General features: G+C 65.6%; 52 protein-coding genes. 21 read left to right on the top strand and 31 right to left on the bottom strand.

Going from position 1 to position 52,329, the window contains the following annotated elements; genetic code table 11:
• The first annotated feature begins 88 nt into the window (after nucleotides 1–88).
• From A5785_RS11165 to A5785_RS11145, 5 genes are all read left to right on the top strand, one after another.
• Nucleotides 89–574 carry a hypothetical protein gene (locus A5785_RS11165; RefSeq protein WP_231895173.1) on the top strand — a complete coding sequence of 162 codons (486 nt, stop codon included), beginning with the start codon at nucleotides 89–91 and terminating at the stop codon, nucleotides 572–574.
• A gap of 88 nt (nucleotides 575–662) precedes the next feature.
• On the top strand, nucleotides 663–2,252 hold the full coding sequence (gene fadD1, locus A5785_RS11160) for a fatty-acid--CoA ligase FadD1 (protein WP_005206592.1): 1,590 nt from the start codon (nucleotides 663–665) through the stop codon (nucleotides 2,250–2,252).
• Nucleotides 2,253–2,271: 19 nt separating this feature from the next.
• On the top strand, nucleotides 2,272–3,402 hold the full coding sequence (locus A5785_RS11155; protein WP_064866498.1) for a TIGR03857 family LLM class F420-dependent oxidoreductase: 1,131 nt from the start codon (nucleotides 2,272–2,274) through the stop codon (nucleotides 3,400–3,402).
• Nucleotides 3,399–4,490, top strand: a complete 1,092-nt coding sequence (locus tag A5785_RS11150; protein ID WP_005206590.1) for a phosphotransferase family protein — start codon at nucleotides 3,399–3,401, stop codon at nucleotides 4,488–4,490. Before A5785_RS11155 ends, A5785_RS11150 begins: the two co-directional genes overlap by 4 nt.
• A complete protein-coding gene (locus A5785_RS11145) occupies nucleotides 4,487–5,512 on the top strand; it encodes an NAD-dependent epimerase/dehydratase family protein (RefSeq protein ID WP_005206589.1) in 1,026 nt (341 codons plus the stop codon). The genes A5785_RS11150 and A5785_RS11145 overlap by 4 nt, the downstream gene beginning before the upstream one ends.
• Before the next feature lie 20 nt (nucleotides 5,513–5,532).
• Here the strand turns inward: A5785_RS11145 and A5785_RS11140 are convergent, their stop codons facing one another.
• On the bottom strand, nucleotides 5,533–6,147 hold the full coding sequence (locus tag A5785_RS11140) for a TetR/AcrR family transcriptional regulator (RefSeq protein WP_005206588.1): 615 nt from the start codon (nucleotides 6,145–6,147) through the stop codon (nucleotides 5,533–5,535).
• A gap of 213 nt (nucleotides 6,148–6,360) precedes the next feature.
• Between A5785_RS11140 and A5785_RS11135 the strand changes: the two genes are divergently transcribed.
• Nucleotides 6,361–7,431, top strand: coding sequence for a porin PorA family protein (locus A5785_RS11135; RefSeq protein WP_005206587.1), 1,071 nt, complete (start codon nucleotides 6,361–6,363; stop codon nucleotides 7,429–7,431).
• Between the two features lie 74 nt (nucleotides 7,432–7,505).
• Here the strand turns inward: A5785_RS11135 and A5785_RS11130 are convergent, their stop codons facing one another.
• From A5785_RS11130 to A5785_RS11095, 8 genes are all read right to left on the bottom strand, one after another.
• Nucleotides 7,506–8,393 (bottom strand): SDR family NAD(P)-dependent oxidoreductase, encoded by an 888-nt coding sequence (locus A5785_RS11130; RefSeq protein ID WP_064866485.1) that lies wholly within the window; start codon nucleotides 8,391–8,393, stop codon nucleotides 7,506–7,508.
• Between the two features lie 28 nt (nucleotides 8,394–8,421).
• The gene (locus tag A5785_RS11125; RefSeq protein WP_064866496.1) at nucleotides 8,422–9,687 is read right to left on the bottom strand and encodes a hypothetical protein; all 1,266 of its coding nucleotides are present in this window, start codon (nucleotides 9,685–9,687) and stop codon (nucleotides 8,422–8,424) included.
• An 8-nt stretch (nucleotides 9,688–9,695) separates the two neighbouring features.
• A complete protein-coding gene (locus A5785_RS11120) occupies nucleotides 9,696–10,238 on the bottom strand; it encodes a nuclear transport factor 2 family protein (RefSeq protein WP_064864834.1) in 543 nt (180 codons plus the stop codon).
• Between the two features lie 96 nt (nucleotides 10,239–10,334).
• Entirely contained in the window at nucleotides 10,335–10,535 is a 201-nt protein-coding gene (locus A5785_RS11115) for a ferredoxin (RefSeq protein WP_064866483.1), read from the bottom strand.
• A gap of 9 nt (nucleotides 10,536–10,544) precedes the next feature.
• Complete coding sequence (locus A5785_RS11110; protein ID WP_064866481.1) at nucleotides 10,545–11,906, bottom strand: cytochrome P450; 1,362 nt, start codon at nucleotides 11,904–11,906, stop codon at nucleotides 10,545–10,547.
• On the bottom strand, nucleotides 11,903–12,733 hold the full coding sequence (locus A5785_RS11105; protein WP_064866479.1) for an SDR family oxidoreductase: 831 nt from the start codon (nucleotides 12,731–12,733) through the stop codon (nucleotides 11,903–11,905). The genes A5785_RS11110 and A5785_RS11105 overlap by 4 nt, the downstream gene beginning before the upstream one ends.
• Nucleotides 12,733–13,971: a cytochrome P450 gene (locus A5785_RS11100; protein WP_064866477.1), complete on the bottom strand. Its 1,239-nt coding sequence runs from the start codon at nucleotides 13,969–13,971 to the stop codon at nucleotides 12,733–12,735. Before A5785_RS11100 ends, A5785_RS11105 begins: the two co-directional genes overlap by 1 nt.
• Before the next feature lie 77 nt (nucleotides 13,972–14,048).
• Nucleotides 14,049–14,636 carry a TetR/AcrR family transcriptional regulator gene (locus tag A5785_RS11095; RefSeq protein ID WP_064866475.1) on the bottom strand — a complete coding sequence of 196 codons (588 nt, stop codon included), beginning with the start codon at nucleotides 14,634–14,636 and terminating at the stop codon, nucleotides 14,049–14,051.
• A gap of 81 nt (nucleotides 14,637–14,717) precedes the next feature.
• On the opposite strand from A5785_RS11095, the gene A5785_RS11090 reads away from it, so the two are divergent.
• The 7 genes from A5785_RS11090 (at nucleotide 14,718) to A5785_RS11060 (ending at nucleotide 21,602) form a co-directional block, all read left to right on the top strand.
• On the top strand, nucleotides 14,718–16,184 hold the full coding sequence (locus tag A5785_RS11090; protein WP_064866473.1) for an aldehyde dehydrogenase: 1,467 nt from the start codon (nucleotides 14,718–14,720) through the stop codon (nucleotides 16,182–16,184).
• 378 nt (nucleotides 16,185–16,562) lie between these two features.
• Nucleotides 16,563–17,300 (top strand): SDR family oxidoreductase, encoded by a 738-nt coding sequence (locus A5785_RS11085; protein WP_005206577.1) that lies wholly within the window; start codon nucleotides 16,563–16,565, stop codon nucleotides 17,298–17,300.
• Nucleotides 17,297–18,166: an NAD(P)-dependent oxidoreductase gene (locus A5785_RS11080; RefSeq protein WP_064866471.1), complete on the top strand. Its 870-nt coding sequence runs from the start codon at nucleotides 17,297–17,299 to the stop codon at nucleotides 18,164–18,166. Before A5785_RS11085 ends, A5785_RS11080 begins: the two co-directional genes overlap by 4 nt.
• The gene (locus A5785_RS11075; RefSeq protein ID WP_005206575.1) at nucleotides 18,163–18,567 is read left to right on the top strand and encodes a carboxymuconolactone decarboxylase family protein; all 405 of its coding nucleotides are present in this window, start codon (nucleotides 18,163–18,165) and stop codon (nucleotides 18,565–18,567) included. The genes A5785_RS11080 and A5785_RS11075 overlap by 4 nt, the downstream gene beginning before the upstream one ends.
• 9 nt (nucleotides 18,568–18,576) lie before the next feature.
• Nucleotides 18,577–19,950, top strand: a complete 1,374-nt coding sequence (locus A5785_RS11070) for an alpha/beta hydrolase domain-containing protein (protein WP_005206574.1) — start codon at nucleotides 18,577–18,579, stop codon at nucleotides 19,948–19,950.
• Nucleotides 19,951–19,997: 47 nt separating this feature from the next.
• The gene (locus A5785_RS11065; RefSeq protein ID WP_005206573.1) at nucleotides 19,998–20,618 is read left to right on the top strand and encodes a PaaI family thioesterase; all 621 of its coding nucleotides are present in this window, start codon (nucleotides 19,998–20,000) and stop codon (nucleotides 20,616–20,618) included.
• Nucleotides 20,619–20,651: 33 nt separating this feature from the next.
• Nucleotides 20,652–21,602: an amidohydrolase family protein gene (locus A5785_RS11060; protein WP_005206572.1), complete on the top strand. Its 951-nt coding sequence runs from the start codon at nucleotides 20,652–20,654 to the stop codon at nucleotides 21,600–21,602.
• A 14-nt stretch (nucleotides 21,603–21,616) separates the two neighbouring features.
• Here A5785_RS11060 and A5785_RS11055 read toward each other — a convergent pair whose 3' ends face one another.
• Nucleotides 21,617–21,892, bottom strand: a complete 276-nt coding sequence (locus tag A5785_RS11055; RefSeq protein ID WP_005206571.1) for a DUF2277 domain-containing protein — start codon at nucleotides 21,890–21,892, stop codon at nucleotides 21,617–21,619.
• A 284-nt stretch (nucleotides 21,893–22,176) separates the two neighbouring features.
• Nucleotides 22,177–23,145: an NADPH:quinone oxidoreductase family protein gene (locus tag A5785_RS11050; RefSeq protein WP_064866469.1), complete on the bottom strand. Its 969-nt coding sequence runs from the start codon at nucleotides 23,143–23,145 to the stop codon at nucleotides 22,177–22,179.
• Between the two features lie 49 nt (nucleotides 23,146–23,194).
• On the opposite strand from A5785_RS11050, the gene A5785_RS11045 reads away from it, so the two are divergent.
• Both A5785_RS11045 and A5785_RS11040 read left to right on the top strand, forming a co-directional pair.
• Nucleotides 23,195–23,890, top strand: a complete 696-nt coding sequence (locus A5785_RS11045) for a class I SAM-dependent methyltransferase (protein ID WP_064866467.1) — start codon at nucleotides 23,195–23,197, stop codon at nucleotides 23,888–23,890.
• Nucleotides 23,890–25,416, top strand: a complete 1,527-nt coding sequence (locus A5785_RS11040) for an acetyl-CoA acetyltransferase (RefSeq protein ID WP_064866465.1) — start codon at nucleotides 23,890–23,892, stop codon at nucleotides 25,414–25,416. Before A5785_RS11045 ends, A5785_RS11040 begins: the two co-directional genes overlap by 1 nt.
• Here the strand turns inward: A5785_RS11040 and A5785_RS11035 are convergent.
• Nucleotides 25,413–26,372, bottom strand: coding sequence for an alpha/beta hydrolase (locus A5785_RS11035; protein ID WP_064866464.1), 960 nt, complete (start codon nucleotides 26,370–26,372; stop codon nucleotides 25,413–25,415). The genes A5785_RS11040 and A5785_RS11035 overlap by 4 nt on opposite strands.
• A complete protein-coding gene (locus A5785_RS11030; RefSeq protein WP_064866461.1) occupies nucleotides 26,369–27,808 on the bottom strand; it encodes a flavin-containing monooxygenase in 1,440 nt (479 codons plus the stop codon). The genes A5785_RS11035 and A5785_RS11030 overlap by 4 nt, the downstream gene beginning before the upstream one ends.
• A gap of 189 nt (nucleotides 27,809–27,997) precedes the next feature.
• On the opposite strand from A5785_RS11030, the gene A5785_RS11025 reads away from it, so the two are divergent.
• The 3 genes from A5785_RS11025 to A5785_RS11015 all read left to right on the top strand — a co-directional run bounded on the left by A5785_RS11025 (nucleotide 27,998) and on the right by A5785_RS11015 (nucleotide 30,135).
• The gene (locus A5785_RS11025) at nucleotides 27,998–28,843 is read left to right on the top strand and encodes an SDR family oxidoreductase (RefSeq protein WP_064866460.1); all 846 of its coding nucleotides are present in this window, start codon (nucleotides 27,998–28,000) and stop codon (nucleotides 28,841–28,843) included.
• 89 nt (nucleotides 28,844–28,932) lie between these two features.
• The gene (locus tag A5785_RS11020) at nucleotides 28,933–29,499 is read left to right on the top strand and encodes a TetR/AcrR family transcriptional regulator (protein WP_064866494.1); all 567 of its coding nucleotides are present in this window, start codon (nucleotides 28,933–28,935) and stop codon (nucleotides 29,497–29,499) included.
• A 57-nt stretch (nucleotides 29,500–29,556) separates the two neighbouring features.
• Nucleotides 29,557–30,135 (top strand): peroxidase-related enzyme, encoded by a 579-nt coding sequence (locus A5785_RS11015; protein ID WP_064866458.1) that lies wholly within the window; start codon nucleotides 29,557–29,559, stop codon nucleotides 30,133–30,135.
• 552 nt (nucleotides 30,136–30,687) lie between these two features.
• Here A5785_RS11015 and A5785_RS11005 read toward each other — a convergent pair.
• The 5 genes from A5785_RS11005 to A5785_RS10985 all read right to left on the bottom strand — a co-directional run bounded on the left by A5785_RS11005 (nucleotide 30,688) and on the right by A5785_RS10985 (nucleotide 36,510).
• Complete coding sequence (locus A5785_RS11005; RefSeq protein ID WP_064866455.1) at nucleotides 30,688–31,548, bottom strand: LLM class F420-dependent oxidoreductase; 861 nt, start codon at nucleotides 31,546–31,548, stop codon at nucleotides 30,688–30,690.
• 75 nt (nucleotides 31,549–31,623) lie between these two features.
• Nucleotides 31,624–32,661, bottom strand: coding sequence for a hypothetical protein (locus A5785_RS11000; RefSeq protein ID WP_064866453.1), 1,038 nt, complete (start codon nucleotides 32,659–32,661; stop codon nucleotides 31,624–31,626).
• A gap of 37 nt (nucleotides 32,662–32,698) precedes the next feature.
• Entirely contained in the window at nucleotides 32,699–33,424 is a 726-nt protein-coding gene (locus tag A5785_RS10995; protein WP_064866451.1) for a class I SAM-dependent methyltransferase, read from the bottom strand.
• The gene (locus tag A5785_RS10990; protein WP_064866492.1) at nucleotides 33,411–34,721 is read right to left on the bottom strand and encodes a glycosyltransferase family 4 protein; all 1,311 of its coding nucleotides are present in this window, start codon (nucleotides 34,719–34,721) and stop codon (nucleotides 33,411–33,413) included. The genes A5785_RS10995 and A5785_RS10990 overlap by 14 nt, the downstream gene beginning before the upstream one ends.
• Nucleotides 34,722–34,824: 103 nt before the next feature.
• On the bottom strand, nucleotides 34,825–36,510 hold the full coding sequence (locus A5785_RS10985) for an FAD-dependent oxidoreductase (RefSeq protein ID WP_064866449.1): 1,686 nt from the start codon (nucleotides 36,508–36,510) through the stop codon (nucleotides 34,825–34,827).
• Nucleotides 36,511–36,645: 135 nt separating this feature from the next.
• On the opposite strand from A5785_RS10985, the gene A5785_RS10980 reads away from it, so the two are divergent.
• The gene (locus A5785_RS10980) at nucleotides 36,646–37,566 is read left to right on the top strand and encodes an acyl-[acyl-carrier-protein] thioesterase (RefSeq protein ID WP_231894104.1); all 921 of its coding nucleotides are present in this window, start codon (nucleotides 36,646–36,648) and stop codon (nucleotides 37,564–37,566) included.
• Here A5785_RS10980 and A5785_RS10975 read toward each other — a convergent pair.
• The 12 genes from A5785_RS10975 to A5785_RS10920 form a co-directional block, all read right to left on the bottom strand.
• Nucleotides 37,552–37,908 carry a VOC family protein gene (locus A5785_RS10975; RefSeq protein WP_064866445.1) on the bottom strand — a complete coding sequence of 119 codons (357 nt, stop codon included), beginning with the start codon at nucleotides 37,906–37,908 and terminating at the stop codon, nucleotides 37,552–37,554. The genes A5785_RS10980 and A5785_RS10975 overlap by 15 nt on opposite strands.
• A gap of 54 nt (nucleotides 37,909–37,962) precedes the next feature.
• Complete coding sequence (locus tag A5785_RS10970; RefSeq protein WP_064866490.1) at nucleotides 37,963–38,901, bottom strand: SMP-30/gluconolactonase/LRE family protein; 939 nt, start codon at nucleotides 38,899–38,901, stop codon at nucleotides 37,963–37,965.
• A gap of 58 nt (nucleotides 38,902–38,959) precedes the next feature.
• Complete coding sequence (locus A5785_RS10965) at nucleotides 38,960–39,514, bottom strand: DUF3558 domain-containing protein (RefSeq protein WP_064866443.1); 555 nt, start codon at nucleotides 39,512–39,514, stop codon at nucleotides 38,960–38,962.
• Nucleotides 39,511–40,407: a DUF3558 family protein gene (locus A5785_RS10960; RefSeq protein WP_049699019.1), complete on the bottom strand. Its 897-nt coding sequence runs from the start codon at nucleotides 40,405–40,407 to the stop codon at nucleotides 39,511–39,513. The genes A5785_RS10965 and A5785_RS10960 overlap by 4 nt, the downstream gene beginning before the upstream one ends.
• 70 nt (nucleotides 40,408–40,477) lie before the next feature.
• Nucleotides 40,478–40,672 (bottom strand): hypothetical protein, encoded by a 195-nt coding sequence (locus tag A5785_RS10955; protein ID WP_064866441.1) that lies wholly within the window; start codon nucleotides 40,670–40,672, stop codon nucleotides 40,478–40,480.
• A gap of 153 nt (nucleotides 40,673–40,825) precedes the next feature.
• On the bottom strand, nucleotides 40,826–41,053 hold the full coding sequence (locus A5785_RS10950) for a hypothetical protein (RefSeq protein WP_064866439.1): 228 nt from the start codon (nucleotides 41,051–41,053) through the stop codon (nucleotides 40,826–40,828).
• 66 nt (nucleotides 41,054–41,119) lie between these two features.
• Nucleotides 41,120–42,712: a hypothetical protein gene (locus tag A5785_RS10945; protein ID WP_064866437.1), complete on the bottom strand. Its 1,593-nt coding sequence runs from the start codon at nucleotides 42,710–42,712 to the stop codon at nucleotides 41,120–41,122.
• A 102-nt stretch (nucleotides 42,713–42,814) separates the two neighbouring features.
• A complete protein-coding gene (atzF, locus tag A5785_RS10940; RefSeq protein ID WP_064866435.1) occupies nucleotides 42,815–44,494 on the bottom strand; it encodes an allophanate hydrolase in 1,680 nt (559 codons plus the stop codon).
• Nucleotides 44,491–46,545, bottom strand: a complete 2,055-nt coding sequence (locus tag A5785_RS10935) for a 5-oxoprolinase/urea amidolyase family protein (protein ID WP_064866433.1) — start codon at nucleotides 46,543–46,545, stop codon at nucleotides 44,491–44,493. The genes atzF and A5785_RS10935 overlap by 4 nt, the downstream gene beginning before the upstream one ends.
• A gap of 26 nt (nucleotides 46,546–46,571) precedes the next feature.
• Entirely contained in the window at nucleotides 46,572–47,240 is a 669-nt protein-coding gene (locus A5785_RS10930; protein ID WP_064866431.1) for an urea amidolyase associated protein UAAP2, read from the bottom strand.
• A 289-nt stretch (nucleotides 47,241–47,529) separates the two neighbouring features.
• Nucleotides 47,530–48,381 (bottom strand): urea amidolyase associated protein UAAP1, encoded by an 852-nt coding sequence (locus tag A5785_RS10925; RefSeq protein ID WP_064866488.1) that lies wholly within the window; start codon nucleotides 48,379–48,381, stop codon nucleotides 47,530–47,532.
• 134 nt (nucleotides 48,382–48,515) lie between these two features.
• Nucleotides 48,516–50,081, bottom strand: a complete 1,566-nt coding sequence (locus A5785_RS10920; RefSeq protein WP_064866486.1) for an amino acid permease — start codon at nucleotides 50,079–50,081, stop codon at nucleotides 48,516–48,518.
• Nucleotides 50,082–50,342: 261 nt separating this feature from the next.
• Between A5785_RS10920 and A5785_RS10915 the strand changes: the two genes are divergently transcribed.
• Both A5785_RS10915 and A5785_RS10910 read left to right on the top strand, forming a co-directional pair.
• On the top strand, nucleotides 50,343–50,990 hold the full coding sequence (locus A5785_RS10915; RefSeq protein ID WP_064866429.1) for a TetR/AcrR family transcriptional regulator: 648 nt from the start codon (nucleotides 50,343–50,345) through the stop codon (nucleotides 50,988–50,990).
• An 89-nt stretch (nucleotides 50,991–51,079) separates the two neighbouring features.
• Entirely contained in the window at nucleotides 51,080–51,583 is a 504-nt protein-coding gene (locus A5785_RS10910; RefSeq protein ID WP_049698724.1) for a MarR family transcriptional regulator, read from the top strand.
• Nucleotides 51,584–51,617: 34 nt separating this feature from the next.
• Here A5785_RS10910 and A5785_RS23490 read toward each other — a convergent pair whose 3' ends face one another.
• Nucleotides 51,618–51,824, bottom strand: a complete 207-nt coding sequence (locus tag A5785_RS23490) for a hypothetical protein (protein WP_064866427.1) — start codon at nucleotides 51,822–51,824, stop codon at nucleotides 51,618–51,620.
• Nucleotides 51,825–52,329: the final 505 nt, after the last annotated feature.

The following is a 52,329-nucleotide window of genomic DNA, read 5'->3' as shown; positions in this document are numbered from 1 at the left end:
TATGCGATCGTCGGCAGCGTCAGATGTGTATAAGAGACAGCGCTGGTACCGTGAACCCCAACTGTGACAGAAGGGGCTGGTGATACCAATGGGACGAACACTTCAGCGCGCTGCGCTCGCGGCTGCTACCGGACTGACGGCCACGTCGACGCTCCTGGCGACGGCCGGGTCCGCGCACGCCGCGCCGGCCGCCGACCCGCAGATCCCTGCGTCGTCGATCTCGCAGACTCCGAATGCGGGCATCGCGACCAGCGGCGATATCCCCTTTGCTGCGTTCGTCGCTCCGATCGCGGCGGCGTCGCCCGACCCGAACACACTGCGCGTGTGGCTCGAGCCGATGCCGGGCAACGCCTGCGCCGCGGCGCTGCGCTCGGCGGTCGTCGGGTTCGAGTGGCACAACACCGCCACCAAGAAGTCCGGGACCACCACGTTCCCGGCATGCAAGGAGGGCAAGCCCGCGCTCAGCCCCGCACTGCAGACCGGGCCGGGACCGATCTCGTTCACCACGAGCGTCGTCGGACGCGGTGGCGCGACGTTCACCCTGAGTCCCGGAAGCGGCACCATCTCTCGCTGAACGCCACGTCGAGCGGCGTCGCCACGCACTAGTAGACAATTTCTCGAATCTGTACACCTCGTCGTAGAACGGGTTCTAGATTTGGCGCATGGCGCAGACCGTGACTGAACTCCTGATCGACCGTGACAACGACGACTCCCTCGCGATCCTGTACGACGACAGTCGCTGGACATGGCGCGAATACCTCGACGACGCGCGGCGCACCGCGGCCACCGTCCTCGGCCGCGCCGACACCGAGCGCCCGATGCACATCGGCGTCCTGCTCGACAACAGTCCCGCGATGCTCATCGCGCTCGCCGCAGGCGCGCTCGGCGGGTACGTGACGGTCGGGATCAACAACACTCGACGCGGCGAGGCTCTCGCCAACGACATCGTGCGCGGCGACTGCCAGATCCTGCTCACCGACGCCGAGCACCTTCCACTCCTCGACGGCCTCGAGCTCCCCGGAGTCGAGGTCATCAACACATCATCCGCCGAGTGGCCCCGACTTCTCGCCGACGCGGGAGAGCTGACCCCGCACTCGGTACCGACCGCGACCGACCCCTTCATGCTGATCTTCACCTCGGGCACGAGCGGCAACCCGAAGCCGGTTCAGTTGGCGCACATGCTCGTTCCGTTCGCCGGGCCGCCCCTGGCCGAGCGCTTCGGCATCACCTCCGACGACATCTGCTATCTCTCGATGCCGCTCTTCCACTCCGCGGCGCTCCTCGGAGGCTATTGCGTCGCTGCCGTTTCCGGCGCGGCGATGGTGCCCGCCAGATTCTCTGCGTCACGATTCCTCGACGACGTTCGGCGCTACGGCGTCACCTACATGAACTACGTCGGCAAACCTCTCGCCTACATCCTCGCGACTCCCGAGCAACCCGACGACGCAGACAACACATTGCGCGCCGCGTTCGGCAACGAAGCCACCGACCGCGACATCGACGACTTCGCACGACGTTTCGACTGCCAGGTCTGGGATGGCTTCGGCTCCACCGAGTTGGCGATCATCATCACCCGCGAACCAGGAACTCCACGCGGCTCCGTCGGGAAGGGATTCCCAGGCGTCGCCGTCTACAACCCCGCAACCGGGACCGATTGTCCACCAGCGCAATTCGACGACACCGGTGCACTCGTCAACGCCGACGACGCGATCGGCGAGATCGTCAACACCTCCGGCGCGGGCATGTTCACCGGCTACTACAACGACCCCGCGACCACGTCGGAAAGGCTGCGCGACGGCATGTACTGGTCGGGCGACCTCGCCTACAAGGACGTCGACGGATGGCTCTACCTCGCGGGCCGAACCGGCGACTGGATGCGCGTCGACGGCGAGAACATGACGGCAGGGCCCATCGAGCGAATCCTGTCGCGCCTCCCCGACATCAGTCAGGTCGCCGTCTACGCGGTTCCCGACGATCAGGTGGGCGACGCGGTGATGGCGGCCGTCATCCTCACCGACGACAGTTCCTTGACCCCAGGCGAGTTCGCGCAATTCCTTGCGGCGCAGCCAGATCTGTCGCCGAAAGCATGGCCACGGTACGTCCGCATCGCCGACGACCTGCCGACGACGGCGACAAACAAGATCGTCAAACGTCAGCTCAAACACGAGGGCGTGAGCGCAGGCGACGACACCCTGTGGGTACGCGAACCACGCGGCACCGAATACCGCGCGGCGTCGCCCGCGAGCGTGTGACATCTCGACGGTGACACCGATGCACGCGGGAAAATCGATGCTCCCCGAGCTCGGCTACTACGCACTCTCGCGGCATCCGGTCAGCCCTGCCAACCTCGTCGACGAGGCGAGGTTGGGGGAGCGCATCGGACTCGGCACCGCGTTCGTGTCCGAACGGTTCAACATCAAAGACGCAGCCGTGCTCAGCGGAGCCCTCGGTGCCGCAACGAGTCGCATGGGAATCGCCACTGCCGCAACAAATCACAACACCAGGCATCCCATCGTCACCGCCACGGTGGCGGCAACCCTCGCCGAGCTGACGAACGACCGGTTCGCGCTCGGCTTGGGCAGGGGCATCTCCGCACAGTGGCAGATCCTCGGCATCGACGATGTGACCAGTGCACAGTTGGCCGACATCAGCGACGTGCTGCGTCGACTGTGGCGCGGTGAGATGATCGGCGGCCACGACGGCCCCGCGGGCTCGTATCCACTGCTGAATCTCGGTGTGGCCGTTGCACCCGTGCCCATTCTGCTGGTGACCATGAGTGAAAGAACTCTGGAACTGGCGGGACGAATCGCCGACGGCGTCGTCCTCCACACCTTTCTCGACGACGCGGCGACGTCGAAAGCAGTGGCTACCGTTCGCGATTCAGCCGTCCGCGCAGGCCGTGATCCGGACATGATTCGGATCTGGTCGGTGCTGGCAACAGTCGGCGACGAGCTTGCGTACGAGGACCGTCTGCGCAGACTCTACGGCCGTCTCGCCACCTACCTGCAGGGCTACCCGGATGCACTCATGCGTGCGAACCGCTGGAGCACAGCCGATCTCGATCGTGTTCGCGCAACGTCTGCATTCTCCGACGCCACCGGCCCCATCGACGCCACCGCAACGGCCGAACAACTCGACGAACTCACACAGGCGATTCCGCAACACTGGGTCGCCGACAGCGCCGTCGGTTCGGCGTCTGACCGCGCCACCGCGGTGGCGAGGCAATTCGATCTCGGCGTCGACTCTGTCATCCTGCACGGCGCTACTCCGACCGAGCTGGCGCCGGTGGTCGACGCGTACCGCGCTAAGCGCTCCCCCACCGTACGCAATCTGCCCGCGAATCCAGGTCTGATGACACCGCGAGGAGCCGAGCCTAAAACACCGCGAGGAGCCGAGCTGTGACCACTCACCCAGGCGCCGAAATACCCACGGACATCAGCGATGTCACACCTGACTGGCTCACCGATCTCCTCTGCGCAAGCGGCTTCGACGACGCCCACGTCGTCGAGGTCGACGCAACGCCCGTCGGAACCGGCCAGATGGCGAGTTCGTATCGGCTTGCGCTGCGCCACGCCGCGCCGTGCCGCCTTCCCGACACGGTGGTCGCCAAGCTCGCAACCGGCCCTGCCGCCCAGCGCGAGTTCGGCTCAGGCGCTTTCCGAAACGAGATCCGCTTCTACCGGGAACTCGCCTCGACCTTCCGGGTACCGACACCCGCGATGTTCGCTGCCGTCAGTTCCGATTCGGGGAGCGAGTTCGTCCTACTCCTCGAAGACATCGCCGACGGCCGCCAAGGCGATCAGATCGCCGGGTGCAGTCCCGCAGAGGTGCGTGCGGTCGCGGTTGCGGCCGCAGGACTGCACGGCCCACGGTGGGACGACACCACACTCCTCGACGATTTCCCTCTCCCGACGCCGAGCGATTGCGACGTGTTGGAGTCACTGCTCGACCCGATGGCCGAGGTGTTTCGTGCGCGTCTCGCATTGAGCGACGCGCAGTCGTCCGTCGTCGACTGGTTGGTCCGAGACGCAGGCCCGTGGATACGGACACCTGCCGAGCACTTCGCCCTCATCCACGGCGACCTTCGGGCCGACAACGTCATGTTTCGCGACGACGGCTCGCTGTCCATACTCGACTGGCAGACGATCACCACCGGGAATCCCCTGCGTGACATAGCGTTTCTGCTCGCGACGAGTCTCACCCCAGACGACCGCAGGATGCATGAGAAAAGCATCGTCACCGACTACCACCACGCGGTGCGCGCATGGGGCGCTGCGCTGTCGACACCCGGCACGCCGTCGAGCGTCCTCGACTACACCTTCGACGACTGCTGGCGCGACTACATCGACAACCTCATCCAGGCTCCGCTGATCATCGTCTTCGGCGCCGCGGCTGCACAACCCACAGAAAGAGGTGACGCGATGTTCAGCGTGATGCTCGAGCGTACGGCTGCGGCAGTGGCCGATCTCGCCCCGGAGCGCCTGAGATGACCAGCCTGGTGATCGGGGCGAGCGGATTCCTCGGTTCGACGCTGACACGTCGACTCGTCGACTCGGGCGAAGACGTACGAATCCTGGTGCGCCCCAGTAGCGACACACGCACGATCGACGACCTCGACGTCGACCGGCACGTCGGCGAGTTGACTCACGCAGACACACTCGCCGACGCGATGTCGGGGTGTACCGATGTCTACCACTGCGCCGTCGACACGCGTGCGTGGCTCCTCGACCCCGCACCGTTGTACGAAACCAACGTCGAGCTTCTGCGCTCCGTGTTGGAGGTTGCTGCACGTATTCCACTGCGCCGCTTCGTCTTCACCAGCACCATGGCGACCATCGGCATTCCGAAATCGGGTCTCGCAGACGAAAACACCGAGTTCAACTGGGACCGCCGGGCAACAGACTATGTGCGATCGCGGGTCGCAGCGGAACGACTCGCGCTCGGCTACGCACGCGAGCACGCTGTACCGCTCGTTGCGATGTGTGTCTCGAATACCTACGGCGCCGGAGATGCGGTACCCACTCCGCATGGGTCGTTCGTCGCGGGGGCCGCACTCGGCAAACTGCCCTTCGGCGTGCGCGGGATGCGTTGCGAATCAGTCGGTATCGACGACGCCGCAGATGCGCTCGTCCTCGCCGCGGAACGCGGACGCAATGGCGAACGCTACATCGTCTCGGAACGGTCCATCGATCTCGGCGAAGTCATCCGCACCGCCGCCGCAACCGCAGGCCGTGCCGCACCCAGACCCGTGCTTGGCCGTGCCGCGCTCTATGCCGCCGGCGCGGTCGGTTCGGCGAAGTCCACACTTACGCGTACACCGGGCAAGCTACGCATCGGCACGGTGCGTCTGATGCACTGCATTCCAGAGATGAGCCACGACAAGGCTGTTCGCGAACTCGGATGGCAACCAAGGCCGGTCACCGAGGCGATTGCCGAAGGCGCACGGTACTGGGTCGAGCGGGCAGAGCAGCGCCGACGCCGCACCGACACACCCTCTCAGCGGTCGGGCTGAGCGCCAGGTGTCGTCGACACTCAGCACAGGTACGCGACGATCGCCTCGACGAGTCCGCGACGCCCCGCCTCGACGTCGGTGTAGGTCGACAGATTCGACTCCGACCACAATCCTCGCAAGGCACCCGGCAGAAATGACTGCACCCGTTGCGATTTGGTCTCGTCGACGTCGAGTCCGTCGAAGAAACGCGCATACGCCGCCGCCCACCGCTGCTCCCAAGCCGCCATAGCCGCCGCCGTTGCGGGGTAGGAACTTTCGAGCGCCGACGGATCGCCAGGAAGCATCTGTCTCAGATTTTCCACCGCGCGGCCTTCCCTTGCCGCGAGTGCGCGCCAGAACCGCTCGACCATGATCTCGATCCGCTCGGGCGCCGACATCGTGGCGTCGAGCGAATCGGGTGCGGGCTGCCAGACGTCGACGATGTGGTCGAGCACCGCGGCCCACAGTCCGTCGACGTCCCCGAATTGGTGCTGCATTGTCCCCCAGGTGACACCCGCTTGTCTCGCAACGAGATTCGCGCTCACCGGGTCGCCACCGCGGGCCGCGGCGAGCGTGTCGATCGCGGCGTCGATCACCTGCCTGCGGGTCTCGATACCCCGCTTGTTCAGCCGCGTCCCTTTGGCACTGACAACCATCTTTCGAATACTAGCGAATTGGACGGCCTCACCTCGTCCGCGAGATCACAACCGCATAGAACTATCTATGTCTTTTATCTATTCACCACACCTCATAGAGCCCTGTATGACACTATTCGCTCAATGTGACCTCGGCCACATTGCACTTCGTTAGTCACATGGGCCTTCTGCGGTGATCCGCCGGCTCAGCCCACCTCGAGATGAGGAAATCACATGAGTAAGAAGCGGACTCTCCTGACCGCGATCCTCGGCCTGCTCGGCGTCGTCTGTCTCGTCGTCGCAGCACTTCTGCCGACCGTCATCCGCAGCAACACCGCGCTGTTCCCCACCGATCTCGACCGCACCGCGGTACTGGCCGGTCGGGGCACACTCATCGACAGGGCGTCGTTCACCACGGCAACGCCGGTCGCCACCACCGCCGATGTGCCGATCGAGATCATCACGCGCAACCAATCTTCGCCCGGCGCAACCGACGACACGGCGGCCACCACGACAACGGTGACCAGTCGCCGGTCCGACGTCCCAGGCCAAGCGGGGGTGTTCGGACTCGACACGTTGGCGGGCACCATCGACCGCACGACATACGAGGTCGCCTCGAACCCGGAGCCGACGCTGATCACCGCGCCTGCGACAACACCGTCGAACGAGTCCAGTTATGCCGGAACACTGTTCACCTTTCCCATCGGAACGGACAAGTCCGACCACACGCTCTACGAACTGCGCGGACACACTCCGATCACCATGAAGTACGTCGACGACACCCGAGAGGTCAACGGCGTCAAGACCTATCACTTCCACGGTGAGGTCAACGCAGTCGACACCACAAAGACGCAAGGCGTCAACCAACAGACCCAGATCACCATGCCCGCATTCAAGTGGGGCATCCCCGGCGGAGCAATGGAGCCGGTCACCATGAAGCTCTTCTACAGCAACACCCGCGACATGTGGGTCGAGCCGACGAGCGGCACCACCGTCGACACACACACCACTCCGCACGCGTATTACGCACGGTCAGCGGATGATTCGTTCAAGGTCGACGCGATCAACGCCGACCTACGATTCGACGACGCCACACTGACGGCGCTCGCCAACGACGCCAGGGACGCGCGTCAGACTCTGCGCGCGACGTTCTTCTGGACGCCGATCGCACTGGGGATCGTCGGTCTCCTTCTTCTCGTCCTCGCGGCCGTGGTGTATCTGCGTCGCCCACGCAGGACACACGACGATCCGCACACGCACGGTCCCACCGCGACCGAACCGCCGCTGGGCGGCTCCGCGAACTGATCTCATAGATGCCGATTTGGTATGGGGTTTGTGCCGCAATCACGTGCAAACCCCATACCGATCTTCTCGACAACTCACTCTGAGAGCAGCCCTGCCAACTCCGCCAAACTGTATGGCTCCGTGTCTTTATGGTCGCGGTAGGCCACGAACGTCGGTTGGTGCGGATCGTATCGACCGATGAAACCCCCCGACGCCGTGAAGATCTGGCCGGTGATCCTGGCGGCGGCATCGCTCGCAAGGAATGTGTAGAGCTGGGCAACGTATTCGGGCGGTGCGGGAGCGAGCGCCGCGTCGCGGGTGAAGTCGTCCAGTATCCCTCTCGCATGCAGGCTTTCGATGTGTCTGACGTAGTCCGGCCCCGACGACAGCCTCGACTTCGCGCCGGGCATCACGACATTGACGCGGACCCCGGAACTCTTCAGATCGCCCGACGCGGCAAGCGCGAGGGCGTTCACCCCGCCCTTCGCCGCGGGATAGCCACTTCCACCGAACGTTCCCAACGACGCGGCCGACCCGGTCAACACGATCGAGCCCGATCGCTGTCCGACGAAAACCCGTGCAGCGGACTGGGTGAGGAAGAAGGCGCTCATCAGATGTGCGTCGAGCTGCTCGCGGAATTCGGCGGGCGTGATGGTCAGGACCGTCGACCCAGGGGGTTCGGCTATTCCCGCACAGTTCACGGCGACGTCGAGTGCGCCGAACGTGTCGAGCGCCGTCATGACCATCTTCTCGGCGACGCCCTCGTCGCCCGCCGACCCGCAGACGCCCACCGCGTAGCCACCGCCGCCTGTGATCTCGGCGACCGTGTCGTCGACGGCCCTCGCGTCACGGCCATTGATCACGAGCGAGACCCCGCGTCCGGCAAGGGCATACGCGACGTTCAGACCGATACCCCGCGTCGACCCCGCGATGATCGCGACTCGCCCGGACAGGTGCGCGTCGATCGGGACGTCGGCCGCCATCAGATCTCGATAGCGCAGTGTGTCGACATCAGACCGGACTGCCGATCGGCGTGATGGGCAGCGATCGCCCACGATCGACAAACTCCCATGCGGCACCGGAACTGAATCGTGCGATAGCGACCTCGCCGGACTCCGACCTCTCGTCGTCTGTGAGCGCGAACGTGACCTCCAGCGCTTCGCCGGTGTCGGTCACCGTCTCGACGTTCCAGTGCGCGTCGACACCTGTGGCGATCGCCTGCAACGGTTCGAGGTGCTCGGCGTCGAACAGCGTGAGCCAACCACCGTCGGATCGTGCATCGGAGCTGTGCGGAATAGACAGTACGACACCATCTTCGACGACTCGCGCCGTCACGCCGGTGTACTGCACGGGCCCGAGTACGGGAATCAGCGAGATCACGGTGGCCAATCCCTGCGCGTCGGGGGCGAGCGCCAACGCGCTGCGCAGTCGATCTGCCGCAAGGCCCGCGATACCGGTCAACTGTTTGCGATAGATCTCGTCAACCTGTTCGGGGCCCTCGGCATAGCGTCGCAGTGACACGAGAAATCCGAGGGCGAGCAACTGATGCTGCAGCGCAACCTCTTCCGCGATCCGGACGAGCGCGGTGTGCGACCATTCGCGGAACTGGAGGTCGTCACACAGGTCTCCGCGATAGTCGACGCGCCCGTCCGTCGCGGTCGTGTCGATCGCGCTCAACTCGACCGATGCCGCGCGTCTGGTGAACATCTCCTCGGCGTCGGGCGGCAGTGGTAGCTCGTCACGGTCGGGTTCGATCGTCACGGTCCAGGCGCAGTGCGGGTGTTGGTCGGTTGGTCTGCGAGGCGGCCGGTGAATGGGTCTGATCCGCGCTCGGCGATTCGTCGCGATGGCGGTGGCGTCGAAGGTCGGGTCCTCGATGTCGTGGCACATCGCGGTCACGTAGTCGTCGCCGAGCGGCTCGACATCCATCAGTGCCCCACAGTGATTGAGCACGAAGGAGCCGTGGTATTCGTCGTCGATCTCGTAGCGGAAGTCCATGAACTGCGGTGGTGCCCCGATATCGAGTTGCAGGCATTTGAACATGTCGGCCACACCGTCGCCGTCGACGCCGAGCGCGTCGCGCATGCGGTGGGTGTAGACGGGACTCGCGGCCATCCATTCTTCGATGGCTATCTGCGCCATCGTCTCCCGGCCGAAAGCGCTGATGAGGTGGGCCATTCCGCTGCGATCGATCAACTGACCCGACAGCAGCAGTTCAGGCACGATCGTCGCGAGTTGACGACCGGTGAGATCCGAGTACGTCCGGGCTGTGGGCATCTCGTGAATCACCAGAACTCGACGGGCGCCTTGCCGAACGGATACCAGCCGGGCTGGTCGCCGGTGGCCTTCTCGATCCGCTTGAGCATCCCGTCGCTCATCGCATTGTCCTTCAGCAGTTCGATGAACAGCGCCGACACATTGCCGTAGTCGAAGAAGTCACGCTGCCAACGGAATTGGAAGTTGCCACCGTACTTGAACCAGCTTCCCTGAATACCTTCGAGTGCGTACGGGGTCCCGTCGTCACGCTTGCGCTCGTACACCTGCTTCCACAGGCCGATCATCGAACCGGTGCGGTCGTCGATCACCCATTCCTGATACGGATAGGTCCACCCTTCGAGACCCTCCATCTCCTGACCGAGCGCGATCTCGCGGATCTCATCGCGGCCGACGGCCATGAAGTCCTTGTCCGGACCGTAGTTCCAGCCGTAAGTGGCGTCCTCGGTGTAGAAGTCGGCCAGCGGCTTCCAGTCACCGGCCTGCTCGGCGACGATGTTCGCCTCGAGCCACCGTTCCTTCATCTCTTCTAGTTCTGCACGATCGAATGCCATGCCGTCACCTCTCGTTCGCTGTTCTTCAGGCACTTCTGTGTTCTCAAGTCACTGTGTTCTCGGGTTGCGCTGTGTTCTCAAGCTGTGCTGCGCTTCTCACGCCCTGCTGTCTTCGACGATTCGCAGGGCCTGGGTGGGGCAGTACTGCACGGCTGCCTCTACCACGGCGCGTTTGCTCTCGTCGGGCTGCGGTTCGAGGATCTCGACATGATCGACCTCGGCCTCGAACACGTCCGGTGCCTCCATCTGACACATGCCGTGCCCCTGGCAGATGTCAAGATCGACCTCGATGCGCATGTCGCCCTCCTACTTCTGCCGTCTGCGGTAGCGCACCCGGCACGGCTGTGCGAGTTGCACCACCATCTTCGAGTGGTCGTTGCGATAGGAATCCGACGGCTGGGACATCTCGAACTCGTAGTTCTGAAACAGCACCGAGAAAATCGCCTTGAGTTGCATGATCGCGAATTGTGCTCCCACACAACGATGTCGGCCGGCGCCGAAGGGAATCCACGTCCAGCGGTTGGCGAGATCTTCCTGGCGCGGCTTCACATAACGGTCGGGGTCGAAGGCGTCGGGCTCGGGAAAATCGTCGGGCAACCGATTCGATACCGCGGGCGATACCGCAATCGTCTGCCCCGCACGAACTTCGAAATCGTCGACCTGAAAGTCCTGCTGCACCAGGCGCATCAGAATGATCAGCGGCGGGTGCAGGCGTAGCGACTCCTTGAGTGCGTTCTCGAGCTGCGGCATCTGCCTGGTGTGAGCGAAGGTGTACTCCGGGCGCTCGCCCGCCGGTGTGTCGCCGTAGATTTCGTCGAGTTCGTCGTAGACGCGCTGCATGTAGTCGGGATTGCGCAGCAGTTCGATCAGGGTCCAGGCGGCGGTGCCCTGTGTGGTGTGGTGACCCGCGAACATCATCGAGATGAACATCCCGGTGATGGTGTCGGCGTCGAAGCCCACCTGGATGAGCACGTCCATCAGGTCGCGATCATCCTTGTCCTCATCGGAGCTGTCATCGCGGTGCGCAATGCGCTCGTTCATGATGCCCTGGATGAAGTCGACGAGCTCCGCCCGCGCGGAGTCGCGCTTGTGGAAGCTCTCGATGTCGGCGTGCATGTCGACGTAGGCGATCGGGTCGGTGCCCTTCTCGAGGTCGTGGAACAACTCGGAGACCCGCTTGTCGAGTTGTTCACGGAACTTGCGGCCGATCAGACACGCTGACGAGGTGTAGAGCGTCAGTTCACCGAAGAATTCGAGCAGGTCGATCTCGCCCTCGTCACCCCACCGGGCGATGATGCGTTCGACCTCGTTGGGAATCGTCACCGCGTGCTGCTTCATGTGCGGGCCCTTGAGCGCGGCGTTGTGGATCGCCTTGGATCTCTCCTCCGGACTCGCGTCGAAGACGACTCCCTCACCGAAAACCGGTGTCATGAAGGGATATGCCGCCGCCTGGTCGAGATCCTCCTCCGGTGCGCGGAAGAAGTCCTCGTTGGCCGCGGCACCCGACACCAGCACCACCTCCCGGTCGGCGAGCTGGAACTGCCCGACGTCTCCGCACTCGTCGCGCACACGCCAGAACAGTCCGATCGGGTCGGCTGCCAGTTCGTCGAGGTGTCCGTGCTCTCCGTCGCCACCGGACACTCGTTTCGGCGTCGTCAGTGTGCTCATTTCGTGCCTCCGGTCGTCTCGTCTCCGGTCATGTCTGCTCCCCCACCGCTTTTGTCTCGGGGGATGGCGCCCTCTGCCTCGACCTCGACGACGCGCATGTGCGCACCGCGTGGCATGCCGACGATCGCCGAGATCGCCTGGGCGATGTGTTCTGGTGCAAGGAAATTGCCGTGTCTGGCAAGTCCGTGGGTGATCCACGAGTTGAGCATCTTCTCCATCACCTCGGGCGCGAGGTTGAAACCCATGCCGGTGATGGTCTGGCCCGGACGGACGATGCTGGCGCGGACGCCCGTGCCCTCGAGTTCGAGTTGCGCTGTGGCAACCAAGCCGTCGACTCCCGTCTTCGCCGCAACATAGGCCGACGACCATGGCCGTGGACGCACCGCGACGTCGGACCCGATGAACACGAAATCGCCACGGCCGCGGTCGATCATCCCGGGGACGATGTTGCGGTAGAGCCGATGTGCACCCACGAGGTGGATGTCGACCTGAGACGCGAAATCGGCTTCGCTCATCTCGTAGGAGAGTCCGACGTCGAGGTCGCCTGCCCCGGCAACCGCGATCTCGATCGGCCCCAGCGCGGCTTGGGCTTTCGCCACGCAGTCACGCACCGACGCGTCGTCGGTGACATCGAGTGGGACGGCGACCGCTTCGCCGCCGGCACCCGCGATCTTGTCGGCGAGCTCCTGAAGCTTGTCGACACGTCGAGCGGCCAGTGCGACGGGATAGCCTGCGGTGGCGAGGTATTCGGCCGTCGCGGCCCCGATTCCCGACGACGCTCCCGCAACCAGTACGGGCCGACGTTCCGGATGAGGTATGTACGCCATCAGCGCACCGTCACCTTCACCGGTAGCGACGCGAACCCGCGCACGTTCACCGAGTGCACCCGTTCGGCGTTGGCGATGTCGATGTCGACGGAACGAATCGACCGAACGACCTCGGCGAGACCGATGTTCGCTTCCAGCCGCGCGAGATGCGCGCCGAGGCAGAAGTGTGCTCCCATACCGAAGCTCATCAACGCCTGGCTGCAGTCGCGGCCGATGCGGTACGACGACGCGTCGTCGAACACATTCTCGTCCCGGTTTGCCGAGCCGACGAGGAGTAGTACCCGCTGTCCCTCCGGAATGACCTGCTCGCCGTAGGTGACGTCTCCGGCCACTCTGCGTAGCACCATCTGGGTCGAATTGTCGTAGCGCAGTGTTTCTTCGGTCCACTGCGGCACCGCTTCGGGATCGGTAAGCACCTTGGCGAGCTCGTCGGGGTTGCGCCAGCCCCAATACAGCGCGTTGGCAAGCAGTTTGGTGGTCGTCTCGTTACCGGCGACCACCATGAGCACCATGAATCCGACGATCTCGTCCTCGGTGAGTGTGGTCTTCTCGCCGGTCTCGTCGTCGTCGATCTCCGCGGTGATGAGTGCGGAGACGAGGTCGTCGCCGAGGTTGCCACGGCGTTCGGCGATGAGTGCGGAGTAGTACTTGTGCAGTTCGAGGTAGGCGTAGACGGCTGCCTCAGGGATGTCGAGGACGCCCTCCTCGCGGTGGAGCAACAGGTCCGACTGCTTCCGCAGATACGCGCGGTCGGATTCGGGCACACCGAGCATTTCCGATACGACGTCCATCGGGAGCAAGCCGGCGAAGTCGGCGACGTAATCGAACTCGCCCTTGTCGAGGCACGAACTCCAATGGTGGTGTGTCAGTGCGGTGATCCGGCCGGCGAGGTCGTTGACACGACGCGGGGTGAATCCTTTCGACACGAGCTTGCGGATTCGCATGTGCTTGGGATCGTCCATGGCGAGAAACGACATCGACTTGTGTGCGTCGGGTCCGTACGACGAGGGGTCCATCGAGACACCCCACGCATTCGACAGATTTGCACTGTCGCGGAACGCGTTTCGCACATCGTCGTGACCGGCGAGCGCCCAGAAATCCAGATCCGAGTTGTAATACACCGGCGCCTGCTCGCGCAGTCGCGCGTACGTCGGGTACGGGTCCTCGTGGAAGTCGTAGGCATAGGGGTCGAAAGGAATCTGCTGCTGCATCCCCGCGACCATTGCGGTCTCGGTCATCGATGAACCTCCATTGACGGTATGTGCATGTCGTGCGCGCGCTTTCGGGGCATCCTCGGTCAACTAGGACTGCCTACCTAAGGCTGCGCCGACAGGATCAGGCGTGCTGCGGCGACGAGCCGCTCGGATGTCTGTTCGTAGGTCAGATGCCCCATGCCCGCGTGGACGAGGCCTCCCGCGTAGAGCATTTCGAGAGCATCGACGACCGGACCGGGATGTTCGACGTCGACCTCGAGCGCCTGCGCGAGTCGGGTCCGGATGAAGCCACCGATCCGCAATCTCAGGTGCTCGACGTCGGGGTCGGTACCGAGTAGTGCGACCGTGACCGCGCCGCCGAGTTGCCCCTCGCCCGCGACGACGAGAGACACGTTGCGCAAGATCTCGGCAACCCGATCCTCGCGCGAGAGCGAGGCGTCGGCCTCTGGCACTCCCTCGGCCAGCCGACGCCAAAAGACTTCTGCCACAAGGTGACTCTTCGACGAGAAGTAGGTGTACGCCGTCGCGGGCGCGACCCCTGCACGCTTGGCGACCATCCTCACCGTGAGGCCGTCGAAGCCGTCTGCATTGAGTACGTCGACCGCGGCATCTGTCAGCCGCGCAACCGTCTCGGCCTGCTGTGCGGTCAGTCGGCGGCGCGTGGATTCCTGCGACACGGGGCTGGACATGTGACCGACGCTACACTAGGTTTGAACTCGAGTCCAGACACCTGTCCAGATAGTCTTCCAGTCAGCGTTGGAGCCCAGTTCATGTCTCTTCGTCCAGCATCAGCGTCGGATCTACTGACCGACGGCAAGCTCATTCCCGGCAGCGGCGGCGTCTTCGACGTCGTGAATCCGGCAACCGAGGAGGTCATCGGACAGGCGGCCGACGCGACCCTCGACGATATGGACGCGGCCATCGCCGCCGCCCGCCACGCCTTCGACACCACCAACTGGTCGCGCGACGCCACATTCCGCGCACACTGCCTGCGGCAACTGCGCGACGCACTGCTCGCCCACACAGACGAACTGCGCGAGCTCACCGTCGCCGAGGTCGGTTGCCCGGTGTTCCTCACTCACGGACCGCAGCTTGAGGGGCCGATCCGCGACCTCGGATACTTCGCCGATCTGGCGGAGAGCTACGAGTGGACCCACGACCTCGGTGAGGCAAAGCCCATGGGAATCAAGAACACTCGCGAGATCCGCAAAGAGGCAGTCGGCGTCGTCGGAGCAATCACACCGTGGAATTTCCCGCATCAGATCAACTTCGCCAAGATCGGACCGGCGCTGGCAGCGGGCTGCACCGTCGTGCTGAAGCCGGCACCCGACACACCGTGGTGCGCAGCGCTGGTCGGCAAGGTGATCGCAGAAGAGACAGACTTTCCGCCGGGCGTCGTGAACATCGTGACGTCGAGTGATCACGCACTCGGGGCGCAGTTGTCGACCGATCCGCGCGTCGACATCGTCTCGTTCACCGGCTCGACGGCCACCGGCAAGAAGGTGATGGCCTCGGCGGCCGAAACACTCAAGAAGGTCTTCCTCGAGCTGGGCGGCAAATCGGCGTTCCTCGTGCTCGACGACGCCGACCTTGCGTCCGCGGTCTCCATGGCCACGTTCGCCGTCGTGACGCATGCGGGCCAGGGCTGCGCGATCACCACCCGACTCGTCGTCCCGCGTGAGAAGCTCGCGGAGGCAACGGCATTGGCGCGCGACTCGCTTGCCGGGTTCGCAGCGGCCGACCCCACCGATCCCGGCACGATCTGCGGCCCAGTGATATCGGCGACGCAGCGCGAGCGTGTGGAGTCGTACATCGAGCTCGCGCAGACCGAAGGCGGCACGATCGAGATCGGCGGAGCCCGGCCCGCCGACAAGGACAAGGGCTTCTTCGTGTCGCCGACCCTGATCTCGGGCCTCGACAACTCGTCACGCACGGCACAGGAGGAGATCTTCGGCCCGGTGCTCGTCATCCTCGGCCACGACGGCGACGACGACGCCATCCGCATCGCCAACGACTCCCCCTACGGCCTCTCGGGGGCCGTCTGGGGAACCGACCGCGACCGCATCAACAGGGTCGTCGACGGTGTCCGCACCGGAACGATGTCGATCAACGGCGGCATCTGGTACTCGGCCGACGTCCCGTTCGGCGGCTACAAACAGTCGGGCATCGGCCGCGAGATGGGCGTCGCGGGCTTCGAGGAGTACCTCGAGACCAAGGCCATCGCGGAGCCAGCGTGATCTCGACAAGCTCGATCATCGGAGTTGGCTCGATCAGCGGTCCCACCGCTGGCCGAGCGGGCGCGCCACCACCGCTGGCCGAGCGGGCACGACACCACCGCTGGCCGAGCGGGCGCGCCACCACCGCTGGTCGAGCGGGCGCGAGCGCAGCGAGCACCCGAGTCGAGACCACCCTCCGCAGGTCGAAGCGTGATCTCGACAGGCTCGATCAGCGGGGAACAGCTCGATCAGCGGGTCCCACCGCTGGTCGAGCGGGCGCGACACCACCGCTGGTCGAGCGGGCACGACACCACCGCTGGTCGAGCGGGCGCGAGCGCAGCGAGCACCCGAGTCGAGACCACCCACCCCCCACCCCAACCCGAAGGAGACAGCAGCACAATGACTTCCGCACGATTCACTGATCGCACCTACATCGTCACCGGAGCCGCGGGCGGCATCGGCGAGGCGTACGCCCGCGGCCTCGCCGCCGAGGGCGCAAACGTCGTGATCGCCGACCTCAACGACGACGCAGGCGAGAAGGTCGCCGCCGATATCGGCGGACGGTACGTCCACACCGACGTCTCCGACCCCGACTCCGCGCAGGCCCTCGCTGCCGCGACCGTCGACGCCTACGGCTCCATCGACGGCCTGGTCAACAACGCGGCAATCTACGGCGGCATGAAGCTCGACTTCCTCATCACCGTGCCGTGGGACTACTACAAGAAGTTCATGAGCGTCAACCTCGACGGTGCGCTCAACGTCACCCGCGCGGTGTACGGACACATGCGCGACGGCGGGGCCATCGTCAACCAATCCTCCACCGCCGCATGGCTCTACAGCGGCTTCTACGGCCTCGCCAAGGTCGGGATCAACGGTCTGACGCAGCAGTTGGCGACCGAACTCGGTGGCCAGAACATCCGCGTCAACGCGATCGCTCCCGGCCCGATCGACACCGAGGCAACACGCGTGACGACGCCCAAGGAGATGGTCGCCGACATCGTCAACCGTCTGCCGCTCAAGCGTTTCGGTCAACCAGAAGATCTGGTCGGCATGTGTTTGTTCCTGCTCTCCGACGAGGCCAGTTGGGTCACCGGACAGATCTTCAACGTCGACGGCGGACAGGTCATCCGGTCATGACTCCCGACACGGTGTCCCGTCTCGGCTATGTCGGGCTCGGCAACATCGGAGGCCCGATGGCTGGCCGGTTGGCGAAATGGCCTGGCGGACTGACAGTTTTCGATCTCGCTCCCGACGCAGTCGCCACGGTCGTCGATCAGGGCGCACGCGCGGCGGCGTCGTTGTCGGAGCTCGCGGCGTCGTCGGACATCATCGGCATCTGTGTGCGCGACGACGCGCAGGTCCGCACGGTCGTGACGGGCCTGCTCGAAAGCGCGGCGCCCGGCACCATCCTCACGGTCCACTCGACGATCGGTCCCGAGACGGCCGTCGACCTCGCCGCCGTCTGCGCCGAACGTGAAGTGACGCTGCTCGACGCCCCGATCTCCGGTGGTGCACCCGGCGCTGAGCAAGGACGTCTCGCCGTGATGGTCGGCGGCCCGCGAGATGCCTACGTACGCCTGAAGAAACCCTTCGCGCTGACCTCTGACATGCTCGTCCACGCGGGAGACGACGTGGGTGCGGGCACCAAGATGAAGCTCGCGCGCAACCTGCTGCACTTCATCTCGTTCGCGGCGACCGCAGAGGCGTCACGATTGGCACAGGCGGCAGGCATCGACGTCGCCAAACTGGGCAAGGTGGTCCGCCACACCGACGCCATCACCGGCGGTGCGGGTGCAATCATGCTGCGCGACACCACGGCACCGATCGAACCCGACGACTTCTGGTACGGCGTCTTCACTCACGTCCGCGAGCTCGGAGAGAAGGATCTCTCGCTCGCACTCACCCTCGGCGAGAGTCTCGACGTCGAATTGCCCTTGGGGACACAGGCACTCGCCGATCTCGCCACGGGTCTCGGCGTGCCACACAGCGAAGGAGAGAAATGACCGACGACGCAACCGCAGACGCCGACACCCAGACCGAGCAACGCAAACGCGGACTGGATCTGATGTCGCAGGTCTACGGGTGGGAGATGTCCGACGGCCCCGGGCTGCACTTCGCGCACACTGCCGATCAGCTCTTCGCCGAGGTCTGGTCACGACCGGCGCTGAGTATCCGCGATCGACGGCTCATCCTGCTTGGCGCTCTCGCCGCGAGCGGACAGGTCGACGTTGCCGAGATCCAGGCGGGCGCCGCGCTGGGCAACGAGGAACTGACGCCCGAGCAGCTCGAAGAGATTGCGCTGTTCCTCTGCTACTACGTCGGTTGGCCGCTGGGCACCAAGATGAACATGATGTTCGGCCAGGTGATCAGCAAGTATCGCAAGTCGCAGAGTAAGCAGGGCTAGCCTCGAGGGATGACTGCGACGATCGCTTTCCGTGAGTTGACCGGCGGGGCGGGACAGACCAGCGTGATGTCTGCGTCCCCCGGTCCCGACCTCGCCGGGCATGGATATTCCGAACTCGAGTTCGCCGCCAGCGGGATTGCCCGACGCTTCGTCGAAAGGCCGGACGGTGAACTCGACGGTGTCGATCCTGCGCCGTTCACCACACGTATTCTCGTACGTCGCCCCGACGAGGACAGGTTCAACGGTCACGTCGTCGTCGAATGGTTCAACGTCAGCAGCGGCGCCGACTCCGCACCCGAATACACCTACGTCGCACAGGAATTGGTGCGCTCAGGAACAGCGTATGTCGGCATCTCGGCGCAGTACACGGGCATCGCGGGTGGCCGTGATTCCGTCGACCTCGAAACGACGGGCGCGGGAACAGCCGGCGTGCAGGGTGATTCGCTGGAGGCAAAAGACCCGGAACGCTATGCGGGGCTGCATCATCCGGGCGACGGGTACAGCTACGACATGTTCGGGTCGATCGCACAAGCCCTGCGCGACAACGACTCCGAACGCCATCCCCTCGCCGGCCTCGACGTGCGCTGGGTGATCGCGGCAGGTGAATCGCAATCGGCAATGGCGTTGACCACCTACGTGAATCGGATCGCGCCGAAACACGGCGCGATCGATGCTGCACTGATCCACTCACGCCCACTCGGACAACTCCCGCTCGGCGAGCCGGGCAAGCCGATCGACATCTCCCCCGCCTACGCGGGCCCACCGCATCCGATCCGCTCCGACGCCACAACCCCTGTGTTCGTCGTGCAGACGGAGACCGATGTACTCACCGATTTTCGCTATATTGAAGCGCGACAACCGGATACGGACGTCTTCCGCGCGTGGGAGGTCGCCGGGACGTCGCACGCGGATCTCGTACAGATCGGCGAGTACGAAGATCTCCTCGGATGCCCGCAGCCGGTCAACCGTGGCCAGCAGGTGTTTGTGCTGCGCGCAGCGGTGGCGCATCTGCGCGAGTGGATCGAGAACGGAACGCCGCCACCGACTTCCGCGCCGCTCGACGTCGACGTCACCGCCACTCCTCCCCGTTATGCGCGCGACGACGTCGGCAACGTCCTCGGGGGCGTGCGTACACCGTGCGTCGATGCGCCGACCGAGGTACTCAGCGGCGTCGTCACCGGCGATGTACCGCGCATCTGCGTGCTCTTCGGCTCCACCACACCGCTACCCGACGACGAACTCGCGACGCGCTATCCGACACACGCCGACTATCTGCGCACATATGAGGCATCGACCGACGACGCGATCGCACGCGGAGTGATCAGCCCCGCCGACCGGGACGAAGTGCTGGCCGACGCCCGACCCGGACCACTGTCACCCTGACCCGACCGTCCCCATCCTGTGTCGTTTCCGACCGAAGAGAGCCGCCTGTGGACTTCACGCTCGAAGACATCTCCGACGACGAGATCGCCCGACGCCGAGCGGTTTTCGAGCCGCTGGTCGCGTCGGTGCGTGACCTCGTCGACGCCGTCATCCGTACCGAGGTCGACGACGAGGTGATCGTCGACGCCCAGCGCACGGTCTCGGGCGTCGTCGACGCTCTGCGTGCCCAACAGATGGACGGCGCCTACGGCGTGCGCTACACGAGCAACCTGGTCGGCATGGCCTGGGGCAACGCAGTGATGGGGATGCGCAACGCGATCGCGCCGCCCGTACATTCGACGCCCGACGGAGGCGGCGTACGCGCCGAGTTCACCCTCGGTGCCGCCTACGAGGGTCCACCGGGGCACGTTCATGGCGGAGTGTGCGCACTCGTCCTCGACCAGGTCCTCGGTGAAGCCGCTGCCGCCGACAACAAGGCGAGTTACACCGGCACGATCGAATTCCGTTACGTGCGACCGACTCCGTTGGGACAGTTGGTCGCTCGGGCCGAGATCGTCGAACGAGCAGGCCGGAAGAAGACAGTGCGCGGCACGCTTTCGGACGCTCGCGGGATCACCGTCGAAGCCGAGGGACTCTTCATCGTTCCGAAGGACGTGCCCGAGCTGTAGTTCGCGACGGCGCTCGCGGCGTACGGTGATTTTGTGACCGACCCAGAAACCGGAACAGCAGACACGGCCGCCCACAACCACGACACGCCGCCGGCACCGTTCACGGCTGCGGAAGCCGCGCAGGTGCGAAAGTTTTGGCGAGACCTGGGACTACCCGGGATCATCGATGTACACACCCACTTCATGCCGCGTCGGGTGATGGACAAGGTGTGGGCGTATTTCGATTCGGTCGGGCCGATGATCGGTCGGGAATGGCCGATCACTTATCGCGCCGACGAGGACGTGCGGGTTTCGGCGTTGCAGGCCTTCGGAGTTCGTGTCTATACGTCGATGATCTACCCACACAAAGCCGACATGGCCGAGTGGCTCAACGGCTGGGGCGCCGATTTCGCCGCGCACCACCCCGACTGCCTGCACACGTCGACGTTCTATCCGGAGCCGGACGCGGCGTCGTACGTCTCGAAGGCGATCGAGCGCGGAACGCGAGTCTTCAAGTCGCACATCCAGGTCGGCGACTACTCCCCGCTCGACCCGAGCCTCACGAGCGTCTGGGCGCAGATCGCCGACGTCGGGGTGCCGGTGGTGATCCATTGCGGTTCGGGGCCGACGCCCGGTCGTTTCACCGGACCCGAACCGATCGCTGCGCTGCTGCGACAGTTCCCGTCGCTTCCGCTGATCGTCGCGCACATGGGCACGCCGGAGTACGAGGCATTCCTCGATTTGGCCGACACCTACGAGAACGTCCGGCTCGACACGACGATGTCGTTCACCGACTTTTCCGAGGAAGGTGCGCCGTTCCCGGTCGGGCTCCGGCCACGCCTACTCGATCTCGGCGACAAGATCCTGTTCGGCAGCGACTACCCGAATATCCCCTATCGCTACACCGAGGCGCTCGACGCACTGGTGCGACTCGACCTCGGCGACGACTGGCTGCGTCGGGTGTTCTACGACAACGCGGCGTCGCTCTTCGGCGTCGGCGCGTGAGATGACCGGCGCGCTCAGCGCGACTGCGACGCCGCGATGCGGGCCTGCACCTCGGGCCGCCGTAGCGGCGGCACTGTTTTAGGTGGTTGTCGACGCTCCGGGAGCGAGTCGAGCAGGGTTTCGGTCGCCGCCGTCACCGCCGCGACCGCGGCCTCGAACGCCTCGGTGTTCGCCGCCGACGGGTGCCGGATTCCGCTGACTTTGCGGACGTACTGCCGCGCGGCGGCCTCGACCTCGTCGTCGGTCGCGGGCGGCTCGAGCCCGCGCAGCTCGGTGATGTTGCGGCACATGGTGGCTCCTCTTCGGTTGGTGGTCTCGACAAGCTCGACCAGCGGGTTCGGCTCGACCAGGCCTTCCCGCTGGTTGGTGGTCTCGACAAGCTCGACCAGCGGTGGGCAAGACTCGACCAGCCTCCCGCTGGTTGGTGGTCTCGACAAGCTCGACCAGCGGGTTCAACTCGACCAGCGGTGGGCAAGACTCGACCTGGCCTTCCCGCTGGTTGAGCGGGCGCGAGCGCAGCGAGCACCCGAGTCGAAACCACTCCCGCGGGCCAGGCTCGACCAGCGGGGCAACCTCAGTCCGCCACGTGCACGACCGCTTTGCCCAGGATCCGCCCCTCCGCGAGATCCGTCAACGCCTGTGGGAGGTCGGCGAGCGGGTAGCGGACGTTCACCGGCGGCCGGAGTCCCGCCTCGATCATCTCGGTCAGCTCGTCGTGCAGCAGCGCGGGCACGTCGGGATGGGTGCGCACGTACTCGCCCCAGGCGGCACCGACGACGGCGATGTTGCGGAACAGCACACGGTTGAGCTTGACGGTCGGGATGCCGCCCGCGGCGAAGCCGATCACCACATACCGACCGTCGGGCGCCACCTGGCGTAGCGCCTCGTCGAAGACGTCGCCGCCGACAGGATCGATCATGACGTCGACGCCCTCGGGCGCGAACTCCTTGAGCCGGTCTCCCCAGCCGTCGGACAGTTGCACCACGTGGTCGGCGCCCAGGTCGCGCAGCATCTGCTCGGCGCCGGTGCGATGCACGATCGCGACGACCGTCGCGCCCATCGCCTTGGCAACCAGAATCGACGCCACGCCAACACCACCGGCGGCGCCGAGGACGCCGACGATCTCGCCCGGCGCGGTCTGTGCGCGCAGTTTCAGGGCGAACAGGGCGGTCTGGAAGTTGATACCCATGGCGGCGCCCTCGTCGAACGAGAGCTCGTCGGGCAGTCGCAGCAACTGTTCTGGTGCCGCGGTGACCTGTTCGGCGAACCCGCCGACGATCGACGCGACCAGCACGCGGTCGCCCGCGCTGAATTCGGAGTCGGCGGGCGCCTCGCGCACCACGCCTGCGACCTCGGTTCCCGGGGTGTACGGCACGGGAGTCCTCAACTGATATTTGCCCTGGCTCATCAGGAGGTCGGGGAAACACACGCCGCACGACTTGATGTCGACGAGTACCTGACCCGCGCCGGGTGTCGGATCGTCGACCTCGGTCAACTGCAAACCGTCTGGTCCGGACTCTGCGGTGAGCACCTGTGCTTTCATGCAGCCAACCCTACGCGGAGCGAACGCTCTCACTATTAGGATCTGGAACATGAGTGCACCCTCGGCCTCGCAGCCGACGTCAGCCCCCTCGGCCATCCGACGCAAGGTCGCAGATGACGCGCCCGGTTTCATGCCGCTCGACGAGGCGCAGACACTCTTCGAGATCGCCGGAGAGTATCTCTCCCAACCGGATTCGACGAACCTCGGCATCGAGATCGGCACCTACTGCGGAAAGTCGACGGTGTTCCTCGGCGCCGCTGCCGAACCCCTCGGCGCGACCATCGTGACTGTCGACCACCACCGCGGTTCCGAAGAGCACCAACCAGGCTGGGAGTACCACGACGCGACGCTCGTCGACCCGCACACCGGCACCCTCGACACCTCGGCACGCTTCCGTCGCACAATGTTCGACGCCGATCTGGAGAAGACGGTGATCGGTGTGCTCGCGCCGTCGACCGTCGCCTCACGCATCTGGGGTTCGCCCGCCGACTTCGTGTTCATCGACGGCGGTCATTCGATGGAGGCCGCGCAGAACGATCTCGACGGTTGGGCGCCGTGGGTTCGGATCGGTGGCGCGTTGCTGATCCACGACGTGTTCCCCGACCCCGCCGACGGTGGAAGGCCGCCGTACGAGATCTACTGTCAGGCACTCGCGACGGGCCAGTTCACCGAGGTGCGCGTCGAGGGCTCGCTGCGCGTGCTGCGTCGCGACACCGGCATCGTCGGGAAAATGCTGCCGCGCTGATGCGCATCGACCCTACCACGCCGGTCGTCATCGGCGTCGGGCAGTCCGGCGATCGCATCGATACGCCCGACTACCAGGCGTGGTCGAGCATCGATCTCGGTGCTGCCGCGACTCGAAATGCACTGGCCGACACCGGTGTTGCCTCTGTCGTGGCCGGATCGATCGACGTGATCGCCGCGGTCCGCGAGATGGAGAACATGCCGCATGTGCCCAGTCCGCTGGGGCGCTCGAACAACTATCCGCGGTCGGTCGCACGGCGCGTGGGCTTGGCGCCCGAGCGAGTTCTCGTCGAGGTCGTCGGCGGGCAGTCGCCGCAGTCGCTGGTCACCGAACATGCGGAGGCGATCGCAAAGGGCAGCGCCGACTGCGTGCTCATCGTCGGCGCTGAGGCCACATCGACGGCTCGGCACTTCGCCGACCGCGACGACCGACCCGACTTCGGCGAAGAGATCGACGGTCAACTCGACGATCGTGGACCGCATTTCGAGGACTTCATCGACATGACGATGGTCCGGCACCGGCTGACGTCGATGCCGGTGGCGTATGCGTTTGCCGAGAATGCACGACGCAACAGGCTCGGTGTGGGCGTCGACGATCATCGACGTGCGATGGGCCGCCTGTTTGCTCCGTTCACCGAGGTGGCGGCGGCGAATCCCTTCGCGGCATCGCCCGTGATCCGCAGCGCGGACGAGTTGGCGACGATCACCGACGCCAATCGCGTTATCGCACAGCCGTATCCGCGCCTCGTCGTGGCACGCGATCTGGTGAACGTCGGCTCCGCCATCATTCTCACCTCGGCAGCCAAGGCCACGGAGATGGGAGTACCACGCGAAAAATGGGTGTTTCTCCACGGGCATACCGGCCTTCGTGAACACGCGCTGCTCGCCAGACCCGATATCGGCACGAGCCCCGCGGCCGCCGTCGCGACGTCCGGAGCGCTCGAGATGGCGGGGGTCGGCGTCGACGATCTTGCCACCGTCGACCTCTACAGTTGCTTTCCCATCCCCGTCTTCAACGTTTGCGACGCACTGGGATTCGACGTCGACGCACCGATCGGTCTGACGGTGACCGGTGGACTGCCCTTCTTCGGCGGACCGGGACACAACTACTCGAGCCACGCGATCGTCGAGACCGTCGAGCGCTTGCGACGCCAACCCGACGCGTTCGGCCTCGTCGTCGCCAACGGCGGCATCATGAGCAAGACGTCGGTCGGCGTCTATTCGACGACGCCGACCACCTGGACACCTCGGTCAGATCGCGCGTTGCAGGCCCGTATCGACGATACGGCCCCGCTACCCGTCGCCGAGTTCTTCACGGGCTCAGCAACTCTCGATACCTACACCGTCGATCACGGCAAGCGCGGGCCGGTGGGCGTGGTCGTCGCGACAACGCACGACGACGACACCCGAGTGGCCGCACTGACCTCCGACGACGCACTGCTCGCGCTTCTCGAGACGGGTGATCCGTTCGGCGTCGAGCTGACGATCGAGGCGACCGAGGGGGCCAACAGCGCCCGGCTGGCTTAGCTCACCGCGGCGTCGAGCTCGCGGAGCTCGACCGGAGTAGCCAAATGCCTTGTCAGGAAGGCAATCTGATGTTCGACGACGCGTTCGAAGGTTGCCGGGTCGGCCTCGGCGAAGATGCCGAAGTGATCGCACGGGTAGTGCCGTACCTCCGCGCGCGCCTTGAACGCTGCTTTGGCGGCGGCGTGCGGAGGTGCCCCGCGGTCGAAGTCGGCGATCTGCACGAGCTTGGGCGCGTCGATGCGATCGACGTGCTTGTCTGCCCGGTAGGAGCCGAGTTCGAGCGACACCGACGCGTCGACCTCGTTGAGCCACGACGGTCCGGCGATAGCCTTGTAGCTCTCGTAGAAGCCGGAGCTGGTGAGGGCCGCCTGCTGACCCGGCCGACCGACGATCGGCAGCATGTGTGGCGCGCCACCGACTTTCGACGACGCCGCGCTCGCGATGCCGTCGATGCTCTGTCGCAGCATCGAGAACACGCCGACATGCGGGAGGTGGTGACGTCCTGCGGCCAGGCCACTGACCATGGGTACCGCCGAGATCACCGCGGCCACGTCGGTCCGGTCCGCGGCGGCCAAGAGGACGTGTCCACCCGACTGGGACAGCCCCCACAGCACCACGCGACCTGCGTCCACACCGGTTTGACGTGCCGCGGCGTCGGCCGCGGCGTGGTAGTCGGCAATCTGGCTGACCATCGACACCCGTTGGCGGGGTGAGCCTCCCGAGAGCCCGAAGCCCCGGTAGTCGAAGGCGAACACAGCGAGACCTGCGTCGGCGAGGCGTCGAGCGAAGGGTTCGAGTCCCGAATCCTTGGTGCCGCCGAAACCGTGCGCCATCACGACGACGGGAACACCGTCGGCCATCGCGAAGGGCGACGGTGCCGCGGCCGGGAAGAACCAGGCGTGGCAGTCGGTTCCGTCGCTGTCGAAGGTGACGTCTTCTCTGATGCGCTGGTTCATCGTGCTCCCCCGTCGCTTGCGGTCACCAATTGTGTTGCGGTGTGCGCTGATTCCGCCAAGGGCTCACCACTGTGCGCAAGACGCTCTGCAACACCAGCCCAACCCGGTGCGCCGATCTCGGCGGCGCGTCGTCGGCCTGCGGGTAATTCCTTGGTGCGCATGTCGTGTTCGTACAGGAAGTAGTCGAGCTGCTGGGTGTGCCGCGCGCTGTGCACCATGTGGCCGGTGTAGAACTCTTGATCTTCTGCGATGACCCTGCGCATCTCGTCGACGGGCGGTGGCTGATACTGGCCCACGGCGTACGCGCCGACGAGCCGCGCCTGACATTCGACGAATGGGAAGAGCGTCGGTGTGGCCTGCGCGAAGCCGACGAACAACGCGTCGTCGACGCCCGGGTAGATCATCCGCTTGTAGAGATCGATCTGATTGCCTGGGGCGCTGATGAAGTCGGGATCGAAGAACGGGAACGTGATGTTGTAGCCGGTCGCGTAGATGATCACGTCGAAGTCGGCCGACGTCCCGTCGATGAAGTGCACGGTGTCGCCGTCGAGACGCGAGATGTCGCCCTTCGCCGTGACGTCGCCCGCGCCGAGACGGAACGGTAGCTCGACCGATTGCGTCGGATGCGCTTCGAAGAACTTGTGATTGGGCGCGGGGAGTCCGTAGTTCTCGGGACGGCCCGCGGTGAGTGGTTGGAAGACCTGGGCGATCTTGCGTTGCCAGGCGAACGGGATGTGCGGCGAGGTGCGGTAGTACTTGTCGGCGGGCTTGCCGCCCAAGTACTTCGGGACGATCCACGCACTCGAGCGGGTCGAGATGGTGACCGTGTTTTCAAGTGTGCGCGAGGATAGTTCGACCGCGATGTCGGCGGCGCTGTTGCCCAGCCCGACGACGAGGATGCGCTTGCCGTAGAGGTCGAGCGGCGTACGCGGATCGATGTAGGAGTGGGCGTGCATCTCGACACCCGCGAATTCGCCGGGGAAGTCGGGCAATCGAGGATCCCAGTGGTGTCCGTTGGCGACGACGAGAAGGTCTGCGTAGCGAGTCTCGCCCCGCTGCGTCGAGAGTTCCCAACCTCCGCCGTCGAGGCGTTGCGCGTGGGTGATTCCGTTGCCGAATTCGATCTTCTCGCGAAGGCCGAAGGCGTCGGTGTAGTCGTCGAGATACTGCTTGATCAACGTGTGGTGCGGGAAGTCGGGGTAGTCGTCGGGCATCGGGAAATCCCGAAACGACAGCTGGTGCTTGGACGTATCGATGTGCAGTGACCGGTACGCGCTGCTGTGGCCGTTCGGGTTGCCGAAGGCCCAGTTGCCCCCGACTCGATCCGACGACTCGAACGTGGCGAATGGCACGCCGTAGTCGGCCAGCATCTTGCTCGCGGTCAGTCCGCTGATGCCCGCGCCGATCACAGCCGTCTGCGGTGGACGTGCGCTCATATTGCCCTTTCGGTAGTGATGACGACGCGAGGAGATCGCGTCGACGACCGTCTAGTTGACAGATTCATGATTGTGTCTACTCCTCGCCGTCACACTCGGTGAACACTTTGGCAAAAATGTCTACTTTCGTTGATAGAGTTCGGCGCAGAGCCCGCGCCTCTGCGCGTCAGACGATCGAGCGGAGAAACCATGCCACCAGTGCTGACGGTCATCGGTGTCGGCGGAATGGGTGAGGCCATCGCGCGTCGCCTCGGATCTGGTCGGCCGCTGCTGATCGCCGATTACGACGCCGAGCACCTCGCCGAAGTGGCATCCTCGTTGCATCGCTGCGGATTCGACGTGACCGCGCAGACGGTCGACGTCGCCGACCGCGACCAGGTCGCCGCACTCGCCGACCGTGCCGCTTCGCTCGGCGAGGTCACGTCGCTGGTACACACCGCCGGCGTGTCGCCGGCGCAGGCCGCTCCGGAGCGGATCGTCGCTGTGAATCTGGTCGGCACCGCATACGTCATAGAGGAGTTCGGACGGGTCATCGCCGACGGCGGCGCCGGCGTCGTGATTGCCAGCGTCGCGGCACACATCTTCGCCGACGCGGTCACCGCCGAGCAGGGCACAGCGCTCTCGACGCTTCCGGCCAGCGAATTGGCCGGGTTACCCATGTTCTCCTTTCCCGACATGCAATCCGAGTTCGCCTGCGGCCTTGCCTACGGATACAGCAAGCGCGGCAACGTTTTTCGAGTACAGTCCGCTGCGCCGATCTGGGGCGACCGCGGGGCGCGAATCAACTCGGTGTGCCCCGGCGTCACCGCGACCGAGATGGGATGGCGTGAGTTCAATGCCGAGTTCGCGCATTCGAGTTACGAGGCCATGATCGACAAGTGCGCCGCGGGCCGCTTCGGCACGGCCGAAGACATCGCGTCCGCCGTCGAGTTCCTCCTCGATCCGGTGCGCTCCGGTTTCATCACCGGGACCGATATCCTGGTCGACGGTGGTGTTGTCGCCGGAGTACGCAGCGGCCGCATCGAGTTGACGTGAAACGCGATTGACGTGGAGTAGGAGGCATCGTGCAGACAGAGACCACCGGAGCGTCCCGCGCGGTCGAGGTTGCGTCTGCAACCGACCGGATGCTCGATGCCGCCGAGAGCCTGTTGGCGGACAAGGGAATCCGCGCCACCACCATGCAACAGGTCGCCGATGTCGCAGGCGTGTCTCGCGCCTGGCTGTATCGACACTTCCCTGACAAGCAGACCATGGTCGGCGCGACCATCGTCCGACTCAACGAGGCATTCTGGGCCAACGCCCGCACCGAACTCGACACGATCGACGGTTTCGCCGAACAACTCATCGCGGGTGTGCGAATCGGGCGTGGCGCTTACGACGATCCGGGCGCTTTGCTCCTCCGCCTACGCACTGCGGAGCCCGACGAGTTCGCGGCTTGTGCGGGTGCGGGCGTCGCGGGCCTCGTCCCTGACCTCGCCGACTTCTGGCGGCCCTACGTGGAGGCCGCGATCCGCGACGGCGAGGTCGACGCGGGGCACGACCTCGACACGACATCGGAATGGATCGCGCGCATCCTCATCAGCCTGGGCACCGTGCCCGGGACGACGATCGACCCCGACGACCCGCGATCTGTCGCGGTGTACATCCACAACTTCGTGATGCCGGGGCTCAGCGCACAGCCGCGTGCGTGATCGAGTGACCACGCGGCCGATAGCTGGCCGTCATTACCCCATTCAGGAGCGTGTCCCGTGAGCAGCGGATCATATTTCCCCGACGCCGAGGTCGACGAACTGTCGCCGCAGCTACAGAAACTGTTCGGCAAGGCATCCGAGCAACTCGGCTTCGTGCCCAACGTGTTCACGGCGTATGCACATCGCCCGGAGCGATTCTCCGCGTGGTTCAACCACTTTCGACTGGTCACCGAGCCGTCGGAGACGCTCTCGGGCGCAGATCGGGAGATGATCGCGGTGGTGGCGTCGGGGATCAACCGATGCACGTACTGCCTGGTTTCGCACGGTCAGGCGCTACGGCATGAGCTGCACGACGAAGCCAATGCCGACCGGATCACGTTCAACTGGCGTCACGCCGACCTCAGCGATCGGCAGCGCGCCATCTGCGTCTTCGTCGAGAAGCTGACGAGCACACCCGCGACCGTCGAGCGTTCCGACGTCGACGCCCTCGAGGCCGCAGGTTTGGGTCCCGACGACATCTGGGACGTCGTCGAGCTGACCGCGATGTACAACTTCACCAACCGGATCTCCTCTGCCCTCGGGATCGTGCCGAACGCCGAGTACCACTCGCTCGACCGAGGGCCCGCCGCCGGCTGAGGGTGATCTCGACAAGCTCGATCAGCGGGGCTCACCGCTGGTCGAGCGGGCGCGACAACCACCGCTGGTCGAGCGGGCGCGAGCGCAGCGAGCACCCGAGTCGAGACCACCCACCGCCGGGCGAGTGATCTCGACAAGCTCGATCAGCGGGCCTCACCGCTCGTCGAGCGGGCGCGACAACCACCGCTGGTCGAGCGGGCGCGAGCGCAGCGAGCACCCGAGTCGAGACCACCCAGCGCTGGTGGAAGTGATCTCGACAAGCTCGATCAGCGAGGGCTGGCTCGATCAGCGAGGCTCACCGCTCGTCGAGCGGGCGCGACACCCACCGCTGGTCGAGCGGGCGCGAGCGCAGCGAGCACCCGAGTCGAGACCACCCACCGCGGGGCGAAGTGATCTCGACAAGCTCGATCAGCGAGGGCAGCTCGATCAGCGGTGGGGCGGCTCGACCGGCGGACGGGGCGGCTCGACCGGCGGACGGGGCGGCTCGACCGGCGGACGGGGCGGCTCGACCGGCGGACGGGGCGGCTCGATCAGCGGGCGGGCGCGGGCCGATCAGCGGGCCGCGGCGGGCGCGAGGCCTACCTTGCCCGCTAGCTTGGCCAGGTAGGCGGTGGCACGTTCGACGCTGTCGTCGGGGAGGCCGTAGAGCACTGTGGTGACGCCCAGGTCGCGGAACTCCTCGAGCCGTTCGGGGATGGGCTTGAAGTCCAGGACGACGATCTGCGGTTCGCCGGAGCGTCCGGCGTCGGCCCAGATGCGTCGCAGCAGCGCGACCGAACCGGCGATGTCGTCCTCGCCGGGCGTCGTGATCCAGCCGTCGGCGCTGCGCGCGATCCACGTGAAGTTCTTCTCGTTGCCTGCGGCACCGACGAGCGTCGGGATCGCTCCCTGCGGCGGCTTGGGCCATGCCCAGCTCGTGCCGAAATCGACGAACTCGCCGTGATATTCCGCCTCGTCGACCGTCCACAGCTCGCGCATCGCCTCGAGGTACTCCCGCAGCATCGTTCGACGACGCTTCGACGGAACGCCGTGATCGGCGAGTTCGTCGAGGTTCCACCCGAATCCGACGCCGAGCGTCAGCCGGCCGTCGGAGATGTGGTCAAGTGTGGCAAGCGTTTTCGCGAGCGTGATGGGATCAGACTGCACGGGCAACGCAACAGCAGTGGCGAGCTTGATACGCGAGGTGACGGCCGCCGCAGCAGCGAGAGTCGTCCACGGGTCGAGGGTGCGCATGTAACGGTCGTCGGGCAGTGACGAATCGCCGGTCTGCGGGTGCGCGGCGTCGCGTCGGGTGGGGATGTGACCGTGCTCGGGAACGAAATAGGACGCGAACCCCGCCTCCTCGATGAGCGGTGCGAGCACCTGCGGCTTGAGCCCGCGATCACTGGTGAACTGAACGATCCCGAAATCCATACCGCAAGAATAGGCAGACCACTGGACACCTGTCTAGAACATGTTCTAATTTCTGCTTCGCCCAAGCCCAGGCGCTCAGAACACTCCTGCGTCGCGGAAGATCCCGTTGGCCTCACTGCTTCTCGTGACCGCGTCGACGGCAAGGACAACCGCCGCCGACGTCCAACAACTCTTCTCGACCGGCCAGCGTTTACCGTCGTCGAAGACGAGTCCGGTCCAGTACGAGCCGTCGGGGTCGCGCAGATGCTGGATGGATGCGATGAGCTTCACGGCGTCCGCGGTGTCGCCCAGCGCATCGAGTGCGATTGCCAGTTCGCAGGTTTCGGCACCGGTCACCCAGGGCCGGTGGTCGACGCAGCGCGCGCCGAGACCGGGTACGACGAACTCGTCCCAGCGTCGAGCGATCATCTCCTGACCGGCACGACCGCGGACCGCCCCGCCGAGCACCGGGTAGTACCAGTCCATCGAGTGCTCGGACGGCTTCTCGAAAACCTCTGGCCTACAACGAAATGCGTCGCGCAACGCCTCACGGGCACGCACCCACTCGTCGTCGGGTTGCTCCACCTCGGCCGCGATGCGCACTGCACAGTCGAGCGCCTGAAAGATGCTGGCATTCCCTGTGATCAGCGCCTCGTCGAACATGGTGCCGGTCGCGTGGTCGCCCGCCCAGCGGAAGGCGCCGTCGGGACGCTGGAAACGCAGGACGAGGTTGATCGCCGACCACACGACCGGCCACATGCGTTCGAGGAACACGACGTCGCCGGTGATCTGGTAGTGATGCCACACGCCGACAGCGATGTAGGCACAGAAGTTGGAGTCGGTGCCGTGGTCGGTCACGACACCCGAGTCGAAGCGCAGCGGCCACGATCCGTCGTCGCGTTGCGTATGCAGACTCCAGGCGTATGCGGCCTCCGCTTCTGCGTGAAAGCCGGTGACGCTCAGCGCCATTGCCGACTCGATGTGATCCCAGGGATCGGTGCGTCCACCGGGGAACCACGGCAGTGCGCCGGAATTCTCCTGCATGGCGGCGATGGCGGCGCCGGTGGCACGCATCTGCTCACCGGTCACAACACCGGCAATGGCGAGCGCACCGACGTGCGCCTGTGCGGTCATCGACCGGGAGACTGGTCGACGACGCTCGACGTCGGAGTCACGACGCCGCGCTCTCCGGCTTCCGCAGATACAACGCGACCGACTTGCCGATCACGGGGTTGAGAACCTGCTCACCCACACGGGTGAGAGCCGGTGCCGACATCATGTCCCACACCAACAGCTTGTGGTACGCCTGTACCAACGGGTTCTTGTTGTTCTCAACGCCCACAGCACATTTGAGCCACCAGTAGGGGGCGTGCAGGGCATGCGCGTGATCGGTCCCGGTCACCTCGAGGCCCGCCGCACGCAGTTTGTCCGCCAGCTCCGACGCCTTGTAGATCCGGACGTGACCGCCCTCGACCTCGTGGTAGGCGTCCGACAGCGCCCAGCACACCTTCTCGGGCCAGTACCGCGGCACCGTCACAGCGCCGATGCCGCCGGGCTTGAGGATGCGCGCCATCTCGGCGATGGCAGCCTCGTCGGACGGGATGTGCTCCAGGATTTCCGACATCAGCACGACGTCGAAGCTGTTGTCTGCGTACGGAAGTCGCAGAGCATCGCCGACCTCTGCGCGCGCCTTGGCGTCGGCGGGGACCTGACCTTCGGCCATCATCGCGTCGAACATCTCGGCAACGTCGGCCATGTCGCTCTCGGACTGGTCGAACGCGATGACATCTGCACCGCGACGGAACATCTCGAACGAGTGCCTGCCCTGGCCCGCACCGATGTCGATCACCTTCGTGTGCGACCCGACGCCCAAGCGGTCGAAATCAACTGTGAGCATGACTCCCCTTCTCCGAATCCATCGTTACCCCTTGCGAGTTCGCGTCCTCACTACGCACCCGCGCGAGAACCGTCTCGTAATGTGCCGCCGTCTTCGCTGCGACAGCAGCCCAGCTATAGCGATCTTCTACCCGCTCACGCGCGGCCACACCCATTGCGGCGCGGGCGGATTCGTCATCGAGCAGCGTCCCGATCGCCTGCGCGAGTCGTTCGGAATCACGCGGAGGCACCAGCGTAGCCGACCGGCCGTCGGTGCCGACGACCTCGGGGATCGCGCCCGCGTGCGTGGCGACAAGCGGCGTGCCGCAGCTCATGGCCTCCACTGCAGGCAGGGAGAACCCCTCGTACAGCGATGGCACGCAGGCGACCTCGGCGGACGCGAGTAGCTCCGCCATCTCCGAATCCTCCAGCCCGGACACCACGCGCACCCGCGAGGAGATGGCGAGGTCGTCGATCATCTTCGCCGACGGTCCGTCGGGGTCGAGCTTGGAGACCAACGTCAGTTCGACGTCGCGCTCGGCGCTCAACTTGGCGATCGCCTCCAGCAGATACGACACACCCTTGAGAGGGGCGTCGGCGCTGGCAACGCAGACCACGCGACCGGGCACACGCGCCGCAGCGGCCTCGGGGCGGAAGATTGCGGTGTCGACGCCGAGCGGGATGGTCGTGATCCGACCGGCCTCGATGTCGAAGGCCTTGCGGATGTCGACCTCGCTGCTCCGCGACACCGTCAACAACTCCGGAATGCGACGCGAGACCCGACCCTGCATCCGCAGGAACGAATGCCACCGCCACGCGCTGACCTTGCGCCACCCCTTGGCCGCCTTCACCGCCAACGACCGATCACGCGTAATCGGGTGGTGGATCGTCGCGATCAACGGATAGCCCTGCTTCTGGATCTGCAGCAGGCCGTAGCCGAGGCACTGGTTGTCGTGCACGATGTCGAAGTCGTCGCGACGGTCGGCGAGCAGCCGCGCGACACGAAGGCTGAACGTCAGCGGCTCGCCGAAGCTCGCCGTCCACATCGCACCCACCTCGAGGGCGTCGATCCAGTCACGGAATTCACTGGGCCGCGGAGTGCGGAACGGGTCGGGTTCGTCGTAGAGACCGAGGCTCGGGACCTTGGTGAGCGTGACGCCCGCGTCTATCGCCGACTGGTCGAGCTCGGGATACGGCTGTCCCGAAAAGATCTCGACCTGATGCCCCAGCAGCGCCAATTCTCTGCTGAGGTGGCGTACGTAGACGCCTTGCCCACCGCAATGCGGCTTGCTGCGATACGACAGAAATGCCACGCGCACCTTGTGTTTCCACCTCTCCATTCACGGACCGTCTACGGCCCGACGCTGCTACGGCTCGCCGGCCCATTCGACGACTGACCCGGCTCGCTCGACGACGCCGCTGTCACGATCTCGATTCGGCTGCCTCTCGGGACGCCGACTCGAGTTCTTCGATATGCACCAGTTTCACACGACGCCGCCCCGCCGACTTGCCAGCACTGCGTTCGGTGGCGTCGATGTTCTTCCAACCGGGGAGGTCGATGCGATGGGCGCCGTGGTCGGCCACCAGGTCGGCGACGTCGTCTGCCGAGGTAGACGCCTGCGGCAGTACGCCGTCGACGAAGTCGGCGATCACCGATTCCGCTGTCTCCTGCCCGCACAGGCGGTTGCGTCCGATACCGCCGGTGGCGCCGCGCTTGATCCATCCGGTCACGTACAGACCTCGGACGACCTCGCCGTCGACGCTCGATTGCACCCTGCCCTCGACGTTGGGTACCACGCAGCGCACCTCGTCGAACGGGACGTCGTTGATGGGTACGCCGCGATAGCCGATCGCGCGCAGCACGAGGCCGGTCTCGAAGTCGATGCTGTTGTCGGTCGGCATGATCGCGACGTTCTCACCGGCCTCGGTGTAGACGTTGCGCACGGCGTGCAGTTCTTCGACCTTCCCGTCGCCGGTCAGTTCCGTCGGCGACGTCAGGAAGCGGAAGACGATCCGCTTGTTTCCGTCGGTGGTGGGGCGCTGCGCGAACTCCTGCGCGAGTCGCAGCTTGGTTGCGATCGTCGAATCCAAGTGGTCGTCGGAGTGCGCGGCCTCCGACACCGGGTCGAGTGTGAGCTCGGCGGGATCGATGATCACGTCGACACCGTCGACCTCACCCAGCGCAAGGAACTCACTGTTGGTGTAGGCGGCCTGCGCGATTCCGCGTCGGCCGAGGAGCACCACCTCGCGGATGTTCGACTCGCGGAGCGCGGCGAGGGCGTGATCGGCGATGTCGGTCTTGGCGAGGTCGTCGGGATCGGTGACCAGAATGCGTGCGACGTCGAGCGCGACGTTGCCGTTGCCCACGACGACCGCGCGCTCGCCGGACAGATCGAAGGTGAGGTCGGCGAAATCGGGATGACCGTTGTACCAGGCGACGAACTCGGTCGCCGACACCGAACCCGACAGGTCCTCGCCGGCGATACCGAGCCGCTTGTCCGTTGGGGCGCCGACCGCATAGACGACGGCGTTGTAGCGGGCGGTGAGTTCGTCGTGGCTGATGTGTTTACCGACCTCGACGTTGAGGAAGTAGCGGAAGTTGCGCTTGGCCGAGGTCGCCGCGAAGGTCGACTCGACGCCCTTGGTGGCAGCGTGGTCGGGGGCGACTCCCGCGCGCACCAGCCCGTACGGCGTGGGCAGACGGTCGAACATGTCGACAGAGATCTGCGGTTTGCGGACCAGCTCTTCCGCGGCATAGAACGCGGCAGGCCCGGCGCCGACGATGGCGACGCGGACATCTCCCTCGGGGAGTTTGGGGGCCTTCTTCGGGGGAACCAAGCCACCGTCGACGTCGTGATCCTTGTAGTAGTCGGCGTTGATCTGCAGGTAGGGCTCGTCACGCTCGTCGAGCTGGTCGTCGGGAATGATCGCCTCGACGGGGCACTCGTCGATACATGCCCCGCAGTCGATGCAGGTGTCCGGATCGATGTAGAGGCTTTCCGCGGTGAAGAATGTGGGCTCATCCGGCGTCGGGTGGATACAGTTGACCGGGCACACCGCGACGCAGCTCGCATCGTTACAACAGGGGCGTGTGATCACATGGGCCATCTGTGCTGTCCTCGAAGTCAACACGTAGAACGTGTTCTAGTTTTGTGGTGACTGTATCTTAACGACCACACCGTGAGCTACCCGATCGTAACCGTGGCGTGTGAGCCAGCCGACACAGCCGACAGAGGACATCTATTGACCCGCGACAACAGCCAGGCCACCGGCGCAGCACTCCCCGACCGCAAGGACGGCGCGCGCTTCTTCGAGGCGACGTACCGCGTGCGGACCGGCGACGTCGACCAAGACATGCGCGTACGACTCGACGCCGTCGCCAGGTATCTGCAGGACGTCGCCAACGACAACATCGAGGCAACCGAACTCGGCGATTCGGATCCGTTCTGGATTGTGCGGCGGACCGTCGTCGACGTCATCAAGCCCATCTCGTGGCCTGCGACCGTCACCGCGCAGCGGTGGTGCGGGTCGCTCTCGACCCGGTGGACCAACATGCGCGTCCGGCTGACAGCCGAGCACGAGACCAATCGGTTCAACCCCGAACCACGCGAGTCCGGATTGATCGAGACAGAGGCGTTCTGGATCAACGTCAACGACCAGGGCATGCCGTCGCGAATCTCCGACGACGCGTTCGAGCTGCTCTCGTCGATGACCGACGAGCACCGCCTGCGCTGGAAGTCGCTGAATCCGGAGAAGGCTCCCGACGCCGAGGGTGCGTCGGCCGACGACCGCGAACATGTGTTGCGCAGCACCGACTTCGACCCGTTCAAGCACCTCAACAACGCCGCGTACCTCGAGGCGGTCGAGGACGAACTCGTCGATCATCTCGATCTGATCGACGGACCGCACCGGCTGGTGATCGAGTACCTGCGTCCGATCGTCCCCGGCACGCCGATCACGTTGCGGCGCGTCCGGGAACCTGAACGGCTTCTCCTGTGGATGCTCATTCCCGACGACGACGGCGAGGACCAGGTCGCAGCCACCGTGTCGGTGACGAAGCGCTCCGCCGACCAGGCGGCCGGCGATCAGGAGACCGTTGATCAAGAGGCTGTCGATCGGGAGGCCGGCGATCGGGCCGCGTCGGATCGGTCAGTGACCGCCTGACACGCAGAACTCGTTGCCGGCGGGATCTGTCAGCGTGGTCCATCCGAAGCCACCACCAGGGATCTCCCGGTCGCCGAGCTTGGTGGCCCCGTTCATGACGAGAGTGTCGACGATGGCCGGATAGTCGGGCGACGCGAGGTCGAGGTGGATGCGGTTCTTCCCCGGCGTCGGGTCGTCGACTTTCTGGAAGCCGATGGCGGGTCCGCCGTCACGGAGCGCGACGACGACGAAGAATCCGTCATTCTCCGCGACGATCGTGCCGCCGAGATTGGTTGCCCACCAGGTGGCGAGCGAAATTGGCTCGAGCGTGTCGACAGTGATCATGGCAACCGAGAGAGTCATGGACTCACCTTAATCACGATCGGCGTACTAGTCGAACATATGTTTGCTTCTTGTTCATTTGGCGAGCCGTACGTCGAGCAGGTCACCGGTCTCCGACGCGACCACCAGGGCACGCGAATCCGCGGGTTGCACGGCGACGGCCGTCGCCGGTCGGCCGAGTGCAATGCTGCAGTGTGCGCCCGTGCGCACGTCGACGAGGATGAGCGAGCCGAGCGTCGACGTGACAGCGATGGTGTGCGGGTCCAGCGCGGTGAGGTCGTCGAGCAAGCCGGGCAGTGGAGCCGTGAGGTCGGCGACGACACGCATCGAGCCGGGATCGTCGAGCGGTACCGCGACGACCCGTCCCGTTCGGCTTGCCGTGAAGGTCAGGTAGAGGTGGTTGCCGATGACCACCGCACCATTGGGGCTGAACCCGTTGACGGCCCGCGACGTGGCGAACGCCGCGCGGGCCGTATCCGTCCATCGTCGGTCGATGGCGCCACCGGGCGCGACTCGGACAACTCCGAGCGAACTGTCGACGACGTATCCGAACCCGTCCGCGTCGAACGCCAGCCCGTTGGGCATCGCGAACCCGCGTGCATATACCGTCGGATTAGGTTGAGCTGCAAGCGGATCAAGCTTTACGACGACGCCCTTGCGCTCCGTGCCGAACGACAACTGGTCGCCCGAGTTCACGTACAGATCACCGCCTGGACCGACGCGCAACGCGCCGGGCGCCCACACCGGGACGGTTGCGGTGCGCCGTCCGGAGCGGTCGTAGCGTTCCACCGAATTCCCGTAGAGACGTGAGACCCACAGGTTGCCCGAGGGATCGAACGTGAGGTTCTCTGCCCAACCCGTCGGAGACGGCGAGGCAGTCCTGGTGGTGACCGTCGCGCCGGCACACCGGGTGCCCGGGGCCGCGTCGGCGACCGATCCGACGCCCACGATCGCAAGTGCCGCCAGCGCCGGTACGAGTAGCGCACGCAAAAATCGAAACCCGGAGTCTCCCATGGGCATAGATCATGCCTCGGCGAGCGCGGCGGCGCCGGTCGGTGGATATCGGCAGCGACTATTGACCACCGTTGAGGAGTAGTTCCATCAGCTTCGTCGGGGCGGCGCACGGGTCGGCAGCTGCTGCTCCGCCGATCGGTTCGACCCAGAACGTGTAGACGCCACGTGTGGGCGCGCGACTGGTCACGCCGCACACCCCTGGGCGCCTGGGGTCGCGTTGCGTGAACGCAGCCTGACTCACGATGCGGACGTTCTCGGTTGTGTAGCCGAGCCGCTTGGCGGTGTCTTTCTCGACGTTGAAGTCGCCCCATTCGAACCAGTTGAAGGTGACGTTCGCGGCGACCGGCCCGTCGACGATCCATCGGCAGATCGCGCCGTTGAAGGTGCCCCGAGCCGTCGTTCCGCCGACCGCTTTGGCGATCTGAGCTGTCGAGAGCACCTGGCATTCGAGGGTCAACTTGTCGAATCGGTCGGTGTCGACGTTGCCGGGCTGATCGGCGTTGGCCTGTTCGGACGAGACTGCCTGGCCGTCGACGGTGCAGCCCGAAAGCGCGCCGACAAGCACGGCCAGAGCGACAAGCAACGGCACGACGACGCGTCTCACGCGCCTCATGACGCACGCTCGATCGACATCGCGGAGAGCTCACGCGTGGCGTCGCAGATCTGTTGGGTGTCGGGGGCCTGCGCGCTCAGTGATGAGGTACCGGCGCTCACCGACCACTCGAAGAAGTCGGCACCGAAGGCGATTCCGATCTCGCAGATGCCTGTGTCGGATGCGATGAATCCCTTGTGTCCGTTGATTTCTATGTCTTTGGTCGACTCGCGGGAGAGTTGCTCGGTGGCGCGCTCACGTCCGATCGGTGAGCCGCGATACCAGTTGAACGATGCCACCGGTCCGGTGCGATCAGCGCTCGACGACCACTCACACACCGACGAATTGTTCACCGTGTTGGTCAGCGTGCCGAGTTTTGTGAGGTTGTTGACCTCCTCTGTGGTGACGCCTCCGCATTCACCGAAGAACGGACCCGACCCCGCCTTCGCCGGCGGCGCCGCAGCGTTGCCGTTGCTGTTGCCTCCCGAATCGTCGGAGTCCGACGAGCAGGCACTGCCGATCAGCGCGATCACTACCGCCAAGGACACGAGGAAGCCACCGCGCATCAGCTTGTCGATCTCGCGTCGCTCGCGTTTCGTCGGCCGGCCGGCACCGCGATCGCGTCGTGGCTGACTCGCCAGGATCTCCTTGGCAGGCGGGGGTGGGCTCTTGTCGATGTAGCAGGCCGACGCCGCTGCGGGCGACACTCGTTTGGTGATCACCTGGGTCACCTCGACGATGCGCTCACGACCACCCAGCCGGAGCCGCACTTCGTCGCCGATGCTGACGTGTTGCGCGGGCTTCGCGGTCGCCCCGTTGACCCGGACATGACCACCGCGGCATGCGTCACCTGCAGCCGAACGTGTTTTTGTGAGCCGGATGGCCCAGATGTAGGCGTCGACGCGTGCGCTCACCGTCGGGGCCTCGTTGCCCACGAGTGAGCGTCAGCCGTCCGCAGTCGTACTCGCACCGGTTATGCCCTGCTCACTTCTGTCGCGTCAGCACGTAGTACCCGCCTGCGACCATTGCGACGCCGAGCACGATCGCCAGGAACCAATTGGCGAAGATTCCTACCAGGAGAAAGACCACGATGCCGGGTGAGATTGCCACAAGGCTCATTCCGGGATGCTCGCGCACCACTTGCGAGACTGCCTTGCTCTTTGCGGGATCGATCGCCATGACTTCCTCCTAGCGTGCGCCACCGTCGACCGCTTGACTCCGGTGAGCGAGCGGTCGGCGACACATCGGGGCCGAACCTGCTTCGGTGGCTCCACTGTAGCCAACGGGGTTCTCGAGCCTGCCGACGTTTCAGGGTCAAATGGGGTTTTGCGGTCAGTCGTCGCGCCGGGGTGGTTCCACCTCGTCGACGTCGAGGTGTTGTTCGACGTAATCGGCGCTCGGAATGTCGTCGGCTTGTGGCGGTTCGACTCCCGCAAGGGGGTCCACGAACTCGTCGAGCGGCGCATCGTCGGCAAGCGATTCGCCGGGCTCGTCGTCGAGTGGCGCTTCGGGGTCGACGACGCCTTCGGGCAGGTCTTCGCCTGAGATCGGTCCGCTCATCGTCGTCTCCTCGTGTCGAGTGATCGGCCTCTTCCGTTGTAACAAACAGTCAGATCGCGTGGAAGGCTACTGTCCGCCCGCAGCGCTAACGGTCGACTGCGCTGACCCCGATGCGGCTTCGGAGGCATTCGCGTCGGGGGCTTGGGTGTCGGGGGCTTGGGTGTCGAGAGCCTTGGTGTCAGAAGAGTCGGTCGTGGCTTCGGCACTCGGGGAGCTGTTCGACGACGCGTCGGCCCGGTCGCCTGTGCCGTCGGTCGAACGGTGTTTGCCCACGTAGTCGTCGAGCGAGCGATGCTTGCCCACGTATCCTGAAGCGCCGAGACTCGACGAATCCCTCTGCGCGGCATCAGCTGTCGATTCCGGTACCGAAGGAGCGTCGAATTGCTCTGTTGCCGTGCTGCTTTCGTTGGCGGCGATCGGTCCGCTCGAAGCCGCAGGGGTCTCGGTGACGGTCTCTGTGGAAGCAGTGGCCTCGCTCGTGCTGCTCGCACGGAGGGCGGTGATCTTCGACGTGCTAGCGGCGCTGCTCGACCCGCCGAACGGGCCCACCGACGGCACCCCGAACGGGAACGCGATCTCGGGGATGTCGACTGTTGGCAACAACTGCGCCGTGTCGACGTCGCCGAGGGTGATCACGGGAAGTCCCAGATGATTCGGCTTGACCTTGCCGTTGACCGTCACCGTCGGATTGAACGTCACCGACGAGCCGAGCCAGTGCACCACGATGGGCGCCTGCGTGCCGTAATCGCTTGTGAGGGTGAGCAATACAGGTAGACCATACGCATCCGTCCGGTCGCCTCCGACCGTGAGTCGAGTGAAATCCTTGCTGAGAGTAGGAGTTCTACCCTGCAGCAGGTCGCTGATCACGTCCGCGAAAACGCCCGCCGGATCCGAGAGCACCGCGGTCGGGTCGGTGAGTGCGAACTGAACCTCGGGAATCGTCAGGTTGTGCTTGGTCTCGTCGAGCTCGGAGTAGCGAAAATCGAATGTCCCCAGGACATTGCTGCATGCGCCGACACCTTCGGCATAACCTGCGGTCAATCCTCCGTAGCAGCCGACCGACTTCACGCCCGGCACGCTGGTCAAGCGCGGTCCGTCGTGCCAGGCCGTGACATCTGTGGCATCCGTCGTCCATGCGTTCGCCATTCCGAGCACGGCGAACGACCAGGCAGTACGTCCATCTGTCGCCCCCGCGGTCGCGAGACTCACCGGCAGGTAAGCGATCGCCGTCGCCTTGCCCTCGCGACCCGCCAAAGCGAACTCGTAACCCGACCCCTTGACGACGGCCGATCCATGCGCCGTGTTGTTGCCGCTCGGGATGACGGAGATCTCGTCCGGCAGGACCACCGCGACCCCGAGCTTTGTCGCGGCGTCGCAGTTGGCGTTTCCTTTCGTCTCGCCGGTGGCGCAGACGTCGATGTTCCACACGCCCGCGACCGTTCCGGCCCCATCGACGATCGAATTGACGATGTCGTCGGCGACCCCGGCATCCGCGTGCCCTGCCCCGACCGTCTGCCCGAAGCTCAGCGTGGTTGCGGCGGCCACCGCCACGGCGCCGGCGGCGGCTCGCTGACCGGCTTTGCGCTTGCGGCGTCGATCCTGCTTCTCCGCTCGACGAACTCCACCGCGCCGCGCACCGTTCACCGCCGATTGAGCCATGTGGCTTGCCCCCTCCGAGACATCGGCTCGAGTACCGTCCCCGAGCTAGGAGGATTCAATCACCACGATTCGGCGAGAACGGACGGTTTCAAGAAAAGTGCCTCACCACCGCGTGCGGTCGAGCGGACGCCCCGACTCGCCGGCCTGCGCGTCGCATCCGAATCCGACCACCCAGTCGCCATCGGCGAGCTCGACCTTGCCGAGCATCATCGGTTGCGGCAGCGCGGCGAGGAACTCGCCCAGCGCCGCGGGCGACAGGACCCAGCTCTCCCCTTCGATGACACGACCCGCATCGAGGTCGCGGATCAAACCCGGCTTGGGCGGCGTCGTATCCAGTGCCACAAGACGATACGACGGCGCTGTGCGTACTTCCCTACCCCAGCGCGCGCCGCGGTCGCTGAGCTCGTGCGTCAGCGGGCCACCAGCCATGTGTGCGCCGAACACGGCGAGCTCGACCGATGGCGCGACCCGCTCGGGCCACGTGGGTGCCGACGCGCCGTGCCGGGAATCGGCTGCCGAAACCCGCAGTCGCCGAGCAAGATCGATGAGGACCGCGTCCTCGTGTGCACCCGCGAGGAGCGTGATACCGAACTGGGATCGGGTTCCGTCGGCCTCGTCGACGACGCCTGCCGGGACCGCCAATCCGCAGAGGTCGAACAGATTGCAAAAGTTCGTGTACGTGCCCATCCGGCTGTTGACGCTGATCGGGTCGGCGGCGACCTCGTCGATCCGTGGGTGGAACGGCGCGGTCGGCACCATCAGTGCCGTCGCGTCACCCCATTGCTCCATCGCCAACGCCCTGAGCTCGGCGAGTCGACGTCGCGCACGGAGCAGATCGACGGCGGTGTAGCCGGATGCCTTCGACACGATCTGTGCCACAACGGGATCGAGTCCGACATCGTCGGAGTCCGCTGCGCTGTCGATGAACTCACCGACGGCGTCGTAACGTTGCGACACGAGGGCGTCGTCGTAGAGCAGTCGTGCTGCGGCGAGGAAGGGCGTCAGGTCGACCGTCTTGATCATGAAGCCCGCAGCCTCGGCCGCGGCCACAGCCTCACGGAAGGCGTCGCGCCAGCGGTCGTCGAGCTCGGGGAGGTCGGCGGGCACCGCAATGATCGGAGCCTCGGGCGCTGCAAGCCGACTCTCGGTGTCGAATGGCCGCTCGCCGGTTGCCTCGGCCATCACTGCGGTGGCCAGGTTCGCAAGCTCGAGGTCGGCGGCAAAGATCGTCGGGACGTCGTAGTCGGCACACGCGGGCACGATCCCGTCGGTGGAGATCGCGCCAACGGTCGGCTTCACGCCGACTATCCCCTGCAGACCTGCCGGAACACGGCCCGACCCTGCGGTGTCGGTACCGATCGCGATGTCGGCGAAACCGAGTGCGACGGCAACCGCAGAACCGGAACTCGACCCGCCGGAGATTCGATCGGTGCGCCGTGAATCACGCACGGCGCCATAGGGACTACGGGTTCCGACGAGACCGGTGGCGAACTGGTCGAGGTTGGTCTTTCCGATGACGACCGCGCCGGCCTTGCGCAGCGCGGCAACCGTGGGCGCATCTGCATCGGGCACGTAGGCATACCCGGGACACGCTGCGGTCGTGGGCAATCCCGCGACGTCGACGTTGTCTTTCACGGCGAGGGTCACTCCGGCCAGCGGTCCATCGCTCGCCACGGATTGCTGGTAGTCGCGTGCGACGTCGGCCTGCGGGCGAAGGGTGATGAACACCTCGGGCCGGTCGGCGTCGCGGATCGCGGTGTAGATGTCGTCGATCTTGGTCATGCGACCTTCCCCTTCGGATCGGAGCTGTCGGTCTCATTCTGCTCGGTCGTCGTGAACTCTCCGGCCAAGGACCATCGTTCACGCTCTTCGGCGCGCGCGTACTCCATCGTCGTGCGGGATGCGGCAATGGCGTCGGCGTTGTCGGCGAGGAAGCGCTCGTGTTCTGCCAATGAGAAGGTGCCTTCGGTGATTTTCACGCTGTCGCCGCGGCCCGCCGCGACGTCGGCCCGCATGTCCAGCAGTTCGTCGGCGCCGACCGGGTACCACTTGATGCGGTCGAAGAAGCGGAGCAGCCAGGGATGTTCAGGATCGAACCCTGGAGCCTGCTGCGGATAGCGATGGTTCCAGACCTGCGTGGTGCGGCCGACGAACTGGTAGCCGCCAGGCCCCTCCATCCCGTAAATACACAGGTAGGCACCCCCGATGCCGACAGCGTTCTCGGGGGTCCAGGTGCGTGCCGGGTTGTACTTCGTCGTGACCAGCCGGTGCCGGGGGTCGAGCGGAACTGCCACGGGCGCACCGAGATACACGTCTCCGAGACCGAGGACGAGATAGTCGGCGTCGAACACGATCCGATGCACGTCGTCGACCGAGTCGAGTCCGTTCATCCGTCGGATGAACTCGATGTTCCACGGACACCAGGGTGCGTCGGAGCGTACACCGAGCATGTAGCGCTCGATCGCCTCGCGCGTGGCCGGGTCGTCCCACGACAGCGGCAGATGCACTGTGCGGCTAGGTACTACGAGTTCCGACGCTGCCGGCAACTGGCTCTCACACTCGATGAGCCAGTCCCGCATGGCGAGCTGCGACCACTTCGTCGGATCTGCTTTCACCTGAAGCGATCTGATCCCAGGCGTCAGGTCGACGAGGCCCGCGGGGTTCTCCGCTTCGATACGCTCGGCGAGCGCATGCACACGGGCACGAAGAGCGAGATCGAGTCGCATGTCGCCGTATTCGACGAGGATGTTGTCGTCTCCGCTGCGGCGGTAGGTCACCGACGTGGTGCCGTCGGCCGTCGTCGTGGTTCCCAGGATTCCGCTGTCGGAATCGCCTCCGCGAGAGAGCACGTCGACGAAGCACGCTCTGCGTGCCAGACCCAGTTCTGCCGGCGACGCCGCCTCCGCCGCCTTGACCGCGACGAACCGCACCGTGTCACCGGGCTTGAGCTGCCCGAGTTTCCAGCGCTCCGACGCCGTCACCGTCACCGGGCAGACGAACCCGCCGAGGCTCGGTCCGTCCGGACCGAGCAGGATCGGGGTGTCGCCGGTGAAGTCCAGCGCTCCAACCGAATACGCGTTGTCGTGAATGTTCGACGGATGCAGCCCTGCCTCGCCGCCGTCGGTCCGCGCCCACTGCGGTTTGGGACCGACCAGGCGGATGCCGGTGCGGTCGGAGTTGAAGTGCACCTGATAGTCGGTGCCCATGATCTCGGCGATGTCGGTTGGCGTGAAGAACTCCGGGGCCGAGTGCGGTCCGACTGTCACCCCGAGCTGCCATGCATTCGTGAACGCGGGCTGCTCCTCGGTGAGAATCCGCGTCGGGTTCCCGGTCGGGAGACCCGCGCGCGCCAGAATGTCACCGTCGGCGAGGACGCGACCGTCGAGTCCGCCGAACTTGCCCATCGTGAAGGTGGACCGGCTGCCGAGGTACTCCTCGGCCTCGACACCCCCGGAGATCGCGATGTACACGCGAAGTCCGAGCGAGCCGACGGCTCCGACGTCGAGCACACCGCCCGCCGGCACTGTGAGCGGGACCCATTGGGGCACAACGACTCCGTCGAGGGTCAACGCGACCGGAGCGCCGGTCACGGCAACCGTTGCCGACGTCGAGAAGCGCAGGCGCGGTCCGAGCATCGTCACTTCGAGCCCCGCGGCGTCGACCGGATTTCCGACGGCCATGTTGGCGAGCCGGAAGGACAGGTCGTCCATCGGACCCGACGGCGGGACCCCGACCTTCCAGTAACCGACGCGGCCGGGCCAATCCTGGATGGTGGTCATGGGTCCGGCGCGTAGCACGTCGACGCCGTCGAACTGTGTTGTCTGGCTGTTCATCTCGTCTCCTGGCGGTCGGTACTCGGTCAGCCCCGCGGCCGCGTGACGATCACGCGGACGGCAGTCGGCTCGAATCCGTTGCAGGGGTTGTTGATCTGGGGGCAGTTGGACACGAGCACGAGGGTGTCGACCTCGGCGCGCAGTGCGAGGCGCTTGCCCGGTGCGGACAGGCCGTCGACGATTCCGAGTGCACCGTCGGGGTCGACGGGCACGTTCATGAAGAAGTTGACGTTCCCGACGAGATCTCGCTTGCCGAGGCCGTGACGTGAGCCGCCGATGAGGAAGTTCTCGACACACGCGTGCTGATGCTTGGTGTGGTGGCCGTAGCGCAGCGTGTTGGACTCCTGCGAGCACGCACCGCCGAGGGTGTCGTGATTGCCGACCTCGTCGGCGACGATCGTCATCATCGGCTGCGACTCCTGGTCGCGGATGACCGTGCCGGTGGTCAGGAAGATATTCCCCTGCGCGGCAATGGTTGTCTGCGCCGAGTAGCGGATCGAGTGGTCGTGACCGCCGTAGAACAGCGTGTCGACGGCCTGGTTGCCGTGGAGGTCGACGATGGTCGCAACGTCGCCCGCGGCAACGACTTCCGACCAGGGAGCGCGCTCCGCGACGATGCCGTCGTAGATGACGTCGCCGGGCACGAGCGCGAGGTCGGCCGCCGGGGCGGTGGTGGGATTGATCGTGGTGGTCATGATTGGTCCTTGCGTTCGGATGTGTTGAGTTCGGGGGTGGGGTGGTGGTTTCGACACGCCGCTCGTTCCTCGCGGCTGCTCAACCAGCGGGAACCGGCTCGCTCTCGGCGCTGCTCAACGGTTCCGCTGGTTGAGCCGGGCGCCAGCCTCCCGCTGGTTGAGCCGGGCGCGAGCGCAGCGAGCACCCGAGTCGAAACCACTGGTGTTCCGCCGGTTGAGCCGGGCGCGAGCCTCCCGCTGGTTGAGCGGGCGCGAGCGCAGCGAGCACCCGAGTCGAAACCACTTCGCGTCAGAAGCGCGTCGCGCCGTACACGTCTTCGCTGTTGGCGACGGCTCGCTGGTATTCGGGGTCGCGGTCGGCCACGCCGGCAAGCAGCGCGTCGAGGTCGTCGGTGGCACGCCAGGCGAGCACTTCGAGAGGCCCCGAACGGAACTCCGCGCTGGGGTCCAGCGGGTGCGCGGTATTGGCGATCGCCACGATGCACGGTAGGTGCAGAAGCAGGTCGACGCTCTTGTCTGCGCCCGCGCTCCCCTGGAACTCGAACGATCCCTCGTCGTCGACCTTCACTCCCTCGAAGAGCGAGAGCGATGGCGCCACATCGGTGGGCGTCAATCCGTTCTTGGCCGCAGCCAGCTTGAGAAGCTCACGCCCCGCGGGAGTCGTCGAATATGCCTCTCCGTGGCCGTATTTGGCGGCGTTGTCGGCGAGTGTGGTTGTGCCCGTGAGCGCGTCGTGGTTCGCGCTGGTGTCATCGACGATGGTGGCGAGCACCCTGCCCTGATCGCTCAGCAGCGGGTGACCGGTGGTGAGGTAGGCCTGCCAGGGCACCTTGACGGTGTCGGCGACGTTCAGGCGCTCCCACGGGGCGTCGACGCGCCACAGGAGCAGGTGTGCACACGCGTCACCGGTGATGTCGCGCAATCGGATTCGGGTCCCGCGGGCGAGTACCTTGGTGGTGTACCTGCCGCCTGGAACCGTCTCGGCCCAGGTGAGCGTCGACGAGTCGACGTCGGTGATCGTCGTCGGCCAGTCGGTGGCGGGCACCACGGGCATGGAGTCGGTGATGGCTCCCGCCTGTGCACGAGCATGCGCGCGAGCACCGGCGGTGGAGGATGTAGAGGTGGTGGTCGAGGTGGTCATGTCGACGTCCTTCGAGAATGAGCTGGCGAGGTTCCGGGTCGTCCCGGTGGTCGGCTGCACGGACTCGATACGGTCCGGCAGGGCGTCGTCGCTCGGTTGACAAACCGATCAGTTGATCGATATTGCGGCAATCGCTACGAGCGCTTGCGTCCGACTAGTGCGTCTTCGGGTTCCGGCGCTCCCGGCTGTCCCTTGACCTTGAGGTACGCGAGGAATCCGACGATCAGCGTCGCCGCGACGAAGAGGATCGCGAAGTACTGCAGTACCCAGTTGCCGCCGTCGGGGTCGTAGACCTCCGCGCGAGGCCAGGCGATGTTCACCATCAGCAGGCCACCCATGACGACGGCGATGATGTTGACCGGGATGCCCCGCTTGCCGAGGCCGAAAACCGGTCGGCCGTGGCTCAATTCGGTTCCGCGCAGGCGATGGATGAGTGCGGGCACCGTGACCATCAGGTAGGCGAGGTACACGATGACCACCGACACGCTGGTGATCGCAGCGAAGACGCCCGCCTGCCCGAGGTTGACGAGCAAGATCAGAATCGCCAACGCCGAGACGACGATGCCGGTGATGACGGGAGTTCCGGTGCGCGGGTTGACCTTTGCCAGTGCTGAACCGAAGGGGAGGCGATTGTCGCGTGCCATCGAGAACATCACTCGGGATGCCGACGCCTGAATGGCGAGAGTCGCGGAGAAGATCGAGATCGCGACGATGATCAGCAGCGCCTTACCGAGGACGGTGTTGAGTTGCGAGGTGATGACCCAGGCGATTCCCTGAGCGGAGAGTTCCGGCGCACCGAGTGACGGAGCGGCCATGAGCGCACCGATGATCATCAGACCTCCGCCGACGAACGAGACGAGCAGCGCGTTGATGATCGCCTTCGGCGCGGTGCGTCGAGGATCTTTGGTCTCTTCGGAAAGCTCTGCAGCGCTGTCGAATCCGTACATCACGTAGCAGGCCATGAGCATCGAAGCGAGGAAGGCCGGGAAGTAGCCGAGTCCCTGTCCGTGTTCTCCGGTGTTCGCGATCGCCGCCGCGGGTGAGCGTTCCGCCTTGATGAACATCGCGACGACGAGCGCCACGACGCCGATGATCTCGATGGTCACGCCCGTGACGGTGATCTTGCCCATGAAGCTCACGCCGACGCCGCTGATGATCGTGCAGCCGATGATCGTGATGGTGCCCAGGATGATCGCATTCGTAGCACCCGAGACGGACGTGAGACTTGTGTCGTCGCCGACGAATTGGAAGCCCGACCAGATCTCGGGAAGTACGCTCTGCATCGCGATGGCCAGTGCCGCGACACTGACGATGTAACCGACGAGCATGAACCAACCGGCGAACCAGCCGACTCCGTCACCGGCGAGTCGTCGAGACCATTGGTAGACGGCTCCGGCGACGGGGAACTTCCCGGAGAGCTCCGCGAAGACGAGGCACACGCAGAATTGGCACACGAAGACGATCGGCCAGGTCCAGAAGAACGCGGGACCGCCCAGACCGAAGCCGAGCGCGAACAGCGCGAACACGGTGGTGAGGATCGAGACGAACGAGAAGCCGGAGGCGAATGCGGCATATCCTCCGATGCCGCGGTGCAACTCCTGCTTGTAGCCGAGTTGGGCGAGTGAGTCGGCGTCGTCGACGTCGCTCGTAGGCGAGGTGCCGGCGGGAGCCTTGGAGTCGGGTTGTGCGGTGGAGGTCATCGTCAGTTCCTTCGAGGTGAGGCTCCACATTGAGCGGGTTTATCTGCCAGTTGATAGATAACGCCCGAGCTTTTTCTATCGGGTGACAGATATGTTGCGGGGATGGAAACTCACGCTACGAGCGTGTTACGAGGTCCAGGTCGCTTCGACCCCACGCGTTGCGGCGGGCTCAGATCGCGAAATTCCCGCGAATCGGTCGGACTAGACTCGATGACGCTATCGCCGCAACCCACGCCTCGGCACGAATGAAAGAGCTTCCAGATGAGTACTGCGTCCCGGCAAGGCCGAGTGGCGCCAGGCCCCGGCCGACCGCGCCTCGTCGAACAGCGCAGGCGGGGCGCCACCGCGCGTGAGGAAATCCTCGACGCCGCAGCCGAACTCTTCTGCCGCCACGGTTACACCGGGACGTCGACACGCATGATCGCCGAGGCCGTCGGCATCCGCCAGGCGTCGATGTACCACTACTTCAAGAACAAGGACGACATTCTCGCCGCACTGCTCGACGCCACCGTCGTCGGATCTCTCGAGCGCGCAAGAGAACTGCTCGACGACGACCGCGCACCCCTCGACCGACTCCTCGACCTCGCACGATTCGACGCCACACAGCTCGTCGACGAACGCTGGAACCTCGGCTCGCTGTACCTGCTCCCGGAGGTGGGCGACGACCGTTACGCCCAATTCCGCACAGCGCGAAGCGAACTCGCCGCCGCCTACGAAACCCTCGCCGCGGCTGTACTCGACGACCCCACAGACACCCGCAGCCTGCTCCCCTTCCGCCTCGTCGAATCGATGATCATGCTCCGCTCCGACGAGCAACGCGACGAACTCGACGGCCGCACCGCCGCCGACCTCGTCGACACGATTGTGGGCGCGATCGAGATGCTGCTCACGCACCGCAGCCGCGACTGACGCTCGGGAGCGTCGGCTCGATCGGCAGTGCAGACGCGCGGAGCCCCGGGCGGCATCCGGCGGCGTCGACGGCAGATAGGCTGACAGCCATGGCAGGGCACAGCATGGAGTTCGACCCGATCGCCGAGGCGAAGGCCAATTGGACGTCGGCCGGCTGGGGCGACGTCGCAGACGGGATGGTCGCGGTGACGTCCGTGATGCGGGCCCACCAGATCCTGCTGGCCCGCGTCGAATCGTCGCTCCGCCCTTACGATCTGACCTTCTCGCGCTACGAATTACTTCGGCTGCTTGCCTTTTCGCGCAACGGTGCACTGCCGATCACCAAGGCCAGCGACCGCCTACAGGTGCACGTCACCAGCGTCACCCATGCGATTCGACGCCTCGAGGAGGCGCAACTCGTTCGACGCCTCCCCCACCCCACCGACGGCCGCACCACGCTCGTCGAGATCACCGACCTGGGCCGCTCGACGGTCGAAGACGCCACCGCGACGCTCAACCGCGAGGTGTTCGCCGATGTGGGAATGACCTCGGACCAGATCAGCGGCCTCGTCGACGCGATCCACGAGCTGCGCCACAACGCAGGCGACTTCTGAGCCTGGATCGCCCCGCACCTGGATCGCGTCCCGATCAGGGTGTTGCGTCGAGTGCGGTCATGCTGAAAAGCCGTGGCATCCCGGTGGTATGCGAAGCGTCGATCTCGACGGCGAGCATCGCGGCGGGAAACGCGACGTCGATCAGGTAGTCGCCCTCCGCCGCGAAGCCGTTCGGCCGCCGATCGAGCCCCACCCCGCCGATCGAGCCCACCCGCTGATCGAGCCTGTCGAGATCACCCACCGGGCCCAGTGCTCTCGACCCGCTGCTTGAGCTTGTCGAGACCACGCCGTCGGCGGCGCAACCCGCTACGGCCGCGGATCAGTATGACGCGCAGCCCGAAATGTGTGTCGTATCGGAAGATGTGGGTGCTGCAGCACACAGATCCTTCGGTTCGACACACATCTAGCCCGGCCGGGCTGCTGGCGTGCATACGGGTCGCAAGGTCTAGCTGGAGCCGGGGTGCGTACACAATCGTGACGTGAGCGGGGCGCCGAGGAGATTATTGTCTTGGCGTCGCGCTGACGACCGAGTTGTGTACGCGCTGTGCGGGTGTGGTGTTTGGTGGGCGTTGGGCAAGGTGGCGCGGGCCCCGACCAGCGGAGCACCCGGGTCGAGAGCACTGGGCCCGGTGGGTGATCTCGACAGGCTCGATCAGCGGGTGGGCTCGATCGGCGGGTTCAGCTCGACCAGCGGGTTGAGCTCGACCATCGAGTAGGAGCTCGGGCGGCTGGTGGTCTCGACAGGC

Source organism: Gordonia sp. 852002-50395_SCH5434458, assembly GCF_001665905.1.
GTDB classification, from domain to species: Bacteria; Actinomycetota; Actinomycetes; order Mycobacteriales; family Mycobacteriaceae; genus Gordonia; species Gordonia jacobaea.
This window is presented reverse-complemented; position numbering and strand designations above follow the sequence as displayed.

Coding starts and splice junctions, on each gene's coding strand:
- A5785_RS11165 (WP_231895173.1), top strand. CDS start 89: ATGGGACGAACACTTCAGCGCGCTGCGCTCGCGGCTGCTACCGGACTG.
- fadD1 (WP_005206592.1), top strand. CDS start 663: ATGGCGCAGACCGTGACTGAACTCCTGATCGACCGTGACAACGACGAC.
- A5785_RS11155 (WP_064866498.1), top strand. CDS start 2,272: ATGCACGCGGGAAAATCGATGCTCCCCGAGCTCGGCTACTACGCACTC.
- A5785_RS11145 (WP_005206589.1), top strand. CDS start 4,487: ATGACCAGCCTGGTGATCGGGGCGAGCGGATTCCTCGGTTCGACGCTG.
- A5785_RS11140 (WP_005206588.1), bottom strand. CDS start 6,147: ATGGTTGTCAGTGCCAAAGGGACGCGGCTGAACAAGCGGGGTATCGAG.
- A5785_RS11135 (WP_005206587.1), top strand. CDS start 6,361: ATGAGTAAGAAGCGGACTCTCCTGACCGCGATCCTCGGCCTGCTCGGC.
- A5785_RS11130 (WP_064866485.1), bottom strand. CDS start 8,393: ATGGCGGCCGACGTCCCGATCGACGCGCACCTGTCCGGGCGAGTCGCG.
- A5785_RS11125 (WP_064866496.1), bottom strand. CDS start 9,687: ATGCCCACAGCCCGGACGTACTCGGATCTCACCGGTCGTCAACTCGCG.
- A5785_RS11120 (WP_064864834.1), bottom strand. CDS start 10,238: ATGGCATTCGATCGTGCAGAACTAGAAGAGATGAAGGAACGGTGGCTC.
- A5785_RS11115 (WP_064866483.1), bottom strand. CDS start 10,535: ATGCGCATCGAGGTCGATCTTGACATCTGCCAGGGGCACGGCATGTGT.
- A5785_RS11110 (WP_064866481.1), bottom strand. CDS start 11,906: ATGAGCACACTGACGACGCCGAAACGAGTGTCCGGTGGCGACGGAGAG.
- A5785_RS11105 (WP_064866479.1), bottom strand. CDS start 12,733: ATGGCGTACATACCTCATCCGGAACGTCGGCCCGTACTGGTTGCGGGA.
- A5785_RS11100 (WP_064866477.1), bottom strand. CDS start 13,971: ATGACCGAGACCGCAATGGTCGCGGGGATGCAGCAGCAGATTCCTTTC.
- A5785_RS11095 (WP_064866475.1), bottom strand. CDS start 14,636: ATGTCCAGCCCCGTGTCGCAGGAATCCACGCGCCGCCGACTGACCGCA.
- A5785_RS11090 (WP_064866473.1), top strand. CDS start 14,718: ATGTCTCTTCGTCCAGCATCAGCGTCGGATCTACTGACCGACGGCAAG.
- A5785_RS11085 (WP_005206577.1), top strand. CDS start 16,563: ATGACTTCCGCACGATTCACTGATCGCACCTACATCGTCACCGGAGCC.
- A5785_RS11080 (WP_064866471.1), top strand. CDS start 17,297: ATGACTCCCGACACGGTGTCCCGTCTCGGCTATGTCGGGCTCGGCAAC.
- A5785_RS11075 (WP_005206575.1), top strand. CDS start 18,163: ATGACCGACGACGCAACCGCAGACGCCGACACCCAGACCGAGCAACGC.
- A5785_RS11070 (WP_005206574.1), top strand. CDS start 18,577: ATGACTGCGACGATCGCTTTCCGTGAGTTGACCGGCGGGGCGGGACAG.
- A5785_RS11055 (WP_005206571.1), bottom strand. CDS start 21,892: ATGTGCCGCAACATCACCGAGCTGCGCGGGCTCGAGCCGCCCGCGACC.
- A5785_RS11050 (WP_064866469.1), bottom strand. CDS start 23,145: ATGAAAGCACAGGTGCTCACCGCAGAGTCCGGACCAGACGGTTTGCAG.
- A5785_RS11045 (WP_064866467.1), top strand. CDS start 23,195: ATGAGTGCACCCTCGGCCTCGCAGCCGACGTCAGCCCCCTCGGCCATC.
- A5785_RS11040 (WP_064866465.1), top strand. CDS start 23,890: ATGCGCATCGACCCTACCACGCCGGTCGTCATCGGCGTCGGGCAGTCC.
- A5785_RS11035 (WP_064866464.1), bottom strand. CDS start 26,372: ATGAACCAGCGCATCAGAGAAGACGTCACCTTCGACAGCGACGGAACC.
- A5785_RS11030 (WP_064866461.1), bottom strand. CDS start 27,808: ATGAGCGCACGTCCACCGCAGACGGCTGTGATCGGCGCGGGCATCAGC.
- A5785_RS11025 (WP_064866460.1), top strand. CDS start 27,998: ATGCCACCAGTGCTGACGGTCATCGGTGTCGGCGGAATGGGTGAGGCC.
- A5785_RS11020 (WP_064866494.1), top strand. CDS start 28,933: ATGCTCGATGCCGCCGAGAGCCTGTTGGCGGACAAGGGAATCCGCGCC.
- A5785_RS11005 (WP_064866455.1), bottom strand. CDS start 31,548: ATGGATTTCGGGATCGTTCAGTTCACCAGTGATCGCGGGCTCAAGCCG.
- A5785_RS11000 (WP_064866453.1), bottom strand. CDS start 32,661: ATGACCGCACAGGCGCACGTCGGTGCGCTCGCCATTGCCGGTGTTGTG.
- A5785_RS10995 (WP_064866451.1), bottom strand. CDS start 33,424: ATGCTCACAGTTGATTTCGACCGCTTGGGCGTCGGGTCGCACACGAAG.
- A5785_RS10985 (WP_064866449.1), bottom strand. CDS start 36,510: ATGGCCCATGTGATCACACGCCCCTGTTGTAACGATGCGAGCTGCGTC.
- A5785_RS10975 (WP_064866445.1), bottom strand. CDS start 37,908: ATGACTCTCTCGGTTGCCATGATCACTGTCGACACGCTCGAGCCAATT.
- A5785_RS10970 (WP_064866490.1), bottom strand. CDS start 38,901: ATGGGAGACTCCGGGTTTCGATTTTTGCGTGCGCTACTCGTACCGGCG.
- A5785_RS10965 (WP_064866443.1), bottom strand. CDS start 39,514: ATGAGGCGCGTGAGACGCGTCGTCGTGCCGTTGCTTGTCGCTCTGGCC.
- A5785_RS10955 (WP_064866441.1), bottom strand. CDS start 40,672: ATGGCGATCGATCCCGCAAAGAGCAAGGCAGTCTCGCAAGTGGTGCGC.
- A5785_RS10950 (WP_064866439.1), bottom strand. CDS start 41,053: ATGAGCGGACCGATCTCAGGCGAAGACCTGCCCGAAGGCGTCGTCGAC.
- A5785_RS10945 (WP_064866437.1), bottom strand. CDS start 42,712: ATGGCTCAATCGGCGGTGAACGGTGCGCGGCGCGGTGGAGTTCGTCGA.
- atzF (WP_064866435.1), bottom strand. CDS start 44,494: ATGACCAAGATCGACGACATCTACACCGCGATCCGCGACGCCGACCGG.
- A5785_RS10935 (WP_064866433.1), bottom strand. CDS start 46,545: ATGAACAGCCAGACAACACAGTTCGACGGCGTCGACGTGCTACGCGCC.
- A5785_RS10930 (WP_064866431.1), bottom strand. CDS start 47,240: ATGACCACCACGATCAATCCCACCACCGCCCCGGCGGCCGACCTCGCG.
- A5785_RS10925 (WP_064866488.1), bottom strand. CDS start 48,381: ATGACCACCTCGACCACCACCTCTACATCCTCCACCGCCGGTGCTCGC.
- A5785_RS10920 (WP_064866486.1), bottom strand. CDS start 50,081: ATGACCTCCACCGCACAACCCGACTCCAAGGCTCCCGCCGGCACCTCG.
- A5785_RS10915 (WP_064866429.1), top strand. CDS start 50,343: ATGAGTACTGCGTCCCGGCAAGGCCGAGTGGCGCCAGGCCCCGGCCGA.
- A5785_RS10910 (WP_049698724.1), top strand. CDS start 51,080: ATGGCAGGGCACAGCATGGAGTTCGACCCGATCGCCGAGGCGAAGGCC.